General features: G+C 74.9%; 54 protein-coding genes (2 of these 54 cut by a window edge). 29 read left to right on the forward strand and 25 right to left on the reverse strand.

Annotated elements, in window-relative coordinates; translation table 11 throughout:
* Both ACIRD3_RS12250 and ACIRD3_RS12255 read left to right on the forward strand, forming a co-directional pair.
* Positions 1-791, forward strand: partial view of an NADP-dependent oxidoreductase gene (locus ACIRD3_RS12250; RefSeq protein ID WP_402214540.1) — the 3' portion only. The gene continues 133 nt to the left of window position 1, outside the view; 791 of the gene's 924 nt are visible here — the last part of the coding sequence; its start codon lies beyond the left edge, outside the window; its stop codon occupies positions 789-791.
* On the forward strand, positions 788-1,606 hold the full coding sequence (locus ACIRD3_RS12255) for an SDR family NAD(P)-dependent oxidoreductase (protein WP_402214542.1): 819 nt from the start codon (positions 788-790) through the stop codon (positions 1,604-1,606). Before ACIRD3_RS12250 ends, ACIRD3_RS12255 begins: the two co-directional genes overlap by 4 nt.
* 352 nt (positions 1,607-1,958) lie before the next feature.
* Here the strand turns inward: ACIRD3_RS12255 and ACIRD3_RS12260 are convergent, their stop codons facing one another.
* Together ACIRD3_RS12260 and ACIRD3_RS12265 are read right to left on the reverse strand one after the other, a co-directional pair.
* Complete coding sequence (locus tag ACIRD3_RS12260; protein WP_402214544.1) at positions 1,959-2,381, reverse strand: phage tail protein; 423 nt, start codon at positions 2,379-2,381, stop codon at positions 1,959-1,961.
* 550 nt (positions 2,382-2,931) lie between these two features.
* Positions 2,932-3,663, reverse strand: a complete 732-nt coding sequence (locus ACIRD3_RS12265) for a hypothetical protein (RefSeq protein WP_402214546.1) — start codon at positions 3,661-3,663, stop codon at positions 2,932-2,934.
* 332 nt (positions 3,664-3,995) lie between these two features.
* On the opposite strand from ACIRD3_RS12265, the gene ACIRD3_RS12270 reads away from it, so the two are divergent.
* Together ACIRD3_RS12270 and ACIRD3_RS12275 are read left to right on the forward strand one after the other, a co-directional pair.
* Entirely contained in the window at positions 3,996-4,553 is a 558-nt protein-coding gene (locus ACIRD3_RS12270; protein WP_402214548.1) for an RICIN domain-containing protein, read from the forward strand.
* Between the two features lie 199 nt (positions 4,554-4,752).
* Entirely contained in the window at positions 4,753-5,625 is an 873-nt protein-coding gene (locus ACIRD3_RS12275; RefSeq protein ID WP_402214550.1) for an alpha/beta fold hydrolase, read from the forward strand.
* Positions 5,626-5,703: 78 nt separating this feature from the next.
* Here ACIRD3_RS12275 and ACIRD3_RS12280 read toward each other — a convergent pair whose 3' ends face one another.
* Entirely contained in the window at positions 5,704-6,402 is a 699-nt protein-coding gene (locus ACIRD3_RS12280) for a hypothetical protein (protein WP_402214551.1), read from the reverse strand.
* Positions 6,403-6,865: 463 nt separating this feature from the next.
* On the opposite strand from ACIRD3_RS12280, the gene ACIRD3_RS12285 reads away from it, so the two are divergent.
* Positions 6,866-7,342 (forward strand): OsmC family protein, encoded by a 477-nt coding sequence (locus ACIRD3_RS12285; RefSeq protein WP_402214553.1) that lies wholly within the window; start codon positions 6,866-6,868, stop codon positions 7,340-7,342.
* A 407-nt stretch (positions 7,343-7,749) separates the two neighbouring features.
* On the opposite strand, the gene ACIRD3_RS12290 is transcribed toward ACIRD3_RS12285, so the two are convergent.
* Both ACIRD3_RS12290 and ACIRD3_RS12295 read right to left on the reverse strand, forming a co-directional pair.
* Positions 7,750-8,451 carry an alpha/beta fold hydrolase gene (locus ACIRD3_RS12290; RefSeq protein ID WP_402214554.1) on the reverse strand — a complete coding sequence of 234 codons (702 nt, stop codon included), beginning with the start codon at positions 8,449-8,451 and terminating at the stop codon, positions 7,750-7,752.
* 45 nt (positions 8,452-8,496) lie between these two features.
* Complete coding sequence (locus tag ACIRD3_RS12295) at positions 8,497-9,249, reverse strand: hypothetical protein (protein ID WP_402214556.1); 753 nt, start codon at positions 9,247-9,249, stop codon at positions 8,497-8,499.
* A gap of 56 nt (positions 9,250-9,305) precedes the next feature.
* On the opposite strand from ACIRD3_RS12295, the gene ACIRD3_RS12300 reads away from it, so the two are divergent.
* Positions 9,306-9,932, forward strand: coding sequence for a GNAT family N-acetyltransferase (locus tag ACIRD3_RS12300; RefSeq protein ID WP_402214558.1), 627 nt, complete (start codon positions 9,306-9,308; stop codon positions 9,930-9,932).
* 7 nt (positions 9,933-9,939) lie between these two features.
* Here ACIRD3_RS12300 and ACIRD3_RS12305 read toward each other — a convergent pair whose 3' ends face one another.
* The 8 genes from ACIRD3_RS12305 to ACIRD3_RS12340 form a co-directional block, all read right to left on the reverse strand.
* The gene (locus ACIRD3_RS12305; RefSeq protein WP_402214559.1) at positions 9,940-11,124 is read right to left on the reverse strand and encodes a GNAT family N-acetyltransferase; all 1,185 of its coding nucleotides are present in this window, start codon (positions 11,122-11,124) and stop codon (positions 9,940-9,942) included.
* On the reverse strand, positions 11,121-12,404 hold the full coding sequence (locus ACIRD3_RS12310) for an ATP-grasp domain-containing protein (protein ID WP_402214561.1): 1,284 nt from the start codon (positions 12,402-12,404) through the stop codon (positions 11,121-11,123). The genes ACIRD3_RS12305 and ACIRD3_RS12310 overlap by 4 nt, the downstream gene beginning before the upstream one ends.
* 73 nt (positions 12,405-12,477) lie before the next feature.
* The gene (locus ACIRD3_RS12315; RefSeq protein WP_402214562.1) at positions 12,478-13,773 is read right to left on the reverse strand and encodes an MFS transporter; all 1,296 of its coding nucleotides are present in this window, start codon (positions 13,771-13,773) and stop codon (positions 12,478-12,480) included.
* Entirely contained in the window at positions 13,770-15,191 is a 1,422-nt protein-coding gene (locus tag ACIRD3_RS12320) for a diaminopimelate decarboxylase family protein (RefSeq protein ID WP_402214564.1), read from the reverse strand. The genes ACIRD3_RS12315 and ACIRD3_RS12320 overlap by 4 nt, the downstream gene beginning before the upstream one ends.
* Positions 15,188-16,009 (reverse strand): class I SAM-dependent methyltransferase, encoded by an 822-nt coding sequence (locus ACIRD3_RS12325; RefSeq protein ID WP_402214566.1) that lies wholly within the window; start codon positions 16,007-16,009, stop codon positions 15,188-15,190. The genes ACIRD3_RS12320 and ACIRD3_RS12325 overlap by 4 nt, the downstream gene beginning before the upstream one ends.
* A 3-nt stretch (positions 16,010-16,012) precedes the next feature.
* On the reverse strand, positions 16,013-16,699 hold the full coding sequence (locus ACIRD3_RS12330; protein WP_402214568.1) for a 2OG-Fe dioxygenase family protein: 687 nt from the start codon (positions 16,697-16,699) through the stop codon (positions 16,013-16,015).
* 302 nt (positions 16,700-17,001) lie between these two features.
* Entirely contained in the window at positions 17,002-17,442 is a 441-nt protein-coding gene (locus ACIRD3_RS12335) for an SRPBCC family protein (RefSeq protein ID WP_402214570.1), read from the reverse strand.
* 249 nt (positions 17,443-17,691) lie between these two features.
* Positions 17,692-18,117, reverse strand: a complete 426-nt coding sequence (locus ACIRD3_RS12340) for a winged helix-turn-helix transcriptional regulator (protein WP_402214572.1) — start codon at positions 18,115-18,117, stop codon at positions 17,692-17,694.
* Between the two features lie 115 nt (positions 18,118-18,232).
* Between ACIRD3_RS12340 and ACIRD3_RS12345 the strand changes: the two genes are divergently transcribed.
* Entirely contained in the window at positions 18,233-18,643 is a 411-nt protein-coding gene (locus ACIRD3_RS12345; protein ID WP_402214574.1) for a RidA family protein, read from the forward strand.
* 63 nt (positions 18,644-18,706) lie between these two features.
* On the opposite strand, the gene ACIRD3_RS12350 is transcribed toward ACIRD3_RS12345, so the two are convergent.
* Positions 18,707-19,339, reverse strand: a complete 633-nt coding sequence (locus tag ACIRD3_RS12350; protein ID WP_402214576.1) for a dihydrofolate reductase family protein — start codon at positions 19,337-19,339, stop codon at positions 18,707-18,709.
* A 357-nt stretch (positions 19,340-19,696) separates the two neighbouring features.
* On the opposite strand from ACIRD3_RS12350, the gene ACIRD3_RS12355 reads away from it, so the two are divergent.
* Positions 19,697-20,968: an ATP-binding protein gene (locus ACIRD3_RS12355; protein ID WP_402214578.1), complete on the forward strand. Its 1,272-nt coding sequence runs from the start codon at positions 19,697-19,699 to the stop codon at positions 20,966-20,968.
* Positions 20,969-21,145: 177 nt separating this feature from the next.
* Entirely contained in the window at positions 21,146-21,622 is a 477-nt protein-coding gene (locus tag ACIRD3_RS12360; protein ID WP_402214579.1) for a rhodanese-like domain-containing protein, read from the forward strand.
* A gap of 44 nt (positions 21,623-21,666) precedes the next feature.
* Here the strand turns inward: ACIRD3_RS12360 and ACIRD3_RS12365 are convergent, their stop codons facing one another.
* Positions 21,667-22,140, reverse strand: coding sequence for a hypothetical protein (locus ACIRD3_RS12365; RefSeq protein WP_402214581.1), 474 nt, complete (start codon positions 22,138-22,140; stop codon positions 21,667-21,669).
* A gap of 347 nt (positions 22,141-22,487) precedes the next feature.
* Here ACIRD3_RS12365 and ACIRD3_RS12370 point away from each other — a divergent pair, with 347 nt between their 5' ends.
* Together ACIRD3_RS12370 and ACIRD3_RS12375 are read left to right on the forward strand one after the other, a co-directional pair.
* Entirely contained in the window at positions 22,488-23,651 is a 1,164-nt protein-coding gene (locus ACIRD3_RS12370; protein WP_402214583.1) for an alpha/beta hydrolase, read from the forward strand.
* Positions 23,652-23,783: 132 nt separating this feature from the next.
* On the forward strand, positions 23,784-24,305 hold the full coding sequence (locus ACIRD3_RS12375) for a GNAT family N-acetyltransferase (RefSeq protein WP_402214585.1): 522 nt from the start codon (positions 23,784-23,786) through the stop codon (positions 24,303-24,305).
* Positions 24,306-24,370: 65 nt separating this feature from the next.
* Here the strand turns inward: ACIRD3_RS12375 and ACIRD3_RS12380 are convergent, their stop codons facing one another.
* Positions 24,371-26,023, reverse strand: a complete 1,653-nt coding sequence (locus ACIRD3_RS12380) for an Imm49 family immunity protein (RefSeq protein ID WP_402214587.1) — start codon at positions 26,021-26,023, stop codon at positions 24,371-24,373.
* A 274-nt stretch (positions 26,024-26,297) separates the two neighbouring features.
* Between ACIRD3_RS12380 and ACIRD3_RS12385 the strand changes: the two genes are divergently transcribed.
* The 3 genes from ACIRD3_RS12385 to ACIRD3_RS12395 all read left to right on the forward strand — a co-directional run bounded on the left by ACIRD3_RS12385 (position 26,298) and on the right by ACIRD3_RS12395 (position 30,050).
* Entirely contained in the window at positions 26,298-27,488 is a 1,191-nt protein-coding gene (locus ACIRD3_RS12385; protein WP_402214589.1) for a glycosyltransferase, read from the forward strand.
* Positions 27,489-27,602: 114 nt separating this feature from the next.
* Positions 27,603-28,316 carry a DedA family protein gene (locus tag ACIRD3_RS12390; RefSeq protein ID WP_402214591.1) on the forward strand — a complete coding sequence of 238 codons (714 nt, stop codon included), beginning with the start codon at positions 27,603-27,605 and terminating at the stop codon, positions 28,314-28,316.
* A 123-nt stretch (positions 28,317-28,439) separates the two neighbouring features.
* A complete protein-coding gene (locus ACIRD3_RS12395; RefSeq protein WP_402214593.1) occupies positions 28,440-30,050 on the forward strand; it encodes a hypothetical protein in 1,611 nt (536 codons plus the stop codon).
* Between the two features lie 156 nt (positions 30,051-30,206).
* Here the strand turns inward: ACIRD3_RS12395 and ACIRD3_RS12400 are convergent, their stop codons facing one another.
* On the reverse strand, positions 30,207-31,253 hold the full coding sequence (locus ACIRD3_RS12400) for a WD40 repeat domain-containing protein (RefSeq protein ID WP_402214595.1): 1,047 nt from the start codon (positions 31,251-31,253) through the stop codon (positions 30,207-30,209).
* 110 nt (positions 31,254-31,363) lie between these two features.
* A complete protein-coding gene (locus ACIRD3_RS12405; protein WP_402214597.1) occupies positions 31,364-31,822 on the reverse strand; it encodes a MarR family winged helix-turn-helix transcriptional regulator in 459 nt (152 codons plus the stop codon).
* A gap of 118 nt (positions 31,823-31,940) precedes the next feature.
* On the opposite strand from ACIRD3_RS12405, the gene ACIRD3_RS12410 reads away from it, so the two are divergent.
* Complete coding sequence (locus tag ACIRD3_RS12410) at positions 31,941-32,336, forward strand: nuclear transport factor 2 family protein (RefSeq protein WP_402214599.1); 396 nt, start codon at positions 31,941-31,943, stop codon at positions 32,334-32,336.
* A 119-nt stretch (positions 32,337-32,455) separates the two neighbouring features.
* On the opposite strand, the gene ACIRD3_RS12415 is transcribed toward ACIRD3_RS12410, so the two are convergent.
* Positions 32,456-33,058, reverse strand: coding sequence for a TetR/AcrR family transcriptional regulator (locus ACIRD3_RS12415; protein WP_402214601.1), 603 nt, complete (start codon positions 33,056-33,058; stop codon positions 32,456-32,458).
* Between the two features lie 132 nt (positions 33,059-33,190).
* On the opposite strand from ACIRD3_RS12415, the gene ACIRD3_RS12420 reads away from it, so the two are divergent.
* Both ACIRD3_RS12420 and ACIRD3_RS12425 read left to right on the forward strand, forming a co-directional pair.
* Entirely contained in the window at positions 33,191-34,639 is a 1,449-nt protein-coding gene (locus ACIRD3_RS12420; RefSeq protein WP_402214603.1) for an amidase, read from the forward strand.
* Positions 34,640-35,084: 445 nt separating this feature from the next.
* Positions 35,085-35,846 (forward strand): hypothetical protein, encoded by a 762-nt coding sequence (locus ACIRD3_RS12425; protein ID WP_402214605.1) that lies wholly within the window; start codon positions 35,085-35,087, stop codon positions 35,844-35,846.
* A 249-nt stretch (positions 35,847-36,095) separates the two neighbouring features.
* On the opposite strand, the gene ACIRD3_RS12430 is transcribed toward ACIRD3_RS12425, so the two are convergent.
* Positions 36,096-36,668: an NADPH-dependent FMN reductase gene (locus ACIRD3_RS12430; RefSeq protein ID WP_402214607.1), complete on the reverse strand. Its 573-nt coding sequence runs from the start codon at positions 36,666-36,668 to the stop codon at positions 36,096-36,098.
* A 199-nt stretch (positions 36,669-36,867) separates the two neighbouring features.
* Here ACIRD3_RS12430 and ACIRD3_RS12435 point away from each other — a divergent pair, with 199 nt between their 5' ends.
* From ACIRD3_RS12435 to ACIRD3_RS12445, 3 genes are all read left to right on the forward strand, one after another.
* Positions 36,868-37,761 (forward strand): pirin family protein, encoded by an 894-nt coding sequence (locus ACIRD3_RS12435; protein WP_402214608.1) that lies wholly within the window; start codon positions 36,868-36,870, stop codon positions 37,759-37,761.
* A complete protein-coding gene (locus ACIRD3_RS12440) occupies positions 37,758-38,933 on the forward strand; it encodes an MFS transporter (RefSeq protein WP_402214610.1) in 1,176 nt (391 codons plus the stop codon). Before ACIRD3_RS12435 ends, ACIRD3_RS12440 begins: the two co-directional genes overlap by 4 nt.
* A gap of 135 nt (positions 38,934-39,068) precedes the next feature.
* Positions 39,069-39,743 carry a TetR/AcrR family transcriptional regulator gene (locus ACIRD3_RS12445; protein ID WP_402214612.1) on the forward strand — a complete coding sequence of 225 codons (675 nt, stop codon included), beginning with the start codon at positions 39,069-39,071 and terminating at the stop codon, positions 39,741-39,743.
* Here the strand turns inward: ACIRD3_RS12445 and ACIRD3_RS12450 are convergent.
* Positions 39,694-41,211, reverse strand: a complete 1,518-nt coding sequence (locus ACIRD3_RS12450) for an amino acid permease (protein ID WP_402214614.1) — start codon at positions 41,209-41,211, stop codon at positions 39,694-39,696. The genes ACIRD3_RS12445 and ACIRD3_RS12450 overlap by 50 nt on opposite strands.
* A gap of 616 nt (positions 41,212-41,827) precedes the next feature.
* On the opposite strand from ACIRD3_RS12450, the gene ACIRD3_RS12455 reads away from it, so the two are divergent.
* From ACIRD3_RS12455 to ACIRD3_RS12475, 5 genes are all read left to right on the forward strand, one after another.
* Positions 41,828-42,358, forward strand: a complete 531-nt coding sequence (locus ACIRD3_RS12455; protein ID WP_402214616.1) for an RNA polymerase sigma factor — start codon at positions 41,828-41,830, stop codon at positions 42,356-42,358.
* Entirely contained in the window at positions 42,355-43,230 is an 876-nt protein-coding gene (locus ACIRD3_RS12460; protein WP_402214618.1) for a zf-HC2 domain-containing protein, read from the forward strand. The genes ACIRD3_RS12455 and ACIRD3_RS12460 overlap by 4 nt, the downstream gene beginning before the upstream one ends.
* Before the next feature lie 87 nt (positions 43,231-43,317).
* Positions 43,318-44,130 carry an ATP-binding cassette domain-containing protein gene (locus ACIRD3_RS12465; protein ID WP_402214620.1) on the forward strand — a complete coding sequence of 271 codons (813 nt, stop codon included), beginning with the start codon at positions 43,318-43,320 and terminating at the stop codon, positions 44,128-44,130.
* Positions 44,131-44,218: 88 nt separating this feature from the next.
* On the forward strand, positions 44,219-45,538 hold the full coding sequence (locus ACIRD3_RS12470; protein ID WP_402214622.1) for a hypothetical protein: 1,320 nt from the start codon (positions 44,219-44,221) through the stop codon (positions 45,536-45,538).
* A complete protein-coding gene (locus ACIRD3_RS12475; RefSeq protein ID WP_402214624.1) occupies positions 45,535-46,128 on the forward strand; it encodes a hypothetical protein in 594 nt (197 codons plus the stop codon). The genes ACIRD3_RS12470 and ACIRD3_RS12475 overlap by 4 nt, the downstream gene beginning before the upstream one ends.
* 80 nt (positions 46,129-46,208) lie before the next feature.
* Here the strand turns inward: ACIRD3_RS12475 and ACIRD3_RS12480 are convergent, their stop codons facing one another.
* Complete coding sequence (locus ACIRD3_RS12480; protein ID WP_402214626.1) at positions 46,209-47,060, reverse strand: LysR family transcriptional regulator; 852 nt, start codon at positions 47,058-47,060, stop codon at positions 46,209-46,211.
* An 81-nt stretch (positions 47,061-47,141) separates the two neighbouring features.
* Here ACIRD3_RS12480 and ACIRD3_RS12485 point away from each other — a divergent pair, with 81 nt between their 5' ends.
* The 4 genes from ACIRD3_RS12485 (at position 47,142) to ACIRD3_RS12500 (ending at position 49,590) form a co-directional block, all read left to right on the forward strand.
* Positions 47,142-47,660 carry a cupin domain-containing protein gene (locus ACIRD3_RS12485; protein ID WP_402214628.1) on the forward strand — a complete coding sequence of 173 codons (519 nt, stop codon included), beginning with the start codon at positions 47,142-47,144 and terminating at the stop codon, positions 47,658-47,660.
* A 46-nt stretch (positions 47,661-47,706) separates the two neighbouring features.
* Positions 47,707-48,066: a DoxX family protein gene (locus ACIRD3_RS12490; protein WP_402214630.1), complete on the forward strand. Its 360-nt coding sequence runs from the start codon at positions 47,707-47,709 to the stop codon at positions 48,064-48,066.
* A gap of 309 nt (positions 48,067-48,375) precedes the next feature.
* On the forward strand, positions 48,376-49,266 hold the full coding sequence (locus tag ACIRD3_RS12495; protein WP_402214631.1) for a DUF4328 domain-containing protein: 891 nt from the start codon (positions 48,376-48,378) through the stop codon (positions 49,264-49,266).
* A 126-nt stretch (positions 49,267-49,392) separates the two neighbouring features.
* Entirely contained in the window at positions 49,393-49,590 is a 198-nt protein-coding gene (locus ACIRD3_RS12500; protein ID WP_402214633.1) for a hypothetical protein, read from the forward strand.
* A gap of 105 nt (positions 49,591-49,695) precedes the next feature.
* On the opposite strand, the gene ACIRD3_RS12505 is transcribed toward ACIRD3_RS12500, so the two are convergent.
* The 3 genes from ACIRD3_RS12505 to ACIRD3_RS12515 form a co-directional block, all read right to left on the reverse strand.
* Positions 49,696-51,894 carry a serine/threonine-protein kinase gene (locus ACIRD3_RS12505; protein ID WP_402214635.1) on the reverse strand — a complete coding sequence of 733 codons (2,199 nt, stop codon included), beginning with the start codon at positions 51,892-51,894 and terminating at the stop codon, positions 49,696-49,698.
* Positions 51,895-52,228: 334 nt separating this feature from the next.
* Positions 52,229-52,879 (reverse strand): hypothetical protein, encoded by a 651-nt coding sequence (locus ACIRD3_RS12510; RefSeq protein ID WP_402214636.1) that lies wholly within the window; start codon positions 52,877-52,879, stop codon positions 52,229-52,231.
* A 95-nt stretch (positions 52,880-52,974) separates the two neighbouring features.
* Positions 52,975-54,288, reverse strand: partial view of an alpha/beta fold hydrolase gene (locus tag ACIRD3_RS12515; protein ID WP_402214638.1) — the 3' portion only. 75 nt of this gene lie beyond the right edge of the window; the window shows 1,314 of its 1,389 coding nt (coding positions 76-1,389); its start codon lies beyond the right edge, outside the window; the stop codon is at positions 52,975-52,977.

Genomic DNA, 54,288 nt, shown 5'->3' on the forward strand with positions numbered 1-54,288 from the left:
AGACGCGCCGGGGCCTGATGGGCGGTGACCTCCCGCAGACCCTGGGCCAGGAGGCGGCGGGCGTCGTCGACGAACTCGGCGAGGGCGTCACGGACGTCGCCGTCGGCGACCGCGTCTACGGCCACGCCGCCCGGAGCGCGGGCCAGGCCGAGCTGGCGGTGCTCGACTCCTATGCGCCGATCCCGGCCCCGCTCGGGTTCACCGAGGCCGCCGGACTGCCCACCGCCGTCGAGACGGCCACCCGTACGCTCGACCTGCTCGGCGTGACCGGCGGCACCACGCTGCTCGTCAACGGCGCCTCCGGCGGCGTCGGCAGCGCCGCGGTCCAGCTCGCCGTGGCGCGCGGCGCCCGCGTGATCGGGACGGCGAGCGCGGCCAACCACGAGTACCTGCGCTCGCTGGGCGCCGAACCGGTCGGCTACGGCGAGGGCCTCGTCGACCGGGTGCGCTCCCTCGCCCCCGAGGGCGTCGACGCCGCGCTGGACGTCGCCGGCAGCGGCGTGCTCCCCGAGCTCGTCGACCTCGCCGGCGGCGCCGGACGCGTCGTCACCATCGCCGACTACGCCGGGGCCCGGGAGCACGGGGTCAGGTTCAGCAGCGGTGGGGACGACCGGGCGCTGCACGCGCTCGACGCCGTCGGCGAGCTGGTCGCCGCCGGGCGCTTCTCGCTCCCCGTCGCCCGCACCTTCCCGCTCGCCGAGGTCGCCGAGGCCCACCGCCTCAGCGAACAGGGCCACGTCCGCGGCAAACTCGTCCTGCTGGTCGACTCCGCAGCGGAGACCCGGCGATGACCGCCCCCGCGCCGCCCGCAGGAGCGGCCCCCGGCCCGGCCGGACGGACCGTCGTGGTCACCGGGGCCGGACGCGGCATCGGACTCGCCATCACCGAAGCCTTCCTCGCCGCGGGATCCCGCGTCGTCGCCGGATCCCGCCGCCGCACCGAGGAGCTCGACGCCCACCTCGACCGGGGCGCGGACCTCACCGTCGTGGAGGTCGACCTCGCGACGCCCGACGGCCCCGCCGCCCTGGTCGCCGAGGCCGTCACCCGCCACGGCGGCGTCGACGTCCTGGTGAACAACGTCGGGGCGGTGCGACCCCGGCCGGACGGCTTCGCCGGCGTGACGGACGAGGACTGGGACTGGACCCTGACCGTCAACCTCATGGCCGCCGTCCGCGCCACCCGGGCGGCCCTGCCGTACCTGCTCGCCTCCGGTGACGGGCGGATCGTCACCGTCTCCTCGGTCAACGCCCGCCTGCCGGACCCGCTGGTCGTCGACTACGGCGCCGCCAAGGCCGCGCTCACCAACTTCTGCAAGGCCCTCTCCAAGGAAGTGGGGCCGCACGGCGTGCGGGTGAACACGATCGGCCCCGGGCCGGTGGAGACGGCCCTGTGGCGCGGCGCGGACGGCGTCGCCGCCACGGTCGGCCAGTCCCGGGGCATCGACCCCGGCGACGTGGCCCGCGCCGCCGAGGCCCAGTCGGCGACCGGCCGCTTCACCCTCCCCTCGGAGGTCGCCGACCTGGTGCTCTTCCTCGCCGGCCCCGGCGCGGCGAACATCACGGGCGCCGACTTCGTCATCGACGGCGGCCTCGTCGACGCCCTGTGACCCCCGGCCGCGGCGCCCCTCCGCCGGTGCGCCGCGGCCGGGCCGGGAGCGCGCACCCGTGCCACACCCGCACCGCCGGGCCCCGGGGACGGGCCCGGCGGCGGGTGGCCCGGCCCCGCCGCGGTGCGACGGGAGGCACGACGGCACGTCCCTCGAAGGCGCGATCCCCGGCGTCTACGAGCGGTACCTCGTCCCGCTGCTCTTCCGCCCCTACGCCCGGGACCCGGCCCGGCGCCTGGCATGAGGTCACCCGGGCGGCCACGGCGGCGGTCACCGAACGCTTCGGCCCCGGCCCGGTCGAGGGCCCGCTCAGCGCCCTGGTGGTGACCGCCACCCGCTGACGACCCGGCCATCACTCCTGGAAGAGGGCCTCGACGCCGTCGCCGCCCAGGACCAGTTCGCCGATCACCGGCCGGTCGCAGCCCTCCAGGCGCACCAGGGAGGTGAGCGCGACCGGGAAGGCCCCGTGGACGGTCCAGGTCACCTGCGGGGCGCCCGCCCCACCGTCCAGCAGCGAGACCGTCACGTCCTTGCGCTCGGCGGTCTCCGGGCCGACCGAGCCGATCCACTCCCACAGGGCCCGGTAGCCGTCGGGCGAGCCGTGGCGCAGCGAGACGGTGGTGGGCTTCCGCCCGCCGGGCAACTGGCGCACCACGTCCTCGCCGCCCTCCCGGTACACGACCGTCTCGAACTCCAGCCCCAGGCCGGAGACGTCGCCGAACAGGTGGTCCTGCCCGGCGACGGTGAGCTTGTAGCGGTACACGGGCGTGGACACGGGGGCTCCTGATGTGGGCCGCACAGCACGGGGACGCGGTCGGCCGCCGACCGCCGCAGCCGACTGTATGTGACAGCCCGTCACGCGGCCGGTCACGCGGTTCCGCGCGGCGCCCGCGCACATGCGAGAGGACCCGGGAGCGTAGCCAGCTCCCGGGCCCCTGTGTGCCGCCCAATTGCGCACACCGACACGTTTAAGGGTCGTGGATCAGATTGAAATCGACGCGTTCTACCTTTGAACTACCGTGCCACGGAGCGGCACAGACAGGACTTGAACCCGCATTCGTCGATATTCGTCCACGCCCGGTCGATCCGGTGTTCGGCGGCGAATGCTGAGACTGGAGCGAGAGTCTGAGATTCAGGGGGCTGCCTCTGCCGCTTGGGCTACCCCGGCCGGTGGTGCCGGGGGAGGGATTCGAACCCCCACTGTGACCCCTCGGTCAGCTTCACTGATCAGTGTCAGCTTTGCGCGCCGTGCAGCACACCCTCCGGCTCCGCGGAGGGCGACGCCCGGCGCACCCGCCCGGCTCCCCGGACGGGCGATCGTGAGGCTACCGGAACAGGTAGCCGAAGACGGCGTCACCCACCCGCTGGTCGGTGACCTCGATGGCGTTGGCCTCCTCGCGGGCGAACTTGACCGCCTGCTGGAGCTTCTCCACGCGCTCGGCGAGCTCGTTGACCCGGCGGGCCGGCAGCGCGCCGGAGAACTTGACCGTGGTCCAGTAGCCGACCGCGACGTCCTCGTAGTAGACCTCGACCTGGGCCGGGTGCTTCTCGGTGGCCTCGGCCTTGACGTGGTTGCGCGGCACCTTCTTGGTCCGGATGGTGCGCACCGGCTCGGTCTTCCAGGAGTCCGTCGACGGGTCGAGGTTCCACGACTCGGAGGCGTCCAGGACCGGGAGCTTCTTCACGAAGGTGAAGAGGTCGGTGAGCTGCTTCTCCAGGAACAGCAGGTACGGCACCGGCACCTTGGCGAGGAGCACCTGGCCGTCCACCACCACGTCGGCGCTGGCGGCGACGTTGGCCCAGTCCTTGGTGGCCGTCACGTCGAAGAGCCGGGTGAGGGTGTTCGCGGTGGACCGCAGGATGTCCTCGGCCTTCAGCTGCACCCGGGTCGATTCCGGCGGCAGCTGCTCGCCCTCCTCGTCCTTGGGCTGGTAGGTGCGGGAGATCCCGGCCAGCAGCGCGGGCTTCTGCAGGTCCTGGTGGGCCTGCGTCAGCTCCTGGAAGGACTTGGACTTGACGCCCTTTTCGACGGCGATGATCTGGTTCAGCTTTGCCACGGCGAGGACGCTACCAGCCTCGAACGGACGAGCGACAGCGAATTCCCGACCGGCCGGCCGGCCCCGGAGCACCGCCTCCGAACCGGGGCCCGAAGTGTCGGGCGAACGTCCGGTCAACGTCGTGGCCGCACGCCTGCCGCCGCGATGAGGATGGGCGCTGCCAGCCGGTCGGCCGGCACCGCGAGCGCCACGGAGCCCCGCACCGGATCGGGCACGGCACCGGACCGGACCGGGTGGTCACCCGCACCGCGTTCCCCGGTCCCCGGTCGACACAGGGCTCCCGGACCGTGCACGGGCTCCGTCCGCTCATCTCCACTTCCGCGAGGAGAGTCATGCGCAAGCAGATCCGCACCGGCCTGGGAATCCTGGCCCTGGTCACCGCCGCCCTCGGCGCGGGCGTCGGATCGGCCTCGGCCGCCGGCGCCGTCACGGGTGCCCGGCCCGGTGCGGTCCACGGCCTGGCGGCCCTGAACTACGTGGGCCAGTACCGGATCCACAGCTCCTACAACGGCAAGTGCCTGGACGCCGACCTCAACACGATCGGCGCCAACGGCACCAAGGTCCAGCTCTGGGACTGCAACGGCTGGACCAACCAGAACTGGACCCTGTGGACCGACGGCACCGTCGACTACATCCAGAGCAACTACAGCGGCCGCTACCTCGACGCGGACCTCAACACGATCGGCGCCAACGGCACCAAGGTCCAGCTGTGGGACTTCAACGGCTGGAGCAACCAGCGCTGGAACGCGGCCAGTTACGGCTGGGTCAACGGCTACAACGGCCGCGTCCTGGACGCCGACCTGAACACGATCGGCGCCAACGGCACCAAGGTCCAGCTCTGGGACAGCAACGGCTGGAGCAACCAGGGCTGGTGGCTCGAGTCGATCTGACCCTCCCCGGCCCGGTCCGGTGACCCCGCCCCACCGGGGGAGCCGCCCCGAACTGGATAGAGCGTTCGTTCCAGTGCGTGCTACGTTGATCCCACTAGATCGTTCGTTCCAGGAGAGTCCCGGGGCGGGCGACGCCCCGGCCTGCCCGCCTCCGGCGCAGGTCGGGGCCCACACAGGGGAAGGGAACCCACGCACACCCATGGACGTCCAGCGCATCACCGCGAACGGCATCGACTTCGCCTACGTGGAACAGGGGGAGAGCCCACTGGCCCTGCTGCTGCACGGCTTTCCGGAGACCCCGGACATCTTCCGCCACCTGATGCCGGCCCTCGCCGCCGCCGGCTACCGGGCCGTCGCCCCGTACATGCGCGGCTTCGCGCCGAGCGCCGTCCCGGCGGACGGCAGCATGCGCACGGCCGACCTGATCGCCGACGCCAACGCCCTGCACGAGGCCCTGGGCGGCGACGGGAACGCCGTCCTGATCGGGCACGACTGGGGCGGGTTCACCACCTGGGGCGCCTCGGTGCACGCGCCGCAGCGGTGGTCGAAGATCGTGGTGGCCGACGTCCCGCCGCTGCGGTTCTACGAGCGCAAGGCCGCCGACCCCGCGCAGATCCACAAGAACAGCCACTTCTACTTCTTCCAGATGGGCGTCGCCGACCAGCTCGTCCCGGTCGACGACTTCGCCTACCTGGACTGGCTCTGGCAGCACTGGAGCGGCTCCGCCGACCCGGCCTTCGACTCCACCGACTACCGCGAGGCCGGCAAGAACGCCCTGCGCGCACCGGAGAACCTGCGCGCGGGACTCGGCCTCTACCGCCAGAACTTCCCGGCCGCGACCTTCGGCACCGACCAGTGGGAGATGGGCGCGCTCCTCGCCGAGCTGCCGACCCAGCCCACCCTCTACCTCCACGGCAGCGAGGACCCGGTGATGGACGAGGAAGCCCTGGCGGACCTGCTCCGGCTGCTGCCGGCGGGCTCGGACGGCGCCCTGCTCCCGGGCGTGGGCCACTTCCCCTTCGTCGAGGCGCCCGAAGAGGTGACCGAGCGGGTCCTCGCCTTCCTCGGCTGAGGACGTTCCGCGCCGACCACCGCGGCCGCGGTCCGGTGCCGAAGCAGGCACCGGACCCCGGCCGGGTCGGGCGGCGGGTCAGGCGGGGGGCAGGGTGCGCGCCAGCTCCCGGAAACGGGCGGACGGCCGCATCATGCCGTTGTCGCCGACGTTCAGGTTCTCCAGCCAGCCGTCCCGGTACCAGAAGATCGACGAGGTCAGCGGGGCCGGATCGTTGACCTGGAGCTGCTTCGACAGGTCGATCATGAAGCGGATCGCGTTCAGCGAGGAGCCGGTGCGGATCGGCGCCGCGCAGAACGCGTTGTTGGTCGGCAGGGTGACCAGGGCGCCGTACGGCAGCTCGGCCCCGCCCAGGGCGTTCTCCAGGCGCAGGGCCTGGGCGGCGCCCGGCCACGCCCCCATGCCGTTGACGGCGTAGAGGACGTCGCCGTTCGTCGCGTTGAAGGACTGCCGGTTGAGCTGCTCGGTGCCCAGGTTGGCGAAGGCCTTCTCCCACAGCTCGGCCCGGCTGATGCTCCACTGGTCGGAGGCGTGCTCGGCTATCGACAGGGCCTCGGTCCTCCCGCCCCGCTTGCCGCCGTCCACGCACAGCACGACCGACAGCTCGTCGTCGATCGGCCGCGCCAGCGGGTCGGGCCCCAGGGAACGGGTGGGCGCGAACAGGAGCCGCAGCCGGTCCCGGACCTCGAAGACCGAGATCGAGGCCAGCGCCTTGCACGGACCGTGCTCGTCGCACAGCGGCTTCGGAAGGTTCTTGCGATTGCCGAACAGCGGCATGGGCGTTCCCCTCGGGGGTGGTGCGGAGGTCGGACGAAGGCCACAGCATCCCACCGGAGTTCACCACCGTCCCAGGGATCCCCCGATTCTCATCCGCCTTCGCGGCGGCGTACGGGAGCGGGCCGGTGAGCCGCCCGCCCGGCGGGCGGTGCCCGCACAGGACGCGCCCCTGCAGGCGATCGCCCGGACGTGCTCCGGGGCGGCGTGCGCGGCGACCCGGGTCGCCGGGACGGCCGCCGCACAGGCCGACGTGGTGCGCCGGGGCGTCGAGTACGCCCTTGTCGTGGACAGCTCCCGGCCTCCACGGACGAGTGTGCCCGGCTGGTCCTCGACCGGGTGGCCGAACGACGCCGGGCCTCGCGCGGGGCGCCCCGCTGCGGTTGACTGGCCGGGCGCCGTAGCCCTTCCGGGCCCCGCGGTCCGCCCGGAGTCCGCCCGTATCCGCCCGCTCGGAGGCATTCGCATGGCCAGGCAGTACACGTACACCGCCGAGATCACCTGGACCGGCAACCTGGGCGCCGGCACCAGCGACTACCGCTCCTACTCCCGCGACCACGACGTGGCCGTCGAGGGCCTGCCGACCATCCTCGGCTCCGCCGACCCCGCCTTCCGCGGCGACCCGGCGCGCTGGAACCCCGAGCAGCTGCTGCTCGCCGCGCTCGCCCAGTGCCACCTGATGTCGTACCTGCACCAGTGCGCGGTGAACGGGGTCGTGGTGACCTCGTACGTCGACCGCCCGGTGGGCACCATGGCCGTCGCCGCCGGCAGCGGGCACTTCACCTCGGTGGTGCTGCACCCGCGGATCGAGGTCGCCGAGGCGGGCATGGCGGAGAAGGCCATCGCCCTGCACGCGGAGGCGAACCGCGGCTGCTTCATCGCCAACTCGGTCAACTTCCCGGTGCTGCACGAGCCCGAGGTGACGGTCGCGGGCCGGGGATGACGGGCCCGGACCACCTCCTGTCACGGAGGCGGTCGGCGAGGGTCAGGAGGCGCTGGAGCAGGGCGGCGACGCCGTCGTGCCCGAGGTGGTGCAGGGTCGGGGTCCGCCCACCGCCGACCGGCACCGACGCTGGGCCCTTCGGGGGACCGGCGGTACGCCGCCAACGTGTCGGCCGGCCGATCCGGCCGTGTGGAGATCGGCTGCTCCCACGGCCGCTGACACCCCTCCACTGAACCTCGGCGAGCAACTGCTGGAACACTTCCTCACCACCGGCCGGACACTGGACCCGCTGGAGGCCCAGACCATGGCCGAGCAGTACGCGCAGGCCCTCGGCCTCGGACACTGCACGGTCTACCTGGTCGCATTCAACCGGCCGAGGAGTGGCCCCGGCCGGGAGGGCCCGGCGGCTACGCGGGCCGCGTGCGCAGCAGCGCGTCCGCCAGCTCCCGGGGGCGGCTGAGCGCGGCCAGGTGGCCGCCGGGGATCTCCTCGACCTCCAGGCCCAGCCGCTCACGGGCGATCCGGCGCTGGAACTCCAGCGGGAAGACGCGGTCCTCCCGGGCCTGGAGGAAGCGGGTCGGCACGTCCGGCCAGCGGGTCAGCGGCCACGGCTGGGCGAACATCGCGGCCGGCGGCTCCGAGGCGCCGAGGGCGAACGCCTCCTGCGTCACCTCGGCCGGGACGTCGTGGAAGAAGTCGACCAGCGGGTCGAACGCGGGATCGGCGCCCCGCCCGGTGGCCGCCGCGTACTCCGAACGGGCCTTCGCCTGGCCGGTGTTCCCCCACCACTGCCCGGCCGTCTCCCCGGGCGCCGGCACCATGGCGTTGAGCAGCACCAGCTCCGCCACGGGCACCGGCAGCCGCCCGCACACCAGCGGAGCCGTGAAGCCCCCGAGCGACTGCGCCACCAGCACCAGCGGCCCGCTCGGGCCCGCCTTCCGCTCCACCGCCGAGACGACGGCCCGCGCGCACTCCTCCAGATCCGCCGAGTCCTCGCTCGGCAGGTCCATCGTCACCACGTCGTGCCCCCGGGCCCGCAGCTCGGGCACCAGCCGGTGCCAGAACCAGGCCCGCCCGTCGGCACCGGGAACGAGCGTGAAGGTCGCCATCCTCGTCCTCCTCCCGCGGGCCCGCCGCCCACGTGTGCGTCGACGCTACCGCCCGGCCAGGCGGCGGGCGGTGAGGCCGACCTCCGCCAGCTGGGCGGTGGTCAGACGCCGGGCCTCCCAGACGACCGCGGCCACGTCGGCCGCCCGCGGGTGGAGCGGCGGCAGGCCGTCCGGCAGCTCGACGCCGCCGAGCGCCGCCAGGTCCGCGGCGGGGATGCCCAGCACCCCCGCGAAGCCGGCCACCAGCTCGGGCGTCGCCGCCACGGTGGCGCGGCCCACCCCGCCGATCGTGACCGCCGACAGGTAGATCCGGCCGTCGGTCACCGCGTGCAGGGCCTCCGCCGTGCACATCCAGCGCAGGTTCCGGTTGTGCGTCAGCTGCACGAGCACCTCGCCGAAGCCCGGCTCGTACCGGTGGTACGGCCGGTCGACCCCGCCCCGGCCCTCCCGCACCACCGGGGGCTGCGCCCGCATCGCCGCCAGCAGCAGGCGCCGGTTCGCGGCGGGCATCTGCGCGGTGTCGTAGACGACGTCGCGGACACTCCAGTGGGGGTTGCGGGTGACCGGCGTGAGGTCGTCGGGCACCGGCTGCCCGGCCAGGACGAACAGGTCGGCGGCGTGCAGGCCGAGCGCCGGCCCGAGGGCCCTGAGCAGCCGCCCGGTCGGTGCCCGCCCGTCGAGCACGGCCCGCAGCTCCTCCGGGCCGGCTCCGGCCGTCGCCGAGAGCGCGGCGGCGTCGAGCGCCCGGTGCTCCATCAGACGGGCCAGCAGCGCGCCGAACCCCAGGACTCCTGTCATCCCGTCAGGCTATCGATCCGCACGGCGGCCGCCGCCGCGGAGATAGGCTTCCGGGCATGATCCAGAACGATCCCGCCGCCGTGACCGCCGCCGTGACCGCCGCCGTGACCTCCGCCGTGGCCTCGGCCGACCTCGTCGTCCTCGACGCCGCGGCGGTGGCCGAGCGGGCCGGGGCGGCCGGGGAGCCCGCCGCCGGGGAGTTCGCCGCCGCGGCGCACCGGATCCTGGCCGAGCTGGTGGCGGCGGGCGCCGCGCTGGGGTGGCTGGAGCCGCCCTCGGCCGAGGAGGTCGCGGCCCTGGTCGAGCAGGTGCTGGCCCGCTCGCGGGCCGGGGACGGCGCGCTGCGGGCGGCGTACCTGGACGGGCGGCTGGTCGGGTTCGGCTACTGGCTGCGCCACCAGCGCCCGACCCACCGCCCGCACGCGGACCTGGAGAAGCTCGCGGTTTCCGCCGCCGCCCAGGGCCGCGGCATCGGCCGGGCGCTCACCGCGGCGCTGATCGCGGACGCGAGGGCCGCGGGCATCGAGGTGCTCACCCTGGACGCCCGCGGCGACAACGCCGACGCGCTGCACCTCTACTTCTCCCTCGGCTTCACCGAGTACGGGAGGCTGCCGGACTACGTCGCGGTCGGGGAGCGCCGCTACGACAAGGTGTTCGCGATGCTGGACCTGCGCCGCTCCTGACCGCCCGTCAGATCGTCTCCGCGGCGCCGCGGCCGGCCCGCTGGGCGGCGGCCAGCTCCTGGAGGCGCCCGGCGAGACCCGGGTCGAAGGCCTTGAGGTGGGCGAGCTGGCGCCGCCCGGTGCAGCCGCGGGAGAGCTTCACGGTGTCCGAGCCGGTGGAGTAGTGGATCGCCGTGACGCCCTCGCTCAGCGCCACCCGCAGCAGCTCGTAGTAGACGAGGCCGAAGTAGAGCGGGATGCGGCCCTTCAGCTCGTAGTCGAAGCCGGCCTGGCGGGCGTAGAACTCGCCGCCGTGGCCGAAGAAGAGGACGAACCCGGCGAGCCGGCCGTCGACCTCGGCGGTGGTCACCCGGGCGGCGGCGCCGACGTTGGCGGCGATGCTGTGCAGGACGCGCAGGAAGGCGTCCGGGTCGGCGGGGGTGCCGTGCTTGGCGTAGAGGGCCATCTCCAGCGGGGCGATCCGCTCGATCAGCTCGGGGGTGAGCGCACTCGTGCGGTAGCGGACCCCGGCCTCGTCCAGGGCCCGCAGTTCACGCTTGATCTTGTTGCGGCGGCGCTGGTCGAAGCGGCGCAGGTAGCCGTCGAAGCCGCCCTGCGCCGGCACCTCCAGCGAGTACGCGCTCTGGCCGACGAGGGCGGTGTAGCCCTCCTCGGCGAGCACGGTGCGCAGCTCGGTGTCGTCCTCGTCGGTGTACAGGAAGGACACCGACCGCAGACCGTCCCGCCGGGCCCGCTCCTCGGCGGAGCGGACGAGCCGGCGCAGCGCGGTGCGCCGCCGCCCGTCGGTGAGGTCGCCGCGCAGTCCGGCCTTGGTGTGGGAGGGGTTGCGGCCGCCGCAGGCCAGGGCGGGCATCAGCTCGGCGGTCCAGGGCGCGCCGTCGCCGGTGACCTGCCGGTGGATGGTGTCGGTGACCCGCCCGGGGCTGCAGAACACGTACGGGGTGTCCTGTTCCAGGGGGTAGGCGGCGAGCGCGGCGGCCGGGCCGTCCTGGTCGTCGAGGGTGAGGTAGTACGGCTCGGCGCCCGCGGTGGCCTGGGCGTGGCGCAGCCAGGGCGTGGCCGTGTAGAAGCCGCGGGGGCCGAGCAGCGCGTCCCAGCGGGCGGTGTCGACGCCGGCGAGGTCGCGGCTGACGACCAGGCTCTCCTGCGCCGCGGGCGCCTCGCCCGGCGTGCGCGGCTCGGCCGGGCTCATCGCGCCTGCTCCTCGGTGGTGTCCCGGCGGATGACCGGGGTGAGCTGGCCCAGCGCGGCCTCGGCGCGGCGGACGGCGTCCCCGGTGGTGTCGCCGGTGGCGACGACGTAGCCGAGCAGGTCGAGGTTGCTCTCGGCGGGGCGGACCCGCTCGCCGGGGTGGACCTCCAGGTCGACCTCGACCACGCCGGGGACCCGGCGGGCCAGGTCGGTGCCCTCGATGCGCTCCAGGGTGCCGGGCTCGCGGGCGGCGAGGTAGCGGGAGGCGGCGGCGCGCTCGCGGGTGCGGGTGAGGGCCGCGGGCAGGCCGGCGTGCAGCCGGGCGACCTCGCGCTGCAGGTGGATGCCGGTGGCCTCGCGGATCAGCTGGGTGATCTCGGCGCCGGGCATCCGGCCGTTGACCTCGACGATGCGGGGGCCGTCGGCGGTCATCTTGACCTCGACGTGGGCGGCGCCGAAGTCGTGCCCGACGGCTTCGAGCGCGCGCAGGGCGAGGTCGACGCACTCGCGGCGGACGGGCTCGGAGAGCATGGACGGGAAGGTGTCGCCCATCTCGACGAAGTGCGGGTGCGCGCCGAGCGCCTTGTCGGTGACGCCCAGCACCTCGCGCCGCCCGTCGACCAGCACCGACTCCACGCTCACCTCGAAGCCCAGCAGGTACTCCTCGACGAGCGCGCCGGGGCGCCGGGGCTGGCCGCGGAAGTCGGTCGGCACCGAGCTGATGCCCCGGTAGGCGGCCAGGACCTCCTCCGGGGTCCGGCAGAGCGCGACGCCGATGCTGGCCGACTCCGTCATCGGCTTGACCACGCAGGGGTAGCCGAAGCGTTCGGCGGCGGCGAGCGCGTCGTCCTCGTCGGTCGCCTGGTGGAAGCCGGGGACGGCGACGCCGGCCGCCTGGCAGGCGCGGCGCATGAGGAGCTTGTCGCGGCAGGTGCGGGCGGCCTCGGGGGAGAGGCCGGGCAGGCCGAAGCGGGCCGCGAGTTCGGCGACCAGCGGGATGTTGTAGTCGGTCACCGTCATGACCGCGCGCAGCCGTCCGTCGGCCCGGAACGGTTCCAGCGCGTCGGCGAGGGCGTCGAGGGAGTTGGTGTCGGCGACCAGGATCTCGTCGACGTACTTCCCGAACACCTCCTCCGCGCTGCTCACCACCCGGTAGCGGTCGGGGTTGTTGCTCACCAGCACCGTGTGGAAGCCCAGTTCGTGGGCGGCCCGCAGCGGGGTCAGTCCGAAGTTGGACAGCTGGCTCTCGATGACGGCGACGACGTCAGGGGCTGTGCTCATGGGGTGCTTCTCTCCGTGGTCCGGGTCCGTGAATCGTGAGGGCGGCGGGGCGGTCGGGGCGGCGGGGCGGTGCTCAGGTGGCCGGTACGGCGCCGGCGGCGTGCTCCGGGGCGCCGGCGCCGGCGTCGGTGGCCGCCGTGATGGCGCGGCGGGCGGCCAGCGTCACCAGCAGGGCGGCCAGGGTGAGCGCGGCCGGGAGGGCCATGGCGGCCACCGGGCCGAGGCCGTCGGCCAGCACGCCGGCGAGCGCGGAGCCCGCCGCGCCCCCGATCGCGATGAAGCTGCCGACGCCCGCGAACGCCTGGGTCATCTTCTGCTGGGCGGTCATCTCCCCGATGAGCTGGAACTCCTCGGCCCCGGCCGGGGCGATGGGCAGCCCGCTGAGCGCCAGCAGCACGGCCAGCAGCACCAGCACCGGGGTGGCCGGCAGGCCCGCCCGGTAGGCGAGCGCGGCGGCGGGCAGGGTGGCCAGCGCGGCGCTCAGGACGACCAGCAGCCGCAGGTAGCGCCGCAGGGTGGTGCCGCGCGGGGTGCGGGCACCGTAGACCAGGCCGCCGATCACGCTGCCGACCGACTGCAGGGCCACCAGGGTGCCGGCCAGGGCGGCGGCCGATCCCTGGGCGCGCAGCACGGCGGTCACCGCGACGGCGAGGGCGCTGGACAGCGCGGCCGTGAGGGCGATGGCGACCAGGACGGCGGTCGCGGCGGCGCCGCGCCGCGACCGCGCCGCGGCGCCGGCAGCGGTACCCGCGGCACCCGCGGGTACCGGGACCGCCGGGCGGATGCCCCGGACGGCCGGCGCCTGCGCGTAGCCGACGGCGCCCGCGCCCAGCAGCAGCGCGGTGGCCAGCAGCGCGCTGCGGGCGCCGACCAGCGAGGCCAGCAGGGTGACGATCGAGGGCCCGGCGATGAACAGCAGCTCGCTGAAGGTCGATTCGAAGGAGTACGCGAGCCGGCGCAGCCGGGCGTCCTCGGTGAGCCGGCCCCAGAGCGCGCGCACCGAGGCGCCGACCGGGGCGGTGCCCAGTCCGGCGGCGAGCGCCGCGGCGAACAGCAGCCCGATCGGGGCGCGTGCGGCCCACAGCCCGGTGGCGGCCAGCACGGCGGCGACGGCCGGGCCGGTGAGCCGCAGCACCGCCGTCGGGCCCGAACGGTCCATCAGCCGGCCGAGGACGGGCGAGCCCGCGGCGCTGCCCAGCGCGTAGGCGGCCCCCACACCGCCGGCCGCGGCGAGCGAGTGCCCGGCCCCGACGACGGTCAGCAGCAGCGTCAGCGGCACCATGGTGCCGGCCAGGCGCGCGAGCGCGGCGGGGACCGCCGCCGCGCTCGCGCCGGGAAGCCTGAGCAGCTCCGCGTACGCCCTGATCACCGCACCGGTCCGGGGTCCGCGGGGGCCCGGTGCGGGTCGGCCAGCCGGAAGACGTCGGCACCGGTCTCGGCCGCCCAGACCTCGGTCTCCAGCTCCCCGTCCAGGGCCACCACGGCGCCCCGGGTGCGGATGAAGTTGTTGCTCCGGCCGAGCGAGTAGGCGCCGGTGTCGTGCAGGCAGACCAGGTCGCCGGGGGCGAGGTCGGCCGGCAGCTCCACCGCCTGGTCGTGGATGTCGTTCTCGAAGCAGAGCGGTCCGGCCACCGACCAGGTGGCGGTCCGCTCCGTGAACTCCCGCCCGATCGGGACGATCCGGTGGACCTCGCCGCTGCCCGCCCACGGCGCCATGTTGTGGCCGGCGTCCAGGATCAGCCAGCGGGCGTCGGGGAGTTCCTTGCGCGAGGCGACGGAGGTGACGAGCGCCATCGGCTCGGAGACCAGCCAGCGGCCCGGCTCGCAGGCCAGGGCGACGCCGTCCAGCCCGAGGCCGGCCATCCGCTTGTCCACCTCGGACAGCAGCTCGGCGACGTCCAGCCGGGGCTCCTCGTCGACCGGCGCGGGCCCGCCCTGCAGGCCCCACAGCGCCGTCAGCGGCCCGGACCTCGGCCGCCGGATGCCGGGCACGCCGAAGCCGCCGCCGATGTTGACCTCGCTCAGCCCGAACCGGACGTGCAGGCGCGCGGCCTCGGCCAGCACCACGTCCAGCGCCGCCAGCAGCAGCTCCCGGTGCACGATCTGGCTGCTGAGGTGGGCGTGCACCGCGGTGAGCCGCAGGTGCGGCGCGTCGGCGATCAGCTCGACCATCCGGTCGAGCTGCGGCGAGCCGGCCGGCCAGCCGAACCGGTTGCGCCGCGCGGCCCGCTCGGCCTGCGCCCGGTAGGACGGGTCGACCGAGGTGGACAGCGGCAGCCCGGGGGAGATCCGGATGCCGACCTCCACGGTGCGCCCCGCCCGGGCGGCGAGCCGCTCCAGGACCTCGACCTCCTGCTCCCCGTCGAGGTTGACCCGCACGCCGTGCTCGAAGGCGGCGGCGAGTTCGGCCTCGGTCTTGACCGGGCCGTTGAAGACCGTGTCGGCCGGGGCGAACCCGGCCTCCAGCGCGGCCGCCAGCTCGTAGCCGGAGACGACGTCGGCGCCGAGCCCCCGGGCGGCCAGGCGACGGCACAGGTAGGGCAGGTAGTTGGTCTTCACCGAGTAGTAGACCCGGGTCGGCCGGCCGAGGCCGTCCAGGGCGTCGAGCAGCTCGTCCACCGCCCGGTCCAGCCGGGTGGCGTCGAGCACCTGCAGGGGGGTGCCGTGGCGGGCGGCGAGCCCGGCCAGCCGGGCGTAGTCCCAGTCCGGGGCGGCCTCGCGGCCCGGCGCGGTGTCGGTGTCCGCGCCGCCGGGTATGTCGCGGCCCGGTATGTCGAGGCCGGTCACCGCGCCCCCTGCCCGCCGGCGGCGTGCGGGGAGACCCCGGTGATCAGCCGGAACCCGGCGTCGAGGGTGTCGCGCTCCAGCAGGTCGGCGTAGGTGCGGTGCCAGTGCCCCGACTCCAGGTCGGCCCTGAGCCGTTCGACCCCTCGGCTGACCGCCTCCGCGTCGGTCAGCGCGAAGGCCGAGCAGGCCCGTCGGACGTTCGGGTCGAGGTAGGCCTCGGGGCGGCGCCAGAAGGCCGTCATGAAGCCGTCCGTGAAGTCGTGCCGCAGCGGCAGCTCGCGCACCTCGCACGGCCCGAGCAGCTCGGTGAGCCGTTGGACGGACGGCACCCGCGAGCGCTCGGCCGTCGCGATCTCCGGCACGTAGTCCCGGGTGAACCAGTACTCGCCCTGGACGTCCATGTCGTAGGTCAGCACGGTGAACCGGGAGGCCACCCGCCGGAGTTCGGCGATGCCGGCCTCCAGGTCCGTCCAGTGGTGGACGGTGAGCACGGCGAGGGCCGCGTCGAAGGTCCCGTCGTCGAACGGCAGGCTCTCGGCCCGCCCGGCCAGACAGGGCGCGGCGCCGGCGGGCCGCTGGGCCCGCATCTCGGCGGACGGCTCGACGGCGACGACGCTCAGGTCGGTGGGCTCGTAGGCGCCCGAGCCGGCGCCGACGTTGATCACGGTGCGGGCGTCGCCGAGCGACTCGCGGATGATCGCGGCCCATTCGGGGTCGGGGCGGCGGACGGCGCTGTAGCCGATGCCGATCCGGTCGTAGACCGCGGCGCTCGCGCCGGTCCCGGGGGTGAGGACTTCTTCCAGTACGGGGTGTGCCATCCGTCAGGCCTCCATGCTCGCGAGGACCTCGGCCTCGTACTCCTCGCCGTACCGGCGGTTCTCCCAGGGGTTCACCGCGACCAGCCAGACGTCCCGGTGGCCGCCCTCCTCGGTGAGGTGCTCGATGTCGGTGACGTGGTGGAACATGGTCCGGTCGTCGAAGACGATGGCCTGCCCGTCCTGCAGGGTGGTGCGGAAGAACGGCTCGCCGCCGCCGAGCGGCATCAGCTGGGTCTCGCCGCCGGAGATGTTGTGACGGCGCGTCACGGCGACGAAGCCGAAGTGGTGCCCGTCGCGGTGCGGGCCCTCGGGCGCCGCGACGCCTTCGACCTCGGGGGTGGAGACCACCCGGCACTGGTGGACGTTGAGCTGCCACCTGGTGCCCTTGTCCAGGCCCAGCGCCTCCGCCCCGGCGGCGATCAGCGGGGTCGGGTCGACGGTGAGCGGCTCCAGGGTGCGCAGCCGGCCGCCCACCAGGTCGTTGTACTGGCGGGGCTGGGCGAAGTGACGGTGCGGCAGCAGTTCCAGCCGCCACTCACCGTCATGGGTGAGGCTGAACTGGGAGAAGCGCCGGAAGCGCTGACGGGAGCCGGTGTACGGGTCGAGGGGAAGGTTCTCGAACTGGGACAGCGTGTACTCGTCGAGCGGGGGTGTGTCGATGACGGCGAAGCCTTGCGCATTCAGAACCATGAAGCCTCCCAGGAGGGTCTGGCCACAGGTGGGGACACCCGCGGCCGTTCTGACGGTCGATCCGCTTGGCGTCGAAGGTACGAGAAGATGATCATCAGCGGAACCCACGGATGTGGCGCGGAGTTCATTGACGGTTCACCATCACGTCATATTGACAAGACCGCGTCATGATGGCAAGGGGTAGCCCGGGCACGACGGGACGCCGCCGGGCCGTGGTGGCGGCGCGGGTCGGCCGGTGGTGACGCTGCGTCACGCGTTCCGGCCCGGCCGCGCGGGCCGGGCGGGCGGGCCGGGCGAGCGGCCTATTCGGCCCCGGTGGAGTCCCCGGCGGCGTCCTCGACGTACCGCTTGAAGCGGCGCAGGTCGCCGCGCACCTGGACGCCGAGCACGCCCAGCCTGTCGGCGGCCCGCTCGGCCAGGCCGGTGGGCCGGAACACCATGGTCATCGTCACCCGGGTCCGGCCCGGGCCGAGCGGCTCGAAGTCGACCGTGCCGGTGTGCTTCACGCTCTCGCCGGTGGTGCGCCAGGCGACCCGCTCGTCGGGCACCCGCTCGACGACCTCGGTCTCGAACTCGCGGGACAGCCCGGCGATCCTGGTCCGCCAGTGGGCCCGGCGGTCGTCCAGCTGCCGTACCTCCTCCACCCCGTCCATGAACCGCGGGAACTCCTCGAAGGTCGCCCACCGCTCGTAGACGGCGCGGACGGGCACGTCCACGTCGATCGACTCCACCACCGTGCTCATCGCCGCACCTCTCCACGTCGCCGGCGCTCCCGCCAATCTGCGCCGTCCGCCGGGCGGCGGCAACTCCGGGAACGCCGCGCGAACGCGAACGAGGTCCGGCACCCGAGCGGGTGCCGGACCTCGTCCGACGGTGGAGCGCCAGGCCCGGGTCGCACGGACTCTCCCTACTGAAAGTAGGGCGTGCTCTGGTAGCACCGCTGACGCCTGGCGAGGGGTCATCTCCCTCGCGACGACAGGAATACTAGCAGGTCACAGGCGCTCGTCCGGCCGCTCGTCGAACGCGAGGCGGGCGCGCTCGACGGCGGGCAGCTGCCGGTCGGCCCAGGCCAGCAGGACCTCGACGGGAGCCCGCAGGGTCTTGCCGAGCGCGGTCATCCGGTAGGTGACCGCCACCGGGCGGGTGGCGGTCACCTCGCGCTCGATCACGCCGTTGCGCTCCAGCCGGCGCAGGGTCGCGGTCAGGGACTTCTGGGTGACCGCGGGGATCGCCCGGCGCAACTCGTTGAAGCGGCAGGGGCCTTCGCAGAGCTGCTCCAGGACGCTGACGGACCACTTGTCGAGCACCTGGTCGAGCAGTTCGCGGTGCGGGGCGGTGATGCGCAGCTCCTCCGCGCCGGTCGCGCCGGTCGCTCCGATCGCGGCGTCCGCGGCGGCGGGGGTGGCGGGGGTATCCATGGCGAAACCTGGTCTCGTTGAAGTGCCTTCCGGATCCCAAGTATCTTCCGGATACCTGGACGGGACGTCAACGGACGGGCCCGTCAACCCCCCTTCCACGAACAGGAGATGCCTCATGGCTGTACGGCAGTTCACCCCGCCGGGCATGCCGGCGCCCACTCCGTACCACCACGTCGCCGTGGGGACCGGCACCCGGCACGTCCACGTCAGCGGACAGGTCGCCCGCCGGCCCGACGGGTCGCCGGTGGCCCCCGGGGACCTCGCCGGGCAGGTCGCCCAGGCCCTGCGGAACACCGCCGTCGGGCTGACCGCGGCGGGTGCCTCGTTCGCCGACGTGCTGCGGCTGACTTTCTACGTGACCCGGTGGAGCCCCGAGCGGATCGGGGAGCTGATGGCCGGGGTGGAGGCCGTCGGGCCGGAGATCGGCCTGTCCCTGCCGATGCCCCCGGCTTCCCTCATCGGCGTCGAGCAGCTCTTCGAGCCGGACGTCCTGATCGAGGTCGAGGCGACCGCGCTGCTCGACTGAGCCGCCACCCGGGGGAGGGCCGGAACCCGGGGGACCGCCGCCCCCCGGGAGGGCCGCCGGTCGTCAGCTGTCGCCGAGGCCGCGGTCGGGTGCGCTCATGTCGCCCGTCCGGGGCGTGCCGTCGGCGAGCCCGTAGCGCAGGAACACGGTGCCCTGGGTGCCGACGGCCGGGGGCTGGAGGAGCGTGAGGTTGGTGGGCACCGTGCCGTCGCCGAACACCTTCTTCCCGACGCCGAGCATGATCGGGTGCACCCAGAGGTCGACGCGGTCGAAGAGCTTCTCCCGCAGCAGGCTCTGCACCAGGTCCAGGCTCCCGACCACCTTCACGTGCTCGTGCCGGTCGCGGACCTCCCGCACCGCGGCGGCCAGGTCCGGGCCGAGCTGCACGGACCCGGCCCAGGGGAGCTCCGGCTTGCCCCGGGAGGCCACGTACTTGGGGACGCGGTTGAAGAGCTCGGCGATCTCGCCCTCCTTCTGCTGCGGCCAGTAGGCGGCGAAGATGTCGTACGTCCGCCGGCCGAGCAGCAGGGCGTCCGTGCCCTCGTACGCGGCGAGGATCTGCGCCCCGGTGGCCTCGTCGAGCAGCGGCGCCTGCCAGCCGCCGAACGGGAACCCGACCGGGTCCTCGTCCGGACCGCCGGGCGCCTGCCCGACGAGGTCGAGGGTCGCGAACAGCTCGATGTCGATGTGGCCCATGACGTACTCCCGATGAGTCGGTGATCCCGGTCGAGATGTAGACCTGCCGGGGCCCGAAAACTCATCGCCGCGCGGCACTCCGGCTCACGATAGGGCACCGGGCCCCGCCCGGCCCGGCCGTCCGGAGCGCGTCGCGCGGTCCGAGCGGCGGGGGTCCGCCGGGGCCGGGGGCAAGACGCCGCGCCGTACGGTTCGTCCACGCCGCGTTGTCCCGGCCGGCACGCGACGGCCCCCGCCCGGCCCGCCTACCTTCGCCGCAATCCGCGATCCGCACCACGCACCACCGGCGCGATCGGCACCACGCACCACCGGCGCGATCCGCGCCACCGGCACCGGCGACCTCAGGGAGCGACGCACGTGAACTGGCTGATCCACGACTACCGGGAGGACGACCTGGCCCCCGTCGTCCACCTCATCGACAGCACCGCCGGGCTCGGGCAGGAATCCGTGTTCTCGCTCGCCGAGTGCATCGCCGCGCTCACCGCGCGCCAGCCCGCCGTCGTCGCGGTCCACCGGGGAACGCCGATCGGGGCCGCACTCGCCCAGGTCGCCGGGGCGGGCGAGCGGGCCTGGGTGATGCGGGTGGCGATCGCCCCGGCCTGGCGCGGACGGGGCCTGGCCAGCGCGCTCCTGCGGGAACTGGAGCGGCGCCTGGTCGAGGCCCGGGTGCGGCGGATCGCCTACGTGCTGCCCGAGGAGGAACTGCTCGGCGAGGGGCTGCACAACGCCGGCTACGAACGGCGGCCCGCCGCCGCGTACTTCGAGAAGACCGAGCCCGCTGCCGGCTCCGCGCCCGGCACCCTCGACGAGCTCGGCGGGCGGCTGCTGAGCGGAGGCCTGTGGGACGAGGTGGCCGGGATGACCGCCGAGAAGGAACTGATCGAGCGCCGGATCGTCCTGCCGCTCGCCGAGCCCGAACGCGCCGCCCGCCACGGGGTCCGCCCGCCGCGCGCGATCACCCTGTTCGGCCCGCCCGGCACCGGCAAGACCACCTTCGCCCGGGCCATCGCCTCCCGCCTGGGCTGGCCGTTCGTCGAACTGCTGCCCTCCCGCCTCGCCGACGAGGGCAACCTCGCCGCAGCCCTGCGCAGCGCGTTCGCGCGGATCGGCGAACTGGAACGGGTGCTGGTCTTCATCGACGAGGTGGAGGAGATCGCCCCCGTACGCGGCGAGGCCGGCCAGACCGGCGCGATGCACGGGGTGACCAACGAACTGCTCAAACTGATCCCCGGCTTCCGCGAACGCGACGGACGGCTGCTGGTCTGCGCCACCAACTCCGTGCGCTCCCTCGACCCCGCCTTCCTGCGCACCGGCCGCTTCGACTACGTCATCCCGATCGGCCCGCCCGACGCGGACGCCCGCACCGCGATCTGGTCGCGCTACGCGCTCGACACCGACCGCGCCGACGTGGACATCGCCGCCCTGGTCGCCGCGAGCGAGCGCTTCTCACCCGCCGACATCGAGCACGCCGCGCGCCTGGCGGCCCAGACCGCCTTCGAACGCGACGACGCCGTCCCCGGAGCGACCACCGCCGACCACCTCGCCGCGATCGGCGCGAGCCGCCCGACGGTGACGGCCGCCATGGTCGAGGCCTTCCGCGCCGACATCGGGGCCCACGCCCGGCTGTGACCCCGGGCAGGACGACACGTCACCCCGTACGCCTGGCGGAATCTTGGCGGCCCCAGGCGTTCACGCCACTCGTCCAGCGGGGCCGGTGAGCAGAGGATGGAACCACGGCCGGCCGGGGAAACCCGGCCCGCCGGCTCACCGGACCCGCCCCGACCAGCCAGAACACGAGGTACCGCGATGCCCGCCACCGCCACCGCCAGCGCCGTCCTGAGCGTGCCCGCCGCCACCCCGGCCGAGGCCGCCGCCCACTACGCCGCCCGGCTCGCCTTCGAGGCGGACGTCTCCGACGTCCACACCGACCTGGCCTCCGGCGCACCCGGCATCGTGGTGGTCGACACCCGCAGCCGGGCCGCCTGGGACCAGGGCCACATCCCCGGCGCCCTCCACCTCCCCACCGCGCGGATCGCCGACCTGGCACCGCAGCTCATCGACCCGGCCCGCACGGTGGTCACCTACTGCTGGGGCCCCGGCTGCAACGGCGCGACCCGCGCGGCCCTGGCCTTCGCCCGCCTCGGCTACCAGGTCAAGGAGATGCTCGGCGGCTTCGAGTACTGGGCCCGCGAGGGCTTCGCCTACGACACCGCCGCCGGCCCCGACCAGCGCCCCGTCGACGACCTCACCGCCCCCCGCTCAGGCATCTCCTGCGCCTGCTGACCGCACCGCCGGGGACCGGGGCCCGAGCTCCGGTGCCGTGGGGCTCAGCGGTTCTCGCGGCGCAGCTCCTGGTGGAGGACGGCCTGGCCGGCCAGGAGGCTCTCCAGGAACTGGCCGTGGCGGGCGAGCGTGCTGCTCTGGGTCTCCAGGGTCCGGGCGTGGGCCCGCAGCACCCGGGTCTGCTCGGCCTGGTCGGAGACCATGACGCCGAGGGCGTCCGCGAGGTCGGTCATCGTCCCGCGCGGCTCGGCCCGGGGCGCGGGGACGGGGTCGGGGTCGGGCAGCCGGGGGTGGTCGTTCACGGGGGAGACGTCGGCGGAGGGGGCCGTCGTACCGGTGCCGTCGCGACCGGCCGGTGTCGCCGGTGCCGCCGGTGCGCGCCGCGTCCTGACGGGCCGCGCCTTCACATGCGTCGCCTTCTCGCGCGTCGTCGCGGACTGCTCGCGCAGTCGGCCGACCTCCGCCTCCAGGGCCTCCACCCGCGCCCGCAGCTCGTCCAGCTCGCCCATCGTCTCCACTGCCCAGAACCCTCCCCGGCCGCCGTGCACGCCCATTGACGTGCGGGTTTCAGCCTAACCGGGGTTCAGCTCCCGGCCCGCGCGCCCCGATCAGGAGGGGCCGCCGGCCCAGTCCCCGCGCGGCCGCAGCCCCGCGAGGATCCGCCCGGCCTCGTCACGGACACCGGCGTCCTCATCGCCCGTCAGCCGGTGGAGCCGCCCGATCAGCCGCCGGCGGGCGCACGACCGCGCTCGGCCGTTCCCAGGAAACTCCCGGAAACGGCGCAACCGAACGGCAGTTCCCAGCTGTCCCACAGGAGACCCGGGTACACGGGCCCGAACGGCACAGAAAACCAGGCACGCACGCGATGAAACTGACCGGCACCCCCTTCTTCGTCCTCACCGTCGTCCTGTTCGCGGCCTCCTTGGCGCTGGCGATGGCGCAATGGCTGGGCAGAGGGGCCCTGTTCGAGCCGGCCCGCACCGCGCAGGGGCGGCGCACCCCGCTGCGCGCCCTCTCGTACCTCGGCACCGTGCTGCTCTGTCAGTTCACCGCGGTGGCGCTGGTCTTCGTGATCGTCAACAACGAGAACCAGCTCTACGACAGCTGGGGCGACCTGCTGGGCAACTCCAGCCACGTCCGGTCCGTGCCCGTCCCCCCGAAGGACGAGGGCCTGGCCGGCGACCGGTCCGCCGGCCCGTCCGGCAGCCCCGCGCCGAAGGTGCCGCAGGCCTTCCACGCGCCCGACTCGGACGCGGTGCCCAGGAACGTGAAGCAGGCCGACCTCAAGGGCCGGCTCTCCGGAGTCGAAGGCGAGGTGCTGGTCTGGACGCCGCCGCAGTACGACGACCCGGCCTACAAGGACAAGACCTTCCCGGTGGTCGAACTGCTCGTCGGGTTCCCCGGATCCTCCAGCGCCTGGTTCGGCGACGCCATGGAAGCGACCAAGCAGCTCGAACCGCGGATGAAGTCCGGCCAGGTCACGCCGTTCATCCTGGTCGCCCCGCGGGTCACCATTTTCGGCAACACCGACACCGGCTGCGCCGACGTCCCGGGCAAGGTGAACGCCGACACCTGGCTCTCCCGGGACGTCCCGCAGATGATCGTCGACAACTTCCGGGCCGACACCACCGCGGACCGCTGGGCCCTGTCCGGCTACTCGGCCGGCGCCCACTGCGCCCTGCGCCTCGCGCTCTCCCACCCCAACCGCTACCGCGCCGCGATCAGCATGTCCGGCTACAACGACCCGGCCGGCGAACCGAGTTCACTGACCGGCAAGGACCCGAAGCTGCGCGACAGCGCGAACCCGCTGCACATCCTCACGCACGCCGCGACCCCGCCGAACGTCGCGCTCTACGTGACCGGCAAGCGCGGCGACGGACTGGAGGACGCCACCGCCCTGCAGCAGGCGGCGAAGAGCCCGACCACCGTCACCCCCTTCGAGACCACCGGCGCGCACCTGACCTCCACCTGGAAGCCCCTGGTCGTCCCGACCTTCACCTGGCTGAGCGGCATCATCCCGCCCCGCTGAGCCCCCGATCGCTCGTCCGCCCGCCGGCCCGGGGCGTCACCCTCTCCCCGGCGCCGGCCGGCGCGTCGACCCGCGCGAGGCGGGCGACCGGGCGTCAGGGCGCCTGGTGCTCCGGGTGGTTAGGGTGACCGGGTGAGCGATGAAGCGGTCTCCCTGCGCCCGGTAGCCGAAGCCGACCTCCCCGCCCTCGGCCGGCTGATCAACGACCCGCAAGCGACCGGCGAGTTCCAGTGGCACGGCTGGCGGGATCCCGAGCGGCTCCGCCGCCGCTGGGAGGAGCACGGGCTGCTCGGCGACGACCAGTGGATCTTCGCGGTCGTCCTCGGCGACGAGTTCTGCGGCTTCGTCGCCGCCGACCGGATGGGCCTGCTGCCCACCATGCCGTACTGGAACATCGGGATCCAGCTGGCCCCGCACGCACGCGGGCGCGGGATCGGCACCCGGGCCCAACGCCTCCTGGTGGACTACCTGTTCGCCTGCACCCCGGTGATGCGCGTGGAAGCGGACACCGAGACCGGCAACCTCGCCGAGCAGCGCGCCCTGGAGAAGGTCGGTTTCACCCGCGAGGGCGTCCACCGCGCCGTGACCTTCCGCGCCGGCGAATGGCGCGACTCCGTCATGTACGGCCTCCTGCGCACCGACCCCAGGCCGTAGCCGGACGTCCCGGCCCGGGACGTCCCGCCACGGCCGGCTCGCGCGCTCCGGTTGCGCGCGACGCGTCAGGCGCGCCCCGCCGCCGCCAGCAGGCGCGGCGGGAGGTAGGGGGAGCGGACGTGCACGGCCCAGCCGCGGCTGCGGCGGGCGTGGCAGGCGAGGGCGAGGATGCCGAGGTTGAGCGGGGCGTCGGTGTCGGTGGCGCGGTCGGCGACGCTGTGGTGGTCGCGGTGGGCTTCCAGGGCGTCCAGCAGGGCGAGGTTGAAGCTGGTCTCGTCGCCCTCGACGAGCTGGGAGAACAGCACGACCGGGGGAGGGAGGTAGCCCTGGTCCCGGGTGCGCTCCGCCTCCTTCAGGGCCCGTTCGGTGTCCGGGAGCGGGTCGGCGCCGCGGAGGTGGTCGTGCAGCGCGGTGCGGTACGGGGCGAACGGGGTGCGGTCCTCGGCGGCGATGGTGGGGCCGGCCAGGAGGAGCGGTTCGAGGTCCTCGGGGTCGCCGGTGATCAGGGCGTAGGACAGGGCCGTCTCCCAGAACACCGGGCCGAAGTCCCGGTCCCGGCAAGCGGGGAAGCGCAGAGTCCGGCCGTCGACCGTCACCTCGGCCTCGGTGCCCGGTGCGGCGAGGGCGGCCCGGAACGCCGCGGCCCCCAGCCGGGAGCCGAGCCGCAGGTTGGCGAGCTGGGCGTCGGTGGCGTCGGCGGACTGCGAGGCGCGCGCCGAGAGGAGCCAGCTCTGGTACCGCAGGGCGCTCGTGAGCTCCCACGCGTCCAGCGGCTGGCCGTCCTTCGGCGTGAGGGCCTCCAGGGTGCGCCGCTCGAACCGGGCCTCGCTGTCCGGGCTGAGGGGGCGGGCGGGGCTCGGCCGGTCGAGGTCGACGGGCCCGGCGGCGAGCCGGGCCACGGCGTCGGCACGCCGGTCGCGGCCGAGGCCGCGGACGCGCGGCTCGGGGGTCTCGAAGCCGGTGACCAGGGCGTGCGGGAGGTAGTCGGTGTCGACGGCCGGCAGCCAGCCGTACGTGCGGTACGCGAGCGCGGCGAGGGCGATCGGGACGAGCGGCAGGAGGCCGGCGGGCCCGCGGCCGTGCGGGCCGTCCTGGAGCAGCGCGAGCAGCGCGGCGTCGAAGGCCTCGCGGTCCCCGTCGGTGAGGGCGCGCAGCGCGCGCAGGCCGGGCTGCGTGCCGGCGGGCACGTCGAACTCCTCGAAGAAGTGGGCCGCGAAGCCGTCGACGAGTTCGAGGGCGGGGGTGAGCGGCTCGTCGGGCATCAGCTGCCGGGCCCAGCAGAAGGCCTCGCCGTGCGGGGAGACCTTGTCGGAGACGATCGCGAGGCAGAAGGCGTCGAGCCACTCCGCGGCGCTGACCCGGTGGCGGGGGTCGCGTTCGAGCCCCTCCTCGCGCCGGTAGCTCATCCCGAAGTTCGGGTAGTCGAGGAAGACGTGGAACCCGTCGTGCGGGTAGTAGGCGGCGAAGGAGACGGCGCCGACGGCGGCCTCGGTGGCGTCCTTGAGGACGGCCTTGGCCTCGGGGGTGTCCAGGGCGGGCCGGGTGGTGGACAGGGCGCCGAGGTAGTCGAGGTAGGAGTCGGCGATCAGCTGCCACTCGGTGGTGGTCATCAGATCGGCGCGCGCGTAGGAGTGGACCTGCCGCCCGATCCGGTTCACGAAGTCCTCGCCGGCCTGTGCCACCCGCGCCCCGTCCACCTGGTGACGTTCGATCCGCACGGTCCTGCCCCCTTGATCATCGACTGGGCCCCAGCCTAGGCGGCGGGTCGGACACCGCGGCCCGCGGGGCCGCCGTCAGGACCGTCACGGGCCCGACCGTCGGGACACACCCGCGGCGGCGTGGCAAGGGAGCGGCCCCTGGCGAGTAGGAGGAAACCCGATCGTCCGCCAGGTGATCGTTCGTCACAAAAGACAACTGCCCGGCCGGTGCGGGCCGTGACAGGCTTCCTGGCAGTGGCCGCCGGGGGGCGGCCACCGGCTCACCAGGGGCGACGTGGCCACAGCCGAGCTCGACCACGAGCAACCCGTTCGCATCAGGAGGACCACCGTGCGCGTCCTGTTCACCGCCCCCGGGGCGGTCGGCCACATCTTCCCCGTGATCCCCACCGCGCTGGCCCTGCGGGCGGCCGGCCACGACGTCCTGTTCGCCGGCCAGCCCCCGCTCGCGATCCTGCGCAACACCGGACTGCCCGTCGTCGAGGTCGGCGACGGGACCTCCCTCAGGGAGGCCTTCGCCCGCGCGCTGCCGAAGGACGTCCGCTTCGCCGACGCGGAGCGGACGGAGGAGGAGACGCACGAGCTGAGCGCGCTCGGCTTCGCCGAGTTCGGCCGCCCGACCATCGACGGCCTGCTGGAGCTCGGGCGGCGCTGGCGGCCGGACGTCGTCGTGCACGAGTCCTTCCAGGGCGCCGCCCCGCTGGTGGCCGCCAAGCTCGGCATACCCGCCGTGGCGCACAACTTCGGGGTGACCTCGGGCGGAGCGGCCGCCCGCCTGCGCCGCCTGCTCGCCGCCGACTACCGGGCGCACGGCGTCGAGCCGACCGCTCCGGCCGGCGTCGTGGACGTCGTGCCGGCCTCGCTCGGCGGGGACGGCGGGGGCTGGCGCGTGCGGTACGTGCCCTACAACGGCGGCGGGACGGTCCCCGCCGACCTGATCGGCCGCGGCACCACGCCGCGGATCGCGGTGACGCTGGGCACGGTGTTCACCGAGTGGGAGGGCATCGCGCCCGTCTCCCGGCTGGTCGAGCAGGCGGGGGCGCTCGACGCCGAGGTCCTGCTCGCCGTCGGCGACGAGGACCTCACCCCGCTCGGCACGCTGCCCGCCAACGTCCGGCCGCTGCCCTGGGTGCCGCTGAGCCAGCTGCTCCAGGCCGTCGACGGCGTGGTCCACCACGGTGGCTCGGGCAGCATGATGACCGCCGCCGCGCTGGGCGTCCCCCAGCTGATGCTGCCCCAGGGCGCCGACAACTTCGCCAACGCCGCCGCCGGCCGCGCCGCCGGCTTCGCGCTGACCTCCAGCCTGGACACCGTCGACACCGCCCTGCTCGAACGGCTGGTCACGGACGACTCCCTGCGGAAGGCGGCCGCGGCCGTGAAGGCGGAGATCGACGCCCTCCCGTCCCCCGCCGACCTCGTCGCGAACTTCGAGGCCCTGAGTTCCGCCGGCGCGGCCCGCCTCGGGTGACACCCGCCCGGTGCCCGCGGCCGCCGTCCGGCGGCCGCAGGCACCGGGGCCGGTATGGGGACACATCGTTATATTGGGGCGGAAAGGGGCCCCGATCGCCGACGGGTGTGGCTGATGCACGCGATCACCGACTGGCTGCGCGGCCTGTCCGGCCCGGTCGTGTACGCCGTCGTCGGCGCCATGGTCCTCGCCGAGGACGCCCTGTTCTTCAGCTTCTTCATCCCCGGCGAGACCGCCGCCGTCCTCGGCGGCTTCCTCGCCCACCAGGGCCGGGTCTCCCTCGGCTGGATGGTCCTGGTCGTGGTCTGCGCGGCCGTCCTCGGCGACACCGTCGGCTACGAGATCGGCCGCCACCTCGGCCCGGCGATCCTGCGCACCCGCCCGCTGCGGCGCCACGCCAAGCGGGTCGGAACGGCGCAGGACCTGATCCGCCGGCGCGGGCCGGCCGCCGTGTTCGTCGGCCGCTTCATCGCCTTCTTCCGCCCGCTGGTGCCCTCGCTGGCCGGGATGTCCCGCATGCCCTACCGCCGCTTCCTGCTCTACAACGCCCTCGGCGGACTCGCCTGGGGCGTCGGCTTCACCCTCCTCGGCTACTTCGCCGGAGCCGCCTACAGCAGGGTGGAGGGCACGGTCGGCCGGGTCGCCGCCCTCGCGATCGCCGTGCTCGTCGCCGTCGCCCTGCTGGTCTGGTACGTACGCCGCCACCGCTCACGGGGGAGCGATCCCCCGAGCGACACCGACACCGACGGCGACGGCGACGGCGACAGCGCCGGCGCCGGCAACAGCGACAGCGACACCGATACCGACAGCGACGGGCGGGAGCCCTGACCCCCACCGGCTGCGCGTCCTGCGGTCGCCACGATGCGCTCGAATGCGGTTGACGTCGGGTCGGCCCGCTGACAGAGTGCTCCCGCCGCGAGATCGAACGCGTTCGAAACAGGGGGAAACCGCATGTCAGCCACCATCGGTGGGCGCCTGGCCGTCACGCTGGGCGCCGCCGCCGTCGTCCTGATGACCGTCGGAGTGCCCACGGCCACGGCCGAGAACGGGCAGTCGGCCGTGACCGACCCCAAGGCCGTCCCGAGCCCGGGCTCGCTCACCACCCGGGTGTCCACCGACGCCTGCGACGACACCACGACGCCCGGCTGGATCAGCACCACCGAGCCCACGCTCACCGCCCGCACCACCGCGCCCGGCGCGCGCTTCAAGGTGTGGGACGAGACCGGCGCCAAGATCTTCGACCAGAGCGCGCGGACGGCCGCCGACGGCACCGTGCAGGTCCGGCCCGCGGGCCTGGCCGAGGGGGCCGGCTACTCCTGGCAGGTCTGGCCCGACTACGGCCCCGGCGGCGGGAAGCCGACCGCGGCCTGCCACTTCGGCGTCGATGCCACCGCCCCGCAGTTCACCGTCGAATCCACCGACTTCCCGGCGTCCGGCAGCGGGGCGACCCCGCTCAAGTACGCCGGCCAGAACGGCACCTTCACCGTCAAGGGCACCGACCAGGGCTCGGGCGTGGCCTGCTACCAGTACGTCCTGAACGGCACGCCGAGCGTCGGCACGCCGTGCCAGGGCGCGGGCACCGTGGCGGCCGGCGCCGACGGCACCGCGACGTTCCGGCTGAAGCCCGCCCAGTGGGGCACCAACGTCCTCACCGTGCAGGCCGTCGACAACGCGGGCAACACCACCCCGCCGGTCACCTACACCTTCTACGCGCCCTCCAACCCGAACCCGCCCGTCGCCCCGGGCGACGTCAACGGCGACGGCGTTCCGGACATCCTGCTGCCCGACACGGCCGGCAACCTCCAGATCATCAGCGCGGACGCCACCACCACCGCGCCGACCTCGACCGTCGCCGCCGTCCGCGCCCCGGGCGGCGCCGGGTGGAACGGCGTGCAGCTCCTGCACCGCGGCTGGGACCGGTCGCACGCGCCCGTGGACGATCTGATGGCCCACCGGCCGGGCGACGCGTCCATCTCCCTCTACCGCAACTTCGACATGGGTGCCTTCGCCCGCGGCGTGATCTCCGTCGGGCGGGACGTGAACCCGTTCGACCCGCCGGCCGTCCCGGAGGGCTTCACCCCCGGCTGGTCGAAGGCCACCCAGCTGGTGCCCCTGGGCGCGCTCGGAACGGACCAGCGGACCTCGATCCTCACGGTCGAGGACGGCGACCTCTGGCTCTCCACCGACCCCGGCTTCCTGTACGGCTACCAGACCTTCGTGAAGATCTCCACCACGGGCGCCTGGGCCGGGTACGACCTGATCGCTCCGGGCAAGGCAGCCGACGGCACGCTCGCCCTGTGGTCACGCGACCGGGCCACCGGCGAACTGCGCACGCACCCGATCGCCAAGGGCGCCGACGGCCGGTACGACGTCACCGCGCTGGCCGACCCGACGACGGGCACCGTGATCGGCAGCTTCCCGGTCGCCGCGTACCCGACGCTCGGCAGTTCGGGCGACGGCGACGGCGACGGACAGCCCGACCTGTACGCCGTCACCGCCGACCGGCACCTGCTGACCTTCAGCGGCACCACCGCCCCGAAGGACCTCGGCACCCTGCACTGATCCCGCTCCCCGCGGCCGAGGGCCCGCCCGACCGGACGGGCCCACGGCCGCACGGGTGCCGTCCTCGGGGACTAGCCCGCGCACCGGACAGCACCGGACAGCACCGGACCGGACCGGTGGAGACGGCGGGCCGTCACAGCCCGTGACCTGCCGCCGCTACAAGTCTCTTTGCTGCCATGGCCGTTCGGCAGGCCATTCCTCGCCGGTGGCGCCGTCGAAGCGCCGCAGCTCGATCTCGTCCGCCCCGAACAGGGCGACCCGGTCGCCCACGCGGACGGCGCACACGGCCAGGCAGGCGTCCTCCTCCCAGCCGTCGACCGGCTCGCCCACCGGCTGCCCGGTGAGGGCGTCGTAGCGGTGGAGGCGGTTCGAGGCGACGGCCAGCACCGGCCGGCCGTCCGCCCGGTAGGCGCACAGGCCCAGCGTGTTCTCGGGGTGCACCATCGTCCTGCCGAGCGGCGTGCGGCTCTCCGGGTCCCAGATCCGTACGGAGTGGTCCGTGCCGCCGGTGGCCAGCAGCATCCGGCCGTCCGCCCGGTACGGGACGAGGCGGGAGACCGGCCCGTTGTGCGCCTTGACCGGGTCGCCCACCCGCCGGCCGGTCGCCACGTCCCAGATCCGCAGCAGCCCGTCGGCGTCCGCGCCGGCCAGCCGGGCCGCGCCGTCCGCGGCGGTGAACGCGGCCAGCGACCACACCTGCGCGCGGCCGGTGCCGCGCATCCGCGGTCCGGCCGCCTCCCCGGTCACCGCGTCGACCCGGTCCACGCGGCCGTCGCTCCACCCGAGCAGCAGGGTCCGCCGACCGTCTTCACCGCGGTGGGGAACCACCGCCGACATCCGCGGCCACCGGCGGCCCCACGGTTTGCGCCGCTTGCCCCAGGTGTCGGGACAGGCCCGCTCGCCGGTGACCAGGTCGACCTGGACCACCGTCCCGCGCAGCCCCCGGGACTCCAGGGCCACCAGCACCGGCCGTTCACCGCCCGCGTCGAGGTGCATCCGGCACTGCGGGCCGCCGGTGAATCCCGCGTCGAGCGCGAACTCCCTTACGAGGGAACCGTCTTCGGCGTCGTACGCCGCGAAGCCCCGGACCGGGGCCAAGACCGGGCGGATGACCGCCGGCCGCCCGCCGAGTTCGGCGCCGAGCAGCTGCCCGGTGCCGAGCAGCGGGTTGTGCCAGGCCGTGAAAGGGGTCGCCGGGCGCATGGCTGCCGTACCTCGCTGTCGTCCGCGGGGGAGGGGGCCGTCCGAGGGGCGGCCCCCGGGACCGCCGCGACGCTACCAGCCGGGCGGGCAGGGCCGTTGTCCGGCGGCGGTCAGTCGCGGTCCGCGGTGAACGGCCCTTCCTCGACGAAGCGGCGCAGGTGGCGGGCGAAGTCCCGGGCGTCGGCCTCGGGCCAGGCGGCGAGCGCGTCCTCGATGGCGTCCGCCAGCCGCTGCCGGGTGGCGGCCACGGCGGCGTGGCCGTCGTCGGTGAGGGCGAGGAGGGTGGCGCGGCCGTCGGCCGGGTCGGGCTGGCGCCGCAGCAGGCCGCCCTGTTCGAGGCGGTCGGCGCGGCGGGTGACGGTGGTGCGGTCGAGTCCGATCTCGCGGCCGAGGTCGGCGGCGCTGGCCGGGCCGGTGCGGGCGAGGCCGCTGAGGACCGGATAGGTGAGGTCGTCGACCGGTTCTCCCAGGCCCTCGGTCAGGCGGTCGTAGATGCGGGCGCGGGTGCTGCGCCGCAGGAGCAGCCCGAGGGCGTAGGCGATGTCGTGTCCGGTCGTGTTCGTCGTCATGCCCGAAAGTTTAGCGTGCCTGAAGCACGCTTTCTCTGCTACAGTCATAAGCGTGCTCAAGGCACGCATCTCCCGCACCGGCCGTGCGGGACTCCGTCATCACACCCGAGGAACTCCCATGACCCACACCGACGTCCGCGCCGCCCTGACCGACCTGCTCCTCACCCCGGGCCTGTCCCTGGACGAGGCCGCGGACCGGCACTTCGCCCCCGACTACCGCCAGCGCACCGACGGCGACTGGGCTGACCGCACCGAGTTCCTGGAGCACATCGCCCACCTGCGCACCGTCGTCGCCGGCGGCTCGGTCGAGGTCCACGACGAACTCGCCGACGGCGACCGCTACGCCGACCGCCACACCATGGAGATCGTCAAGACCGACGGCTCCACCGTCCGCATGGAGGTCTACCTCTTCGGCGAGTTCGCCCCCGACGGCCGCTTCCGTCGCATCGAGGAGACCACCCTCCTGCTCGCGGGCGCCGACGCCGACCGGAACCTCGGCAGCGCCCGCAACTGACCGGCGCCGCAAGGATCCCCGGCCGCGGCCCCCTCGCCCCGAGGGCGGCCGCGGCCGCCCTCGCGCCCCGCCTCCCGTGCGTCCGTCCGGGTGCGGACCGGGCCCTGCGGGGGAGGGGCTCAGGCCGGGTGGCGGTCCAGGACGGCCTCGACGATCCGCATGAGCCGCTCACCCGCGTGCTCGACGCTCCCGTTCTGGGCGCTGACCTGGGCGCCTTCGAGGACGAAGGTGATCTCCGCGGCCGCCTGGTCCGGATCGGGCAGCCCGGCGCGGGCGCACAGGTCGGTGAGGCGGCGCAGCTGGCCGGCCTTGTGCGCCTCGATGAGCCGGCGCGCCGGGTGGCCTCGGTCGGGCAGTTCCGCGAGGGAGTTGATGAACGGGCACCCCCGGTGGGAGAGCCCCGGGAGTCCGTCGGCGATGAACCGGGCCAGCCCCAGGATCTGGGCCCGGGGCTCGTCGGGGTGCGCGTCCGCCAGCCGGTCGAACGCGGCGGTGTAGTCGGCCGCGACGATGCGCAGCCATTCCTCGACCAGCGCGTCCTTGGTCGCGAAATGGCGGTACAGCGCCATCTTGGTGGTCTCGGCCCGGTCGGCGATCGCCTGGACGCCCACCGCCTTGATCCCCTCGCGCGAGAAGAGCTCCTCCGCCGCGTCGAGGATCCGCTCCCGGGGCGGCAGCTTGGCCACCCTGCTCTGCCTGCCGGCTCGTTCCGTGGTCGACATGGGGGCCCCTCATCGCTCCGGTGGGGGCGTCGTGCCGCCCTCGCCGCAATGCTACGGTACCGGTCAGTCCCATGCGATACCGATCGGTATCGCATGGGACCGACCGGTACCGATCCTCCCGAAGGGACGACGATGAAGCTCTCCGAATACGCGGCCCACGACGGCATAGGCCTGGCCGACCTGGTGGCCCGCGGCCAGGTGACCGCCGCGGAACTCGCCGCGGCCGCCCAGCGGGCGTCCGACGCGGTGAATCCGCGGCTCAACGCCGTCGTCGAGACCTGGCCCGCCCAGGACACCCCGGCCCCCGGCAGCACACCCCTGGCCGGAGTGCCCTTCCTGATCAAGGACCTCGCCGTCGCGATGGCCGGCAAGCGGGTGGAGCTGGGCAGCCGCCTCGCCCGGGGAAACGTCGCCGCGGCCGACTCCGCGCTCATGGCGCGCTTCCGCCGCGCCGGACTGGTGACGCTCGGCCGCACGGCCACACCGGAATTCGCGTACAGCACCACCACGGAAGGCGTCCTGTACGGCGCCACCCGCAACCCCTGGGACCCGGCCCGCAGCCCCGGCGGCTCCAGCGGCGGCTCGGGAGCCGCCGTCGCCGCGGGCGTCGTCCCGCTCGCCCACGCCACCGACGCGGCCGGCTCCATCCGCGTCCCCGCCGCCGCCAACGGCCTGTTCGGGCTGAAGCCCACCCGCGGCCGGATCTCCATGGGCCCCGACACGGACGAGGTCTTCAACGGGCTCGCCGTCCACGGCGTGCTCAGCCGCTCGGTGCGCGACAGCGCCGCGCTCCTGGACCTCGTCCACGGCCCCGAGGCGGGCGACCCGTACGCCGCCCAGCGCCCCGAGCGGCCCTACGCGCAGGAGGTCCTCCGGGCCCCGGGCAGCCTGAGGATCGGCCTGCTCACGCAGCCCTGGTGCGGCCGGCCCGTCGAGCGCACCGTCGTCGACGCCACCCTCCGCGCCGCCCGGCTGGCCGAGTCGCTGGGGCACCGGGTGGAGGAGGTCCGGGTCGGCCTCGGCGCCAGCTGGGAGGAATTCACCCTGGCCAACGCCCGCCTGTGGACCGCCAACCTGGCGACGTGGATCGACGATCTCGCCGCCGCCCTCGGGCGGCCCGTCGGCCCCGCCACCCTCCAGCCCGAGACCCTGGCGAGCCACGCCTACGGCCGGCGGGTCAGCGGCACCGAGTTCGTCCGCGCGCTCGCGCTGCGCAACAGCGTCGCGCGCGCGATCGGCCGCTACTTCACCGACTACGACCTACTGCTCACCCCGACCCTGCCCGAACCGCCCGTCCCGCTGGGCACGTACGCCGAGGGTGCCGAGGACGCCGACGGCCTCGGCTGGCTCCGGCAGGTCCTCCACCGCTCGCCCTTCACCGCCCCGTTCAACGTCGCGGGCACCCCCGCCATGTCCGTCCCCCTGGAGAGCGACCCCGCCACCGGACTCCCCGTCGGCGTCCAGTTCGCCGCGGGATACGGACGCGAGGACGTCCTCTTCCGTCTCGCCGGACAGCTGGAGCGGGCCGCTCCCTGGGCGCAGCGGACCCCCGCCGTGTGGGCGGGCGACCACGACGCCTGACGGCGCTCCCACGCCTGACGGTGCCTGCGCACCTGACGGCGCACCCTGCGCGGAAGCCGCCGTTGAGCCGGTCCCCAGGGCTCCGGCCGCGGGCGGAGCCCCGGCGGACGGGCGGATTTCGGCCACGCGCTCGTCCCCGTTCGGCGAGGGCGGTGAGGGTCGCGTCGGCGTGGTCGACGTCGACGGTGAACGCGCCGGAGCGCATCAAGGCCGGAGTGCTCCGGAACGCGTGCGGGGGTGTGGTCGATCCGTGGTCGGACCGTGCCGGTGTCGGGAAGGTTCGGTGGGAACTCCTGCCCCCAGCGTTCCGTGGCCGAAATGTGCCCATCCAGTGATCTTGGCTGATTATCGTCCCCGCTCAGGATCTGGCGATGGGCCAGGCCCCGCTGCGGGGCGGCCACGGTGTCGCGCCGCGCCCCCCGTGCACTCCCTGGATCAGGCTCCCATGCGTCTCTCTCCCGCCGTCAGACTGCTCTCCACCCTCGCTCTGCCGCTCGCCCTGACGGCCTGTGGGCCTACCTCCACCAAGTCCGCCGCCCCGGCCGCCCCCTCCTCGGCCGCCCCCTCCTCGTCCGCCGCGACGACGACCGCCGCCCCCTCGCCGGTCGCGACGAAGGCCGCGGGCCCGAACGCGGGCCTGCTGACGGGCGCCCAGTTGAAGGCCCTGCTGGCGCCCGCCTCCTTCTTCCCGTCCGGTTTCGCCCTCGACTCGGCCGGCTCGCGCGACACCGGCGACACCTACGTCCAGCCGGCCGCCGCCGACGTGCCCACTCCGGACTGCACCCGGCTGGGCGGCACGTCCTGGACCGGCATCACCGGGATCACCGGTGTGTCGTTCGCCCAGAACGACTACGTCAACAAGAACACCTCCGCGGAGATCGCCCAGGAGATCGACGTCTACCAGGGCGCCACCGCGCAGACGGTGATCGGCGCGCTGGGCAAGCTCGCCCTGGCCTGCCCGTCGTTCGCCGACGCCCAGACCAGCAGCAAGACCAAGGTCACCGAGGCGCCGCTGGCCGGCCTGGGGGACGAGGCGTACGTCATCACGGTGACCGACTCGGCCTGGCAGAACGGCGACACGCTGATCGCGGCGCGGGTCGGCACCTCCGTGGTCACCGTGCTCGCCAACGACGGCGGCGACAACGGCGCGGCCACCGCCAAGAAGCTGAGCGGCCAGCTCGTCTCCGGGCTCAAGGCCAAGGCCTGACCCACGGAACCCGGCGGTGACGGCCTGCCCGGCTCGTCGACGGCCCACGGGCCGTCACGGCAGGGACCCGGCCCGCCGGAGCGGACGGACCCCGGCGCGCGGCGCGAGCGCCCGCGGCCCCCGCCCCCATGCGGCACGAAGCCCCAACCGAGATCGGTTGGGGCTTCGTGCCGCATGGGGGAGTCGCACGGGTCCGGTGCGGGCCGGGGCCGTGCGGGGGAGGGCTGCCGGCCGTCGGGGGCGGACGGGTCAGGAGCGGGCGGCGTCGATCTTGCCCTGGAGGGCCGTGAGCAGGTCCTTGAGGATGCCGATGGTGCCCTCGTCGATCAGGTCGCCCTCGTCGTCGAAGCGCTCGTGCGAGCGGAAGGCGACCAGCTCGGGCTTGACCACCACGTCGCTGTCGGTCCAGACGAAGACCTGGCGCAGCGCCAGCTGGGCACGGACGGAGCCGAAGTTGGTGGGCGCGGCGCCCATGATCGCGGTGGGCTTGCGGTGCAGCGGCAGGCCCTCGGTCTTGCTCCAGTCGGTGCTCAGCCAGTCCAGGGCGTTCTTCAGCACGCCGGGGATCGAGTAGTTGAACTCGGGGGTGGCGATCAGCAGGCCGTCCGCCTCGGACACCTTGCGGCGCAGTTCCTCGACGACGGCCGGCCGCACGCCCGGGTGGTCCAGGTCGTAGTCGTAGGGCGGGATGTCGCGCAGGCCGTCGTAGATCTCGATCTCCATGCCGGCCGGGTTGAACGTCCGGGCGGCGCGCAGGAGCGCGGTGTTGTGCGACTCGGCGCGCAGCGAGCCGGAGATGGCGAAGACCTTGGACGCGCTCATGTCGGTGCTCCTTGCGGTGGTGGGTGCGGGTTCCGGCTGACCGGGGTCGGCGGGTCCGGTGCGGGCCCCATGGGGGCGGGGCGCGGGCGAAGCGCCGGCCGGTCGTTCCGACGCCGAAAATCTAAACGGTTCAGTTCAATGCGTCAACCAGACGGTTCAGTCTTGACTCTGAACTGAGTCGTGTAGTTCAGTTTTCGGCATGACGACGACTCAGCTCGCCGCGGCCCAGGCCGCCCCCCTCCGCTCGACCACCACCGTCATCGATCCCGTGCACACCTTCGAGGGCGCCGGCTTCCCCGTCCGCCGCCCGTTCCCGGTGGCCGAACTCCCGATGCTCGACCCGTTCCTGATGGTCGACCAGACGGGTCCGCTGCTGCTCGCCCCCGGCGAGGCCAAGGGCGCCCCCTCCCACCCGCACCGGGGATTCGAGGCGGTCTCCTACCTCATCGAGGGCGCGATGGACTGGGCCGACTCCACCGGCCGGCGCGGCACCAGCGTGGCCGGGGAGGTCGAGTGGCTCACCGCCGGCGCCGGCATCGTCCACTCCAACGAGCCGACCGCGGAACTGCTCGCCCACGGCGGCCGCCAGCACCTCCTCCAGATCTGGGTGAACCTGCCCGCCCGGCTGAAGGACCTCCCGGCCCGCAGCCAGAACCAGGGGCCCGACACCATTCCGGTGGTGCCCACCGAGGACGGCAGCCGGGTCAAGGTCATCGCGGGCCGCAGCCACGGCGTGGCCGGTCCCTTCGAGACGCACCTGCCGATCCTGCTCGCGCACGCCGTGCTGGCCGCCGGCGGACGGACCGAATTCACCGTGCCGGTCGGTCACAACGCCGCCGTCTACGTCCTCTCCGGCGCCGTCGAACTGCCCGACGCGTCGCTGGCGGACGGCCAGCTCGCGGTGCTGGCGCACGACGGGGAGCGGATCGCCGTCGCCGCGCCGGACGGTCCGGCCGAGGTGCTGGTCCTGGCCGGCGAGCCGATCGGCGAGCCGGTGGCCCGCGGCGGCCCGTTCGTGATGAACACCGAGGCCGAGCTGCGGCAGGCCCAACTCGACTTCGCGAACGGAAAGTTCGGGAGCATCCCGAAATGAGTCCGGGAGCGCTGAACACGGCGGCACGGGCGGCCGCGCCCCGGGTGCAAGCGCCGACAGCAGGCACCGGCCGGGGCGCACGGGGGTCGCTCCGGACCGGCCTCCTGCTCGCGGCGGTCGCCGCCCCGGGCGCGGCCGGACTCTCCAGTCCCAGCCTCGTCCTGCCCGCCATCGCGCGGGAGCTGCACACCGGCCCCGACTCCGCGGCCTGGCTGATGAGCGGCTACGGGCTCGGCATGATGCTCGGCACCCCGCTGCTCACCGGCACCGCCGGGCGGCGCGGCCCCCGGGCGCTGCTGATCGCCTCCGCGGGGGCGCTGCTGCTCGGCGTCCTGGTCACACTCGCCGCCGGGGCGGTCCTCGGCCCGCTGGTCGCGGGGCGCGTCCTGCTGGCGGTCGGCGCGGCCGGATTCAACGTGGCCGCCTTCCAACTGGCCGCGCGCCAACCCGACGGACGCGCCTCGGGGGTCGTGGCGATCGGCAGCGCGGCGGGCGGCACCGCCGGACTGTTCATCGGCGCGGCGGTGGCGGCCGCGCTGGACTGGCGGGCCTGCCTGGTGCTGCCGGTGCTGACCCTGGCGGTGCTGCCGGCCGCCCTGCGCGGGTGCGCCGGACCGGCCGCGGGCCCGGGCGGCGGCTCCGAACCGGCGCCGGCGCGGGGCGCGGGTGCGAAGCCGGCGCGCCGCTCGTTCCTCGGCCTGGACGCCCTGGCGGTGCCCCGCTTCCGGGCCGTCGCGGCGGTGATGCTGACCCTGGCGACCGTCAACTTCGGCCTGGTCTACGGCGCCCCGCGGCGGGTCGCCGGGCTGACCGGCTGGAGCGCCGTCCAGACCGGCGCCGTCGGCTCGCTCGCCACCCTGACCGGCGCGCTGCTCTCCTGGTCACTGGTGCGCGCCGCGCCCCGGCTGGGCCTGCGGCGCACCACCGGCCTGCTGCTCGGCGTCTCCTTCGCCGCCCTCGCGCTCGCCGCGCTCGGCCCCTGGGCGCCGCTGGTGCTGCTGGGCGCCGGGGCCGGCGCCTGCGTCAACGCGGGCGGCCAGGGCGTCCTGACCGGCGCCGCAGCCGAGGCCGTGGCGCCGCAGCGGCGGCCGGAGGCGATCGGGCTGTTCAACCTCGTGTTCCTGCTCGGCGCGGCGCTCGGCCCGCAGCTGGCGGCGTCGCTGGTGCACTGACCGGGCTCGCCGCCAGGCGTACCGACCGTACCGTTCAGTTTCCTATACTGACCAGTACTGCCTCCCCCGAGCACCCGGCACCGAGCACCGAGCACCCCGAGTACCGAGCCCCCGAGCACCCGAGGAGAACCCCCGATGGCCGCCGAAAGCCCCCAGCCGACCGACGAGTTCGGCATCCCGATCATCCCGGGGCCCACCGACGCCGCCCAGCGGCGCCGGCAGGCGATCATCGACGCCGCACTCGCCGAGTTCCTCAAGGAGGGCTACTCGGCCGCCTCCATGGACGCCATCACCACCCGCTCCGGCGTCTCCAAGGCGACCATCTACAAGCACTTCGGGAGCAAGGAACGGCTCTTCCTCGCGGTGATCGGCGGCATCCTGCCCACCACCTACGAGGACCTCAAGCCGTGGAACTCCACCATCGCCGAGGCCGAGGACCTGCGCTCCGCGCTGATCACCCTCACCCTCGACTGGACCCGCATCCTGCTGCGCCCCGACATCATGTCGCTGCGCCGCCTGGTGATCGGCGAGATCGACCGCTTCCCCCAGCTGGGCCAGCTCTGGTACCGGGTCAGCTACGACATGAACAACGGCCCGCTGATCGAGGCCTTCGCCGAGCTGGACCGCCGCGGCGTGCTCGCCGTGGAGGACCCGGCGCTGGCCGTGCAGCAGCTGGTCGCCTGCACGGTGGGCGTGCCGCAGCTGGTGCGCACCTTCAGCCCGGACGCCGAACTGGACGAGGCCGGGCTGCACCGGATGATCAGCTCCGGGGTCGACCTGTTCCTGGCACGGTACGCGCGGGAGCATTGACCACGGCGGCGGTGACCCCGGCGACGGCGGGCCCGGCGTCCGGGGCCGCCGTCACGGCCGCCACCGCCACAGCCATCGGTACCGCGGCCGGATCGGCGTCCGGCCCGCGACGGCGCCGCCGCAGCCCGGCCACCAGCAGCAGCACCGCCGTCCACGCGCCGGTGCAGAGCACCTGGCTGCGGCTGCCCGGGTCCACCAGCATGAACACCAGCACCCCGGCCATCGCCGCCAGCGCGAGGTAACCCAGGTACGGGAAGCCCCGCATCGGGGCCGCCCGCCGCAGCCCGCGCTCCTGCTCCGGCCCGTGCTCCTGCTCCGGCCCGTCCGCGTTCCGCCGCCGGCCGTGCAGCCGCAGGTGGGAGGCGGCGATCAGGATCCAGACGACCAGGATCGCCGTCCCGATCGAGTTCAGCAGGAACGGGAAGACGGTCCGCGGCCACAGCAGGCTGAGCACCACCGAGGCGAAGCCGAACGCCGCCGAGGCGAGCACGGCGCGGCCGGTGCCGACGGTGCCGACAGCGCCCTGCCCGCCCCGGCCACCCCGGGTCAGCAGGCGCGGGGCGTCACCGCGGGCGGCGAGGGCGTGCAGCATCCGCGAGGAGCCGTAGATGTTGGCGTTCATCGCCGACAGCAGGGCCACCAGCACGACGGCGTTCATCAGCTGCGCCGCGCCCGGCACCCCGATCCGGCCGATCGCCGCCGCGTACGGGCCGCCGGCGACCGCCGGATCGTCCCACGGCACCACGGCGACGATCACCGCCATCGAGCCGATGTAGAACAGCGCCACCCGCCACAGCACCGTGCGCACCGCCCGGCGCACCGCGGCCACCGGGTCCTCGCACTCGGCGGCGGCGAGGGTCACCGTCTCCAGCCCGCCGTACGCGAAGACCGCCGCGACCGTGCCCACCGCGACCCCGTGCCAGCCGTGCGGCAGCAGGCCGCCGTGCGCGGTCAGGTTCTCCACCGCCGGCGTGCGGCCGGTGAGCACGACGGCGGCGCCGAGCAGGATGAACGCGCAGATCGCGGCGGCCTTCACCCCGGCGAACCAGAACTCCAGCTCGCCGAAGTGCCGCACGCCCGCCAGGTTCGTCCCGGTGAACACCGCCATGAACACCGCCACCCACACCCAGGCCGGTACCTGCGGCAGCCATCCCGCCACGATCCGGGAGGCCCCGATCGCCTCCGCGGCCACGCTCACCACCAGCAGCGCCCAGTACATCCAGCCGGACAGCAGCCCGGCCCACGGCCCCCAGGCCCGGGTGGCGTGCGCGGAGAACGACCCGGAGCCGGGGCGGGCGGCGGACATCTCGCCGAGCATCCGCATGACCAGCACCGTGAGCACCCCGGCCACCACGTACGACACCACGATCCCCGGCCCCGCCGCGGCGATCCCGACGCCGGAGCCGACGAACAGCCCGGCTCCGATCGCCCCGCCCAGCGCGATCATGGCGATGTGTCGCTGTCTCAACCCACGACCGACCGACCGGTCCTCGGACATCACGGCTCCCCCCGTTGTGATCCAACCGGGGGAGATCCTGGCCCTGACCACCCGTCGTGATCAAGTCCTCCGTCCGCTCCGACCGAGGCGTGGACACACCGCCACCGCGCTCCAGCCGGAGAAGATCGTCAACGACCCCTACGGCCTGCCGGCGGCGACCCGGAAGGTCCGCAACCGCGGGATCAACCACCACGACGCCGTGACGTACCCGGGGCACGCGGAGACCGTGCTGCCGCTCGTCCGGGCGCTTCGGGGTGAGCCGCAGCCCCGTGGCCGAGGGCCGGCGGGGCACCCGCTCGCGGGGCTGCGACGGCCTCGGCGCGGCGAGCTCGCCGACGGTGGGCGCCCCTACCGGGGCGCGGCGATCCCGGTCGTGATCGGCGAGGCCGCGGCATCGCACCTGTGCCGCCGTCACCGGCTGACCCGGCGGACACCCCGCCGTCCGACACCGGACCTCCCGGTCCGACCCGCCTCGCCCCACCCGCCCCGCCGCATGCGACCGAATGCGGCGCAGATCACATCACCCGGGAAAACCGGGGCCCCTCGCGCTCCGTCAGACCAGGGCGTGAGACGTTCACCCGCCTCGTTGACCGAGGCACAGCTGGTCCGGCGGATCTCCCGCGGGGACACCGCGGCCTTCGACGAGTTGTACCGGCGCAGCGCCCCGTGGCTGACCGCGCGGCTGCGGCGGCGGTGCGCGGACGACGAGATCGTCGCCGAGGTCCTGCAGGAGACCTACCTGGCCGTGTGGCGGGCCGCCGGCTCCTTCGCCGACAGCATGCGCGGCGAGGAGGCCGGCGGCTGGCTGTGGACGATCGCCGCCCGCCGGCTGGTGGACGCCTTCCGGACGCGCAGCCGGCACAGCGCCCTCCCGCCGGCGTCCGCCGCCCCGGGCCTGGCGCCGTCGGCCGAGCACGAGGTGCTGGACGCGGCGATCGGCGGCGACCTGGGAGCGGCCCTGGACCGGCTGGCCCCCGAACTGCACCAGGTCCTGACGGCGATGGTGCTCGACGGGCTGACGGTCCGTGAGACCTCCCAGCTGCTGCGGATTCCCGAGGGCACCGTCAAGACGCGTGCCCGCCGTGCCCGCCTCGACCTGCGAAAGGCCATGTCATGACTGCGCACGTCCCCCGCGAGCTGCTGGTGAGCTACCTGCTGGACCCCGGCGCCGGTCCGAGTGCCGGGGGCGGTCCGAGTGCCGGCGGCGGGGTGGGCGCCGGGGGCGGTACGGGCGCAGGAGCGCTGTGGGCACTGGAGGCGCACCTGGAACGGTGCGCCTCCTGTCAGGCCGCCCTGCGGGAGGAGTCCCTCGCCCACCGCCCGGCCGACACCGCGCTGATGGAACAGGTGCGCGAGCGCCTGTCGGCGACGCTGCCGCCGGTGCGCCGGCGGCGGTGGCGACGGACCCGGGGCGCACTGGCCCGGTGGGCGGCCCCGGCGCTCGGACCGTGGGCCGCGGCGGTCGTCCTCGTCGTGCTCGGCGCCCTCGTCCTGTCCTCGGCCGTCGCGCACGGCGTCCCGGCCCTCCTGCTGCTGGCCCCGGCGATGCCGCCGCTGGGCGTGGCCCTGAGCTGGGGTCCGCACGCCGACCCCGTCCACGAACTGATCGCCACGACCCCGAGGGCCGGGCTCGGTCTGCTCCTGCGGCGGACCGCGGCCGTGCTGACCCTCGTGATCCCGGCCCTGGCGGCCGGCGGCCTGATCACCGGCACCGCCCCCGCGCTGGTCCTGCTGCCGGCCCTCGCCCTGACCTGCGCGAGCCTGGCGCTGGGCAGCGCGGTGGGCGTCCGGCGCGCCGCCACCGCGCTGAGCGCCGGATGGGCCGCGTTCGTGGTCCTCCCCGCCGTGGGCGCCGGGACCGTTCCGTCCTTCCTGCACGAGGCCGCCGCTCCGGGGTGGGCGGCCGCGGCCGCGCTCCTGGGCGCCGCCGTCGTCCTGCGCCGCAACGCCTACCTGCACCCGCGCGAGGCCCGCGCCCGGCACCGCTGACCACCGCCCCGCCCCCCGCACCGCCCGTCAACCACCCCGCCCGTCAACCACCCCGCGCCCCCCGCCACGCCACGAGGAGACCCGCCCATGCCCAGGACCGTCACCGAGAGCGAGATCGCACCCACGCGCTACGCCCACCACATCCGGGCCCGCGCGCTGACCGTACGGCGGGGCCGCCGCGTGGCGGTCGACGGGATCGAACTGGACCTGGGCACCGGCGTCCACGGCCTGCTCGGCCCCAACGGCGCGGGCAAGACCACCCTGATCCGCACGCTCGCCACCGTCCTGACCCCGCACAGCGGCGAGCTGGAACTCCTCGGCAGCGCCCGCCGCAGCCGCGTCGACCTGCGCGAACTGCGCCGCCGGCTCGGCTACCTCCCACAGGAGTTCGGGCACTACCGCCGCTTCACCGTCCGCGAGTTCGTCGAGTACATGGCCTGGCTCAAGGAGGTGCCCCGCCGCAGGACGGCCGACGCGGTGCAGCACGCCATCGACCGGGTCGACCTGACCGGACGCGCCGACGACCGGATGGGCTCGCTCTCCGGCGGCATGCTGCGCCGGGCCGGCATCGCCCAGGCCATCGTCAACGACCCCGACATCCTGCTGCTCGACGAGCCCACGGTCGGCCTGGACCCCGCCCAGCGCATGGAGTTCCGCGCGCTGCTGCGCGACCTCGGCGAACGGTCCTGCGTCCTGGTCTCCACCCACCTGGTCGAGGACGTCGGCGCCGCCTGCGCCGGCGTCGTGCTGATGGACGAGGGCCGCACGGTCTTCACCGGCCACGTCGACCGGCTCCGTACCGCGGGCACCGACGCGGACCCGGGCGACAGCGACATCGAACGCGGCTACTCCGCCCTCCTGCGCCGCCACCGCGAGCGGAGGACGGGCGCCGGAGCGTAGGCGGCCCTCGACGGCCTCCCGGCACTGACCACCCCGCCCACACCTGCTCGTCCCCACACCCCGATCCCCCCGACCCCTGGAGACCGCGATGTTCCGCATGGTGCGCCTGGAGGCCAAGCGCTCGATCGCCCTGCCCCTGTTCCTGCTCCTGGCCGTCCTGACCCGGGTCTTCCTCTGGATGGACGTCCAGGAGTGGGCGTCCAGCTGGGCGTCCCTGCTCCACTCGATGCGGGGGACCGCCTGGACCGGACTGCCGGTGGCGATGGCCGCCGCGATCTGGCACGGCGGACGGGAACGGCGCAGCCGCGTCGGCGAGCTGTTCGCCGCCACGCCGAGGCCGCGCCCGATCCGGCTGCTGCCCGCCGTCCTGGTGATCGCCGGCGCGGTGGTGCTCGCCGTGGCGGCGGTGGTCGGGTGGGCCGCGGCCATCGTCTCCGGGCACGCGACCTACAGCGACGGCCGGTGGCCGCTGGGCCTCGCGGTGGGACTGCTCGCCGCCATCGCCGTCACCCTGCTCGGGCTGGGCATCGGACGGGCGGTGTCGGCGCCGGTCGCGGCGCCGCTGGGCGCGGTGCTGCTGTTCCTGGTCCTGACGGTCAGCCAGATGCGGGAGGGCCGACCGGCCGACCGGCTGGTGGACACCGTGCTGCCGATGCTGCCGCTGACGGACGACTTCCACCGGGTGCTGCCGGCCCTGTCCGCCGCCCAGGGCATCTGGTTCGCCGCGCTCGGCGTCACCGGCGCACTGCTGGCCGTCGCGGCCACCGCCCGCGCCCGGGCGCTCGCCCTGACCCCGGCCGTGGCCGGACTGGCCCTGGGAACGCTGCTGGCGCCCTCGGGAGCGATCGTCCCCGACCCACGCGCCGCCGCCCCGGTGTGCGCACCCGAGGACCACCGGGTCTGCGTCACCACCGTGCACAGCAAGGCCCTGCCCGGACTCCTGGCGCCGGCCCGCAGGGTGCTCGACGCCTACGCCGACGTGCCCGGCGGCCCCACGCGGGTGCAGGAGGCCCCGGAGAGCTGGATGCTCGACGACGGCACGCCGCCCGGCGACGCCGCGGACCCCGGCACGGTCCTGGTCCGGCTCCCGTACCGCACCCAGGCGGGCGCCGTCCGGTGGGAGCCGAACGTGCTCCTCGCCCTCCTGGCCCAGCGCGCCGTCGTCGACATCGACTGCCTGCCCGGACAGCCGGAACGCATCCGCGCCCGCGACGCCGCCGACGCGATCACCGCGCTGCTCCTGGACACCCCCGCCGACCGGCTGCGCCCCGAGGCCCGCGCCGCGTACGACACCCTGCGCGCGCTGCCCGCGCAGGAGCGCCGCCGGCGGATCGGGGACGCCCGGCGGGCCGGACTGGCCTGCGAGGACCCGACGGCCGCCGTCCTGGGCCAGGGAGCGGCCCGATGAACCCGGGGCTGCGCGGCATCGTGCTGCACCTGCGCAGCCGGGCGGTCCCGGCGACCGTCCTGGTCTTCCTGGCCGCGGCCGGCCTCACCTGGGCCGGCCATCTGACCCACGATCCGATGGTGGCCCGTACGGTCGGCCTGACCGCCGCCGTCCTGGGCGCCGCCGCCACCGCCCGTACGCTCGCCGGCCCGGACGAGGAACTGGAACGCGGCACGCCCGCCCCCTGGCGGCTGATCCGCGCCCTGCACCTGACCCTGCTCGGCGGGCTCCTCCTCGGCCTGCTCACCGCCGCCCACCTGACCGCCGGCCAGCGGGACCACACCGTGTTCGCCGGCGGCCTCCTCCAGGCCGTCCCGGCGCTCACCGCCCTGACCGCCCTCGCCGCGGTCCTCCTCGGCGCCCCCGCGGCCTGGGTCCCCGCCACCGGCTGGGCCCTGCTCGTGCTGGCGACGGGCCCCCGGAAGTCCGTCGGCGGACAGGCGCTGACCTGGATGGTCCAGGACCCCGCCACCGCCACCTCGGTGACGGCCGCCACCGTTCTCACCGCGGTGGGCGCCGTCGCCTACACCCTGCGCGGAAGCCGCCGCTGAGCCGGTCCCCAGGCCTCCGGGTCCTCATGCCTCCAGGTCCTCGGGCCGCCAGGTCCTCGGACCTCCAGGGCTTCAGGTCCTCAGGGCCGGTAGGCGGCGGTCGCGATCTCGACGAAGGACCGGATCAGCGGGTTGGTGTCGCCTTCGTTCCACGCCGCCACCACCCGGCTCGGCGCCATGTCGGCCAGCGGTACCACCGCCAGCTCCGCGGGCAGGTCGTGTCCGAGGGGGGCCAGGCCGACCGTGCCGTTCCACAGCACGGCGTGCAGGCACTCCTGGACGGCGCGCACCACCGGGCCCTCGCGCGGCGTGCCGCCGTTCCAGTAGGACTGCCAGAGGGGGTCGGTGCCCTGCGGGAACTGGAACCAGCGGCGGTCGTCCAGTTCGGCCAGGCGCAGCCGGTCGCGGCCGGCCAGCGGGTCGTCGGCGCGCAGGACCACGCCGACCGGGTCGCTGCGCAGCGTACGCACCGTCAGGGCGGTCCCGTCGAACGGCGCCCGGGTCAGGGCGACGTCGACCAGTCCGGCGCGCAGCCCGCAGGTCGGGTCGGTCAGATCGGTGTCGCGGATGCGGACGTCGATGCCGGGGTGGGCCCGGCGGTAGGCGGCGGCCAGCCTGGACACCCCCGGGTCGGTGCCGTCGCCCAGGATGCCGACGGTGAGGGTCGCGGCGCCGGCCGCCGCGCTCACGCGCACCCGGACGCGCTCGGCACGCTCGAGCAGGGCCCGCGCCTCGTCGAGCAGCACCGCGCCCGCCGCGGTGAGCGTGACGCCGGCGGGGGAGCGGGCGAACAGCAGGGCCCCGACATCGGCCTCCAACTGCTTGATCGCCCGGCTCAGCGGCGGCTGGCTGATGTGCAGTCGGGTGGCGGCGCGGCCGAAGTGGAGTTCCTCGGCGACGGCCACGAAATAGCGCAGGGTCCGTAGCTCCACGCTGCAACGATACCCAGGGGGTATCGGCGCCGCGGGACGGGTCTTGGACACCGGCGGACCCCCGGCGATGCACTGGGGACCATGACCGAAGAAGCAGCGGCCGCCGCGCCGCAGACCGGCCCCGCCGTCTCGGTGGTGCGTCCCGGCGAGGGCGAGACGATCGTCCTGGGCACCACGCGGATGCGCGTCCTGGAGGACGGCAGCCACACCGGGCACCGCCTCGCGATCGCCGAATCCGTCCTCGCCCCGCACACCGAGGGCCCGCCGCAGCACCGCCACGCCCGGCACGACGAGGGTTTCTACATCCTCTCCGGCACCGTCAGGTTCACCGTCGGGGACGAGGACCACGACGCCCCCGCGGGCACGCTCGTGATGGTCCCGCCCGGCACCCCGCACACCTTCGCCAACCCCACCGACCGACCGGCCGTCATGCTCAGCACCTTCACCCCCGACCTGTACGTCCAGTACTTCCGGGACCTCCAGGAGGCGCTCGCCGGCGGCCGCCCCCTGACGCCCCGGGCCGACACCGACGCGATGAGCCGCTACGCGACCGAGCCCGCCACCGGCTCCGCCCCGTCGCCCGCCACCGACCTCGCCTGAAGCAGCCGACGGGTCCCCGTGACCCGCCGGCCCATGAACGGGAACCATGAACCTCGCCTACTGGATCGTCGCGGGACCGCTCGCCCTCTTCTACCTCTACGCCGGCACCCTGAAGCTGACCCGCAGCCGCGACCGGCTCCGTCCGATGATGGCCTGGGTCGACCGCCTGCCCCTGCCCGCCGTCCGGGCCCTGGGCACGGTCGAACTGCTGGGTGCGGCCGGCCTGGTCCTGCCGCCGCTGACCGGCACCGCGCCCCCACTGGCCTCGGCCGCGGCCACCGGCTTCGTCCTCCTCCAGGCCGGCGCGATCGCCGTCCACCTGACCGGCGAGGACCGCCGGATCGCCCTCAACCTCGGGCTCACCGCCACCGCGGCGGTGACCGTCTGGCTGGCCACCGGGCGGTGACGGAGCCCGGCCGGCCGCGTCGTGCGGCCCGCAGTGATCCTCCATCAGGCCGTCCGGTCGCCACATGAGTACGCGTACTCACCTTCGGCCCGCTCGCGCCCCCCACCCGAGCCGCCCAGGGCGACCCCACCCCGATGACCAGATCTGTCGGACATCTGACGATACCGCCGCTGAGCTGGGCGTTCTCACTGGCAGCCGGTGTCGTGGATCCCCTAGGGTCGGCGGGCCCGCCCCGGGTCGGGGTGGTGGTGTGCCGACGTGTGCGACCGCGTGCGGCGATGTCCGGGAGGGGACGATCTGATGGTGTGCGTGGCGTGCGGGGCACGCCCTGCGGGGACGGACAGCGGCCGCTGCTTCGGCTGCTCGGAGGCGGCCCCGGGGTGGGCGGCGGCGCTCCGTCCGGCGAACGGCCTGGCCGCGGCGGTCCACGTCCTGCTGGGACTGAACGCCGTCCTGGCGGCGGTGGTCGTCGCGGACGACGTCTGGGCGGACGTGCTCCTGGGCGGGCTGCGGGACGGCACGGGCGACGTCGGCCCCGAGGACTTCGACGCCGTGCGGTCCATGGCGCGCGGCGTGAACGGGATCTTCCTCCCGCTGGCACTGGCCACGGCCGTGGTGTTCATCGTCTGGTTCCACCGGATCCGCGAGAACGCCGACCTGCTGCTCCCGAAGGGGCACCGCCACGGACGCGGCTGGACCATCGGGGCCTGGTTCACCCCCGTCGCCCTCTGGTTCCCGTGGCAGCTGATGGTGGACTGCTGGCGCGCGAGCGCGCCGCTGGACGCCGAGGGCCGGCGCAGCACACCGTCGGAGAAGATCCTCGCCCTGTGGTGGTCCACCTGGATCGGCTCGATCGTCCTCGGCCGGATCGCCGCCGCCACGATGCACCACGTCGACCCGACGGTCCTCGACAGCCTGGAGACCCTGCGCACCCCCCTCCGGGTCGAGACCGCCGCATCGGCGCTGCGCGTGGTGGCGGCGGTGGCGGCGATCACGGTGGTCACCAGGCTGACCGCCATGCAGCGGACGCGTCGCACCGAGGTCAACCCGCTCGCGGCACGCGCCGCCCAGGAGGTCCGGGTCCAGGCCCTGGTGTCGCCCCCGGCCGCGGCCACGACGCCCGCCCCCACGCCCGCCACCACGCCCGCCTCCGCCGGGGCACCGCACGACGGCGCGCCGCAGGCCCAGGCTCCCGCCTGACAGCCGGCACGGACCCGCGGGCGTGCGCGGCAGCCGCCCGAAGGATTGCCCCCGCCTCTGGGCGGTGGTTTGCTGCCCGTGTCAACTCCCGTCAGTGGGGCGGGAAGTGAACGGGGGAGGTATCCCATGCCGGATTTCGGCGGGGGGCTCGCGAAGACGGCCATCACGAGCGCCGTCGTGGCGAGTGCCGCGTTCGGTCTCGCAACGCCGTCGCACACTGCCCGGCCCACCGCGCCCGTGTCCGCTCCGCACGACGCCGGTGAGGCCGCCGACACCGCCACGCCGGTGCACCCGGTGGGGGAGCGGCAGAACCAGGGGCACTAGTGAGAGCCGCCGAAGGCTCCCCCGGCCACGGCCGGGGGAGCCTTCGGCATTCACCGCCTCAGGGTGCGGGCCGGCCGTTGGCGCCGAGCCCGGACGGGCCCGCCCTCAGCCCTGCAGGCTGCCGGGCTTCACCCGCAGGGGGGCCAGGGAGTCCAGCACGCGCTTGGCCAGGGCGTCCGGCAGCGGGCCGTACATGAGGTTCTCGCCGGCCGCCTGGCCCGGCGCGCTCAGCCCGTGGGCCAGGAAGTTCGTCAGGACGGCGGTGCCGGCGAAGGCGCGGTCGGCGCCGCCGTGGTCGCAGAAGCCGATGTAGCCGACGTCGACGATGGGGTAGCTGCCCGAAACCGGTCTCGCGTAGTCGATCGTGACCGTCAGGTTGGTGCCGGTGCCCTGCACCGAGCCCCCGGCGGCCATCAAGCCGGCGGCGCGGGGGGTGAGTTCCACCGCCTGGGAGCCGCCGGACCTCACCTTGGCCTTCTCGAGGGTGCCGGTGTCCGGGAGCGGCACGAAGGACATCGACCACTGGCCCCCGGCGACGTAGGCGGGGAGGTCGGAGGCGTTCGTGCCGGACGCGGGCCGCGACTTGTCGGGCCACGCCCGGCCCGGCTGGTACGGGAAGTCGGCGGGCGCCGCCTTGGCGAGGTACTGGGTGAAGATGGCGGTGGACGCCGACTCGTTGCTCGGGATCCGCACGTCGATCGGCGCGTCCGGCAGCTTCCAGACCGGGTTGAGCGCCTTGATCGCCGGGTCGTTCCACTTGGTGATCTTGCCGGTGAAGATCCTGGCGAGCGTCGGGGCGTCGAACTCCAGCCCCTTCACCCCGGGCGCGTTGTAGACCACGGCGATCGGCAGCACGGTGACCGGGATCTGGGAGGCGTAGCCGGTGGGGCAGTGGCGGCCGACGACGGCCCGCTGATCGGCCGTCATCGGGGCGTCCAGGGTGACGCCGTCGGACTTGAAGGTCGCGTACTGGTCCATCACGGTGCCGCTCGCGGGGCCGTTGACGGTGATCCCGGCGCCCGGGCACTCCTTGGCGTAATCCGCCTGCCACTGCTTGAGGAGGGCCACCTGCAGCCCGTCCGAGCCGACCGCCTGCTTGCCGTCGGGGCCGCAGGCGGCGCCGGCCGTCGCCGGCACCGAGGAGGAGGGGCCGGGGTTCGGGCCGTGGGCCAGCGGCTCGTCCGGGCCGTGGTCCCGCCAGGCGAGGAAGCCCAGGGTGCCCGCCGTGGCGACGACGACCACCGTGGACAGCGCCGAGCCGATCAGCACGCCCTTGCGCCTGCGCGGGCGCGCGCCGGCGTCGGCGAGGGACGGGCGGGTGGAGGGGGCCGCCAGGTACGAGGGGACGGCCGGCGGGACAGGGCCCGTCGGCGCCACGGCGGGCGCAGTGGCCGCGGCCGGCGCCGCGGGTGCCGTGGGCGCGGGAGCCGCCGCCGCGAGCAGAGCCGCCGGGGCCGTCGGCGTCGGCGCCACCGGCCCCGTCCGAAACCGAACCGTCCGATCCCGCTCACCCTGCGAGGCGAGCCCCAACAGCTGCTCCACCGTGGGCCGTTGCTCCGGGTCCTTGGTCAGGCAGGCGACGACCAGCGGCCGCAGCTCCGCCGCGAGCCCGGTCAGGTCCGGCTCCTCGTACACCACCCGGAACCCCACCGCGTGCGAGGAGTCCGCGCCGAACGGCCCGCGCCCGGTGGCCGCGAAGGCGAGCACCGAGCCCAGCGCGAACACGTCCGTGGCCGCCGTCGCGGTACCGCTGCGGAACTGCTCGGGCGCCATGAACGGCGGGGTGCCGACGGCCACTCCGGTGCTGGTCAGCTGGGTCTCGCCGGCCGCCTTGGCGATGCCGAAGTCGATGACGCGCGGGCCGTCCTCGGCGAGCAGCACGTTGCCGGGCTTCAGGTCGCGGTGCACCAGCCCGGCGCGGTGGATCTCCCGCAGCGCCTCGGCCAGCCCGGCGGCCAGCCTGCGCACCTCGGGCGGGGTCAACGGGCCCTGGCCGGAGACCCGTTCTCCCAGCGAGGGACCGGCGATGAAGAGCGTCACCAGCCAGGGCGCCGGCGCTTCGGCGTCCGCGTCGAGCACGGGTGCGGTGAACGCCCCGCTGACCTTGCGCGCGGCCGCGACCTCCTGCCGGAACCGGGCCCGGAACTCAGTGTCCGCGGCCAGCTCGGGTCGGATCACCTTCACCGCCACCTGGCGCCCGGACACCGACCGCGCCCGGTACACCACGCCCATCCCGCCCGCGCCGAGCCTGCCCTCCAGGAGGTACCCGCCGATCTCGCGCGGATCGTTCTCCAGCAAGGTCACGTCCCGACCCCTCCCCCAGGTATGAGCGGCCACCCGGCCGACCGGCCCAGCCTAGTGGAGCACCCGTTCACGAACCGACGGCGGCCCTCGGAAAACCGCAGGTCCGTCCGCTGATCGGCGCCCTGGCCGGGGCCGGAACGGTCTCTGGGCCGCCCTGGGGCGGACGGGGCGTCAAAGTGCCGGTTCGGTGACCTCCTGGGCGCGGTCGTCCCGCCGGAACGCCACGTCGTGGTCGGCCGGTGGTGGGCGGCTGGGGCGTCGACGGCCACGTCCTGACCGCCGCCGTGCGCAACGGCGAGGCCTGACACCGACCACCCGCGCGGGGCCCGGAGACTCAGGCTCCGTCGTCCCAGTCGAGGTCCTGGAACTCGAGGCCGTCGGGGCCCAGCGCGGTGTTCTCCGCGTGCTCCCGCATCCGGGGGCCGTACTCGGGGTGGTCCATCAGGTCCGTGTAGGTGTCGAAGTCCAGGTCGATCACCTCGGCGAGGTCGGCGAGGTAGACGTCGAGGCCCGGGTACATCACGGCGACGTACGGGAGGTCGTCGAGGTCGGTGACGAGCACCGGGTACTCGCCGGTGGAGTCGGGCCGGCCCAGGTAGAGCAGGCGGCGGGAGTCGCTGCCGCCGACCAGCGGAAGGCACGGGGAGGGCAGCAGCTTCTCGAAACCGGCGAACGCGCCGACCATGACGCCGTCGGAGCCGTACATCCACTCGGCCGTGTCGCCGAGCGCCCGGCCCTCGAGGACGGGCGCCCGCTCGTCGTCGTACCAGCCGATCGCGCTCAGCCAGGAGCTGTCGTACGCGAGCCACCGGCGCAGGCTCGGCGGCAGCGGCCGGTCGCCGGGCAGCCGCAGGCGGTCGATCGCCTCGGGCGCGAGCGGCACCGGGTCGGTGATGTCGGGCGCGTCCGCCGTGGGCCAGCCGTCCTGTTCGACCCGGGCGATCACCCGGTCCGTCAGGGCGGCCCCGTGCATGCTCTCGTCCATGGGCGGCACTCTCCCACGCCGCGCCGACAGCGGGTTCCGAGCCGGCGGCGGGGCCGGCGGGCCGTCCCCGGACGGAACGGCCCGCCGACGGCCCCCTACTCCAGCAGGAAGTCGTACACCGCCTGCCGTCCGGCCGGGTTCGCCGCCCGGTTCTGCACCGAGTGCGCCGCGCCGGGCACGATCACGATCCGCGGGTCGTGCGCCAGCTCGGCGGTCTGGTACAGCCATTCGTACGGCGTGCCCAGGTCCCGGTCACCGCCGAGCAGCAGCACCGGCACGTCGGGCAGCTCGCGGTGCGCCGGCGGGGTCGGCGGCACCGGCTCGCGCGGCCAGTCGAGGCAGACCAGCAGGCTGCCGAGCCCGGTCGCGGTCGCCGCGTCGTACGGCCAGGTCTGCTCGGCGGTCAGCGCCTGCCGGGTGCGCTCCAGCGCCGCCGCGCGGCCCGCGACGGGGGTGTCGGTGGTGCCCCAGGGGAAGCGCGAGTCGGCGCACAGGGTGGCGGAGTGCAGCCCCTGGCTGAGCTCCTCGGCCGAGGCGCTGTCGACCTCCCGGTGGACGAGGTCGAAGAACTCCAGGAGTTTCGCGGGCCGCCCGGCGGCGGCCTCGTGCAGGATCTCCGGGACCGCGCCGTAGTCGGGGTCGATGAACTCGTAGCCGGTGAGCGCGCTCAGGATCTGCGCCCCGTTGCCGTACTTCCGCACGGTGGCGGCGAGGTCGGCGGCCGGGTCGGTGGTGCAGCCGGTGGCCTGGCAGGCGGCGCGCAGGATCCGGGCGGTCGCGGGCAGCGCGGCCAGGTCGAGGGGGTCGAAGCCCTGCGGCGGGGCCACCGAGTCGAGCACCAGCCGGGCCACGTGCGCCGGGTGGGCGAGGGCGTACCGCTCGGCGACGATGGTGCCGTAGGAGACGCCGTCGATGGTCAGCCGGCGGGCGCCGAGGGCGCGGCGCAGCAGGTCGATGTCGGCGACGGTGTCCGCGGTGCTGTAGTAGCGGGCGTTCGGGCCGAGGGCGGCCGCGCAGTCGGCGATGGACCGCTTGCGCGGCACGGCGAGGTCGGAGGAGCCCATGTCCTCCTGGAGGCCCGGGCACCGCAGCGCGCCCCGGCCGGTGCCGCGCTGGTCGAACATGACCAGGCGGTAGTCCTTGAGGACGGGCGCCAGCTTGCCCGCGATCCGCCGGATCGCCGGGACGCCGGGCTGGCCGGGGCCGCCGGTGAGGAACAGCAGGTCGCCCTTGGGCGCCCTGCTGTTGCCGGTGACGGCCACCTCGAGGCCGAGGGTGCCGGGCGTGGCACCGCCGTGGTCGAGCGGGACGGTGAGGGTCCCGCAGATGAACTCGGGCGCCTCCGGGCAGGGCGCCTGCCCGGAGATCCCGTCGTGCCGGCCCGGTGCGGCGGGCGCCGCGACCGCGGG

Origin of the sequence: Kitasatospora sp. NPDC093550, from assembly GCF_044764985.1 — a bacterium.
Taxonomy (GTDB): domain Bacteria; phylum Actinomycetota; class Actinomycetes; order Streptomycetales; family Streptomycetaceae; genus Kitasatospora.

Excerpts from the sequence above, each read along its gene's own strand:
- ACIRD3_RS12285 (WP_402214553.1), top strand. The coding sequence starts at position 6,866 with ATGGCCAGGCAGTACACGTACACCGCCGAGATCACCTGGACCGGCAAC.
- ACIRD3_RS12330 (WP_402214568.1), bottom strand. The coding sequence starts at position 16,699 with ATGGTTCTGAATGCGCAAGGCTTCGCCGTCATCGACACACCCCCGCTC.
- ACIRD3_RS12400 (WP_402214595.1), bottom strand. The coding sequence starts at position 31,253 with ATGCGCCCGGCGACCCCTTTCACGGCCTGGCACAACCCGCTGCTCGGC.
- ACIRD3_RS12325 (WP_402214566.1), bottom strand. The coding sequence starts at position 16,009 with ATGGCACACCCCGTACTGGAAGAAGTCCTCACCCCCGGGACCGGCGCG.
- ACIRD3_RS12485 (WP_402214628.1), top strand. The coding sequence starts at position 47,142 with ATGACCGAAGAAGCAGCGGCCGCCGCGCCGCAGACCGGCCCCGCCGTC.
- ACIRD3_RS12500 (WP_402214633.1), top strand. The coding sequence starts at position 49,393 with ATGCCGGATTTCGGCGGGGGGCTCGCGAAGACGGCCATCACGAGCGCC.
- ACIRD3_RS12335 (WP_402214570.1), bottom strand. The coding sequence starts at position 17,442 with ATGAGCACGGTGGTGGAGTCGATCGACGTGGACGTGCCCGTCCGCGCC.
- ACIRD3_RS12370 (WP_402214583.1), top strand. The coding sequence starts at position 22,488 with ATGAAACTGACCGGCACCCCCTTCTTCGTCCTCACCGTCGTCCTGTTC.
- ACIRD3_RS12415 (WP_402214601.1), bottom strand. The coding sequence starts at position 33,058 with ATGTCGACCACGGAACGAGCCGGCAGGCAGAGCAGGGTGGCCAAGCTG.
- ACIRD3_RS12275 (WP_402214550.1), top strand. The coding sequence starts at position 4,753 with ATGGACGTCCAGCGCATCACCGCGAACGGCATCGACTTCGCCTACGTG.
- ACIRD3_RS12405 (WP_402214597.1), bottom strand. The coding sequence starts at position 31,822 with ATGACGACGAACACGACCGGACACGACATCGCCTACGCCCTCGGGCTG.
- ACIRD3_RS12435 (WP_402214608.1), top strand. The coding sequence starts at position 36,868 with ATGACGACGACTCAGCTCGCCGCGGCCCAGGCCGCCCCCCTCCGCTCG.
- ACIRD3_RS12305 (WP_402214559.1), bottom strand. The coding sequence starts at position 11,124 with ATGAGCCCGGCCGAGCCGCGCACGCCGGGCGAGGCGCCCGCGGCGCAG.
- ACIRD3_RS12340 (WP_402214572.1), bottom strand. The coding sequence starts at position 18,117 with ATGGATACCCCCGCCACCCCCGCCGCCGCGGACGCCGCGATCGGAGCG.
- ACIRD3_RS12430 (WP_402214607.1), bottom strand. The coding sequence starts at position 36,668 with ATGAGCGCGTCCAAGGTCTTCGCCATCTCCGGCTCGCTGCGCGCCGAG.
- ACIRD3_RS12475 (WP_402214624.1), top strand. The coding sequence starts at position 45,535 with ATGAACCCGGGGCTGCGCGGCATCGTGCTGCACCTGCGCAGCCGGGCG.
- ACIRD3_RS12410 (WP_402214599.1), top strand. The coding sequence starts at position 31,941 with ATGACCCACACCGACGTCCGCGCCGCCCTGACCGACCTGCTCCTCACC.
- ACIRD3_RS12300 (WP_402214558.1), top strand. The coding sequence starts at position 9,306 with ATGATCCAGAACGATCCCGCCGCCGTGACCGCCGCCGTGACCGCCGCC.
- ACIRD3_RS12425 (WP_402214605.1), top strand. The coding sequence starts at position 35,085 with ATGCGTCTCTCTCCCGCCGTCAGACTGCTCTCCACCCTCGCTCTGCCG.
- ACIRD3_RS12420 (WP_402214603.1), top strand. The coding sequence starts at position 33,191 with ATGAAGCTCTCCGAATACGCGGCCCACGACGGCATAGGCCTGGCCGAC.
- ACIRD3_RS12470 (WP_402214622.1), top strand. The coding sequence starts at position 44,219 with ATGTTCCGCATGGTGCGCCTGGAGGCCAAGCGCTCGATCGCCCTGCCC.
- ACIRD3_RS12490 (WP_402214630.1), top strand. The coding sequence starts at position 47,707 with ATGAACCTCGCCTACTGGATCGTCGCGGGACCGCTCGCCCTCTTCTAC.
- ACIRD3_RS12270 (WP_402214548.1), top strand. The coding sequence starts at position 3,996 with ATGCGCAAGCAGATCCGCACCGGCCTGGGAATCCTGGCCCTGGTCACC.
- ACIRD3_RS12295 (WP_402214556.1), bottom strand. The coding sequence starts at position 9,249 with ATGACAGGAGTCCTGGGGTTCGGCGCGCTGCTGGCCCGTCTGATGGAG.
- ACIRD3_RS12390 (WP_402214591.1), top strand. The coding sequence starts at position 27,603 with ATGCACGCGATCACCGACTGGCTGCGCGGCCTGTCCGGCCCGGTCGTG.
- ACIRD3_RS12510 (WP_402214636.1), bottom strand. The coding sequence starts at position 52,879 with ATGGACGAGAGCATGCACGGGGCCGCCCTGACGGACCGGGTGATCGCC.
- ACIRD3_RS12290 (WP_402214554.1), bottom strand. The coding sequence starts at position 8,451 with ATGGCGACCTTCACGCTCGTTCCCGGTGCCGACGGGCGGGCCTGGTTC.
- ACIRD3_RS12460 (WP_402214618.1), top strand. The coding sequence starts at position 42,355 with ATGACTGCGCACGTCCCCCGCGAGCTGCTGGTGAGCTACCTGCTGGAC.
- ACIRD3_RS12395 (WP_402214593.1), top strand. The coding sequence starts at position 28,440 with ATGTCAGCCACCATCGGTGGGCGCCTGGCCGTCACGCTGGGCGCCGCC.
- ACIRD3_RS12465 (WP_402214620.1), top strand. The coding sequence starts at position 43,318 with ATGCCCAGGACCGTCACCGAGAGCGAGATCGCACCCACGCGCTACGCC.
- ACIRD3_RS12345 (WP_402214574.1), top strand. The coding sequence starts at position 18,233 with ATGGCTGTACGGCAGTTCACCCCGCCGGGCATGCCGGCGCCCACTCCG.
- ACIRD3_RS12310 (WP_402214561.1), bottom strand. The coding sequence starts at position 12,404 with ATGAGCACAGCCCCTGACGTCGTCGCCGTCATCGAGAGCCAGCTGTCC.
- ACIRD3_RS12445 (WP_402214612.1), top strand. The coding sequence starts at position 39,069 with ATGGCCGCCGAAAGCCCCCAGCCGACCGACGAGTTCGGCATCCCGATC.
- ACIRD3_RS12440 (WP_402214610.1), top strand. The coding sequence starts at position 37,758 with ATGAGTCCGGGAGCGCTGAACACGGCGGCACGGGCGGCCGCGCCCCGG.
- ACIRD3_RS12360 (WP_402214579.1), top strand. The coding sequence starts at position 21,146 with ATGCCCGCCACCGCCACCGCCAGCGCCGTCCTGAGCGTGCCCGCCGCC.
- ACIRD3_RS12350 (WP_402214576.1), bottom strand. The coding sequence starts at position 19,339 with ATGGGCCACATCGACATCGAGCTGTTCGCGACCCTCGACCTCGTCGGG.
- ACIRD3_RS12280 (WP_402214551.1), bottom strand. The coding sequence starts at position 6,402 with ATGCCGCTGTTCGGCAATCGCAAGAACCTTCCGAAGCCGCTGTGCGAC.
- ACIRD3_RS12255 (WP_402214542.1), top strand. The coding sequence starts at position 788 with ATGACCGCCCCCGCGCCGCCCGCAGGAGCGGCCCCCGGCCCGGCCGGA.